The organism is Szabonella alba (assembly GCF_016765775.1).
Taxonomy (GTDB): Bacteria; Pseudomonadota; Alphaproteobacteria; order Rhodobacterales; family Rhodobacteraceae; genus Szabonella; species Szabonella alba.
The window spans coordinates 112,255-166,621 of the sequence record NZ_JAESVN010000004.1; the positions used below are offsets into that span (position 1 = coordinate 112,255).

The following is a 54,367-nucleotide window of genomic DNA, read 5'->3' on the forward strand; positions in this document are numbered from 1 at the left end:
CGGGGCGCGGCGCACGGGGCCGTAAAGCGCCAGCGCCGTATCGGCCTCCAGCAGCCGTTCGGCCACGCCGCGCACATCTGCCGTGGTCACCGCGTCGATCTTGGCCACGGCCTCTTCCGGGGCGGGCACCCTGCCCCAGATCGCCAGCAGCCGCGCCAGACGCTCGGCCCGGCTTGATGGGCTTTCCAGCCCCATCAGCATCCCAGCCTTGATCTGCGCGCGCGCCCGCGCGACCTCGGCATCGGTCATGTCATCCGCCGCGCGCTTCATCTCATCCAGTGTGATCTGGGTCAGATCACCGATTTCGGCCGCCGATGTCCCCGCATAGACGGTGATCTGGCCGGTATCCTCATAAGCGCCCGATTGCGCGAAGATCGAATAGCACAATCCCCGCTCCTCCCGCACCTTCTGAAACAGGCGTGAGGACATGCCGCCGCCCATCGTCATCGCATAGATCTGCGCGGCATAGACATCCGGGGCACGATAGCCGGGCGCGTCAAAGGCCAGCGCGAAATGCACCTGCTCCAGCTTCTTCACCACGCGCCGCTCACTGCCCCGGAACTGCGCAGGCTCCAGCAAGGCCGAGCCGCGTGCGGTGCGCGCGCCGAACAGCGCCTCGGCCTGCGCGACAATGGCGTCATGATCCACCGCGCCCGCCGCTGACAGGATCATGTGGTCGGGGCTGTAATGTTCGGCGACGAACTGCGTCAGATCCTCACGCGAGAAGCCCGCGACCCGTTCCGCCGGTCCAAGGATCGTGCGGCCGAAGGCCTGATCGGGGTAGCACGCCTCCTGCAGCCAGTCGAAGATGATGTCATCGGGCGTGTCCAGCGCCTGCCCGATTTCCTGCAGGATCACATGACGTTCAACCTCGATCTCTTTCGGGTCGAAAACCGGGTTCAGCACGATATCCCCGATCACATCAAGCGCCAGCGGCACATCCTCGGCCAGCACCCTTGCGTAATAGGCGGTCATCTCACGGCTGGTATAGGCGTTGATATAGCCGCCCACATCCTCGATCTGCTCGGCGATCTGCAGGGGGCTGCGGGTGGTCGTGCCCTTGAAGGCCATATGTTCCAGAAAATGCGCGATGCCGTTCTGCTCGGCCCGCTCATGCCGCCCGCCGGCGGTGATCCAGATCCCGACCGAGGCCGATTTCAGCCCCGGCATGTCCTCGGTGACGATGCGGAAACCATTGGCAAGCGTCGTCAGGCGGCTGGTCAATTGGCGGTCCTTTCGGCGATATTGGCGCGGATATGCGCCTGCAGTTTTGCCAGATCATTCGGCAGGCGGGTCATCCGTTCGGCCCGGTCAAACATATCGGCCATGCGCGGCGGCAGGGCGGGGCGAACCCCCATCGCGGCCTCGACCGCATCGGGGAACTTCGCCGGATGGGCGGTGGCCAGCGTCACCATCGGCGCGCCGCCCAGATGGCTTTCGGCGACATGGACGCCGACGGCGCTGTGCGGGCACAGCACCTCACCCGTCGCCTCATGCGTCAGCTTGATCGTGGCGCTGGTTTCTTCCTCGCTGCAACTGCCCGAGGCGAAGGTTTCGCGCAGCATCTCTGCGGCACCCTGCGAGATGCTAAAACCGCCGGTCTTCAGTTCGGCCATCAGCTGCGCCACCGCCGCGCCATCGCGGCCGTAAGCGTCAAACAGCGCGCGCTCGAAATTCGACGAGACCTGAATATCCATCGAGGGGCTGATCGAGGGGCGCACCCCGTCGGGGCGGTATTCCCCGGTTTTCAGTGCCCGGTCCAGAATGTCGTTCTGGTTGGTCGCCACGATCAGCCGCCCGATGGGCAGCCCCATCCGCCGGGCGATATAGCCCGCGAAGATATCGCCGAAATTCCCCGTGGGCACGGTGAAATCGACCTTGCGATGCGGCGCCCCCAGCGACACGGCGGCAGTGAAGTAATAGACCACCTGCGCCAGAACCCGCGCCCAGTTGATCGAGTTCACCCCCGCAAGACGCACCCCGTCGCGGAAGTCGAAATCGTTGAACATATCCTTCACGCGCGCTTGGCAATCGTCGAAATCGCCATCCATTGCAATGGCATGGACATTGGATTCCGTGGGCGTCGTCATCTGGCGGCGCTGCACCTCGGACACGCGGCCATGCGGGAACAGGATGAAGACATCGACATTGGCAAGGCCCCGGAACGCCTCGATCGCGGCCGATCCCGTATCGCCCGAAGTGGCCCCCACAATCGTGATCCGCTGCCCCGATTTCGCCAGCGTCGCCTGCATCATCTGCCCGATGAGCTGCATCGCGAAATCCTTGAAGGCCAGGGTGGGCCCGTGGAACAGTTCCAGCAGGAAATGATCGGCGCCGATCTGCACCAGCGGCGCGCGGGCCGCATGGCCGAAGCCTTCATAGGCCTTTGCGATCAGACCACGAAACTCGGTCTCGGTAAAAGTGTCACCTAGATAGGGCCACATCACCCGGAAGGCCACATCGCCATAAGGCAGACCAGCCAGCGCCGCGATCTCGTCATGGGTCATCTGCGGAATGGTCTCGGGGACATAAAGCCCGCCATCGCGCGCCAGCCCCGTCATCATCGCCTCACCGAAGGGCAGGACCGGTGCGCTGCCACGGGTGGAAATATACTTCATGCCTGTCGGTCCCGTCCCTAGATCATCCGGCGTCTGATACGCCACAGAAGAAAGCCTGTCATCCCCAACCACACTGCCGCCAGCCCGAACCACTGCACCGCATAGCCGAAATGGTCATTCGGAATATCCGTTATATCGACCGGAACCGGCTCGATCTCCGCAGCAGTCGGTTCGCGGGCGATGACAAGCAGCGGTTCGGCCTCCAGATGCGCGGCCATGGCGGGCACATCGCGGGCAAACCAAAGCCCCGTGCGGCTGTCGGGTTCGGGGGTGAAACTGTCCACCTCTTCAGGCCAGTGCAGATTGCCGGTCACCAATGCGGGCCCCGAGGGGCGGGGATCGGCGCGCCGGTCGTCGGGAATGAACCCGCGATCCACCATGATCCGGCGTCCTCCGGTCTCGAACACCTCGATCACCCGGACGCCCGCACCGATTTGCTTGCGGCTGACCAGCACATCAAGGCTTTGCCCCGTGAAACGCCCCTCGGCCCGGACCGGCAGGTAGCGGTCGGATACGGGGTCGGGGCTGGCGGGAAGGGCAACCGGGGCGGCGGTGATCCGGGCCAAGATATCGGCCAGGATCGCCTCTTTCCAGGCAAGGCGCTGCATCTGCCAAAGACCCAGCGAGATCAGCACAGCCCCGCCGACAAGGCCGAGCAACAGAGGAAAGATCATGCGGCGCAAGGAAGTCGTATCCTCAAAATGAAAGGCGCGGACCGGAGGGCCCGCGCGTTTCCGGTGTTTCGGTCACGGGGCGCGCGTGGTGCCCCTTCGGTCTTGCCGACCCTTGGCCCTTACTGGCCCCAGACGTAGATCGCGGCGAACAGGAACAGCCAGACCACATCAACGAAGTGCCAATACCAGGCCGCAGCCTCAAACCCGATATGTTTCTCGGGCGTGAAATGACCCTTGTAGGCGCGGATCAGACAAACGGTCAGGAAGATCGTGCCGATCACGACGTGGAAGCCGTGGAAACCCGTCGCCATGAAGAAGTTCGCGCCATAGATGTTGCCGGCGAAGCCAAAGGCGGCATGGCTGTATTCATAAGCCTGCAGCATGGTGAAGAACACACCAAGGATGATCGCCAGCCAGAGCCCGGTCTTGAGATCCTTGCGGTTGTTCTCATGCGCCAGCGCATGGTGCGCCCAGGTTGCGGCACAGCCCGAGCAGAGCAGGATCAGCGTGTTGATCAGCGGCAGGTGCCAGGGGTCGAAGGTCTCGATCCCGGCGGGCGGCCAGACGCCATCAACGGCGGGCGACAGCGGCCCCATCGGATACATCGCGTGCTTGAAGAAGGACCAGAACCATGCGGCGAAGAACATGACCTCGGACATGATGAACATGATGAAGCCATAGCGCAGGCCGATCCGCACCACCGGAGTGTGATCGCCGACAAGGCTTTCCTTCACGACCTCGGACCACCATGCGAACATGACGTAAAGCACCAGCACAAAGCCGATAAGCCCCATCCACGGCCCCGAGCCATGCATCCAGAGCACCGACCCGAACAGCATGATGAAAGCCCCGAGTGCGCCCAGAAATGGCCAGATCGAGGGTGGCAGGATGTGATAATCGTGGTTCTTGGCATGGGCCATCGCGGTCATTCCCTCGTTTCTTTACTCCGCAGCCTTTCCGGCGCGGCGGTCTTGTCGTCAGTTTACGCCGGTTCCCGGGGCCGGGGCAAGCGCGGCCTGATCCGCATTTGTGGGTTCAGCGGGCGGCAGGTCGGTCTCATGGAAGGTGTAGGACAGGGTGATGACCTTCACGAATTTCGCTTCCCGGTCATTCACGATCTCGGGATCGACATAAAAGGTCACCGGCATCTGCACCCGTTCGCCGGGTTGCAGCACCTGTTGTTCAAAGCAGAAACAGTGGATCTTGGTGAAATAGCCGCCCGCCGCATAGGGGGTGACATTATAGCTGGCCGTGCCTGCAACCGGGCGGTCGGTGGGATTGTAAGCCTCATAAAAGGCCAGCCCCGTTTCCCCCAGCCGCACGGTCATTTCGCGCTGCTGAGGCACAAAGTCCCACGGCATCCCCCGCTCTTTCGAGGCGTCGAACCGGATCTTGATCGTTTGTTCCAGCATCTGATCCGATGGGGCGGCGGCAACACCCGTCGTGCCACCGAAACCGGTCACCCGGCAGAACCAGTCATAGAACGGCACGGCTGCATAGGACAGCGAGCCCATCAGAACCACGACACCCGCAAGCTGCGCTGCGGTCTTGCGATGATTTCCCATCAGTTGCCCCCTTCCTCGGCTGGCATCAGTTCCGGCCGCACCACATGGTCAAAGCCCTGAATCGGCCCGACATTGGTGACCTTCACGACGGTCAGCCCGAATACGATGGCGATGAAGGCCACAAGCGTCAGCCCCACGCCCAGATTGCGCCCGAAGCGGCGACGGTGGATTTCATGTTCCGTGCGAAAGGACATCGTCACACTCCCCCTGCCGGGCTGCGCAGCGCGGCCTCAACCAGAAAGGCCGCGAAATGCAGGAACAGATAGTAAAGCGAGAAGCGGAAGACCTGTTTCTCGACGCGGTAGCCATCGGCCTCGGCCATGGCCTCATCGCGCCGCCAGATGCGCCAGGCACCGATCAGGAACCCCAGGTTCAGCATCGCCGACAGCGCCAGATAAACCGGCCCGCCGATCGAGGTGAAACCCGCGCCGATCGCGAAGGGCACCAGCAACACAGTGTAGACAAGGATATGGGTCCGCGTCGCAGGGCGGCCATGGGTAACCGTCAACATCGGCACACCGGCCTTGTGGTAATCTTCCTTCATGAACAGCGCCAGCGCCCAGAAATGCGGCGGCGTCCACATGAAGATGATCGCGAACATCAGAAGGGATTCGATGCCGACCCCGCCTGTCGCAACCGCCCAGCCGATCATCGGAGGAAAGGCCCCCGCCGCGCCGCCGATCACGATGTTCTGCGGCGTCGAGCGCTTCAGCCACATCGAATAGACGACCGCATAGAAGAAGATCGTGAAGGCCAGCAGCCCCGCCGCCAGAAGATTGGACGCCAGCGCCAGCATCACCACCGCAATGCCCGACAGCGCCAGACCGACCGCCAGCGCCTCGCCCGGTTCAACCAGCCCGGCAGGCACCGGACGGCCCTGTGTGCGCTTCATCACCGCGTCGATATCGGCATCCCACCACATGTTCAGCGCGCCCGAGGCCCCTGCCCCGAGTGCGATGAACAGGATCGCGGACATACCCACGAACGGATGCACTCCGACAGGGGCAACCAGCAGACCGACCAGCGCCGTAAATACGACCAGCGACATAACGCGCGGTTTCAGCAGCGCGACATAATCGCCGAACCCTGCCTCTTTCACACCCGGACCAGCCGGAACCGAAGCCGCATTGCGCGGACCCGTTCCGCCGTGATTGATCGTTGCGTCGCTCATATCGCTACCGCCTGCCTAGCCTTGCTACCGGTGCAGCGCCTTGCGGCCCTGCCACCTTGCCCGGGCATCCCTGCCCCGTCTGCGATCAGTTGCCCTGCGTCGCAGCGCCGTCCTGCGCCGGATCGGCCTCTGCTTCCTCGGCAGCAGCCTCCTCTGGCGCGGCTTCCTCGGTTGCAGCTTCGTCAACCGCAGCTTCGTCAGTTGCAGCAGCCTCAGTTGCAGCGGCCTCAGCCACAGCTGCGGTCACCTCGGGGCTGTCCAGTGCGGCCAGCGAGACATAGCTGCCCGTCGCCTTCGAGGCGGCAAGCCATTCCTCATAGGCTTCCTCACTGACCACCTTGACGGTGATCGGCATATAGGCATGCGCAATGCCGCAAAGCTCGGAACACTGGCCGAAATAGACGCCTTCCCGTTCAGCCGAGAACCAAAGCTGCGCCAGACGGCCGGGAACGGCGTCCTGTTTCACGCCGAAGGCCGGGATCGTCCAGGAATGGATAACATCGGCCGCAGTGACCTGCATCACGACGGTCTGGCCGACCGGAACAATCACGGCGGTGTCGGTAGCCAGCAGGAATTCGTCACGGCTGTAGCCGGCAGCCACCAGTTCGGACTCAACCGCTGCCGTCAGGCGGAAATCGCCCCCCGTGGCCGGTGCACCGATCATGTAGCTCTCGAACATCAGGTCGTGGTCGACATATTCATAGCCCCAGTACCACTGATAACCGGTCACTTTGATAGTGATATCGGCCTCGGGAATTTCCTGCTGCTTGAACAGAACCGGCAGCGAGAAGGCCCCAATAAAGACCAGAATGACGATGGGCACGATGGTCCATGCCACTTCCAGCGGGCTGTTATGGGTGAAGGTCGCGGGATTCGCATTGCGCTTTTCATGATAGCGGAAGGCGACCCAAAGCAGCAGCGCCGTCACGAAAACCGTGATGACAGCGATGATGACCAGCAAGAGATCATCCAGCCAGATCAGATCCCGCATCAGTTCGGTAGCCGCCGGCTGGAACCCCGTCTTCCCGTCGACCGGACGCCCGACGATCTCCAGATCCTGCGCGAAAGCCGCCCCTGCGGCGCTCAGGCTTCCGATGGTTGCGGCAAGGCCGGAAAGATGTTTCGTCATGCGCATCGTGCTTTTTCCCGTATAGGTTCCCGCACCCCTTGCCGGGGCTACGGCCGGACGCCGCCGCGACGCGGCAGAATCCCGTTGTTTCCTGCCCCGGTGAAACCATATTAAGCCCCGGACGACAAGAGAAACAGTTGCGGCAAAGAGACGCCGCATGACGCAGATCAAGGACAAAGCATGACCGACGCCCCCTTCCGCCCCTTCGCGACCCATCTCGACGAGGCAGAGGCGCTGTCTGCCCTGCGCGCGGCCCTTGCGGGTGCGGATGATGGCGAGCTGTTTCTGGAACGCCGCCGGTCCGAGGCGATCGTGCTGGATGACGGGCGCGTGAAAACCGCCAGCTATGACGCATGCGAAGGGTTCGGCCTGCGTGCCGTGCGCGGTGAGGTCGCAGGCTATGCCCATTCGACCGAGATTTCCGCCGCCGCCCTTGCCCGCGCCTCGGAAACCGCGCGGCTGGCCGTGGGCGATGGCGGCGGCACGCTGGCCGATCCGCCGACCGGCACCAATCTGCGGCTTTACAGCGATGCCGACCCGATGGCCGATGCCGGATTTGCGTTCAAGATCAACCTTTTGCGTGAGATAGACGCCTATGCCCGCGCGCTGGACCCGCGCGTCGTGCAGGTTTCCGCCACGCTTGCCGCAGGCCTGCAGGAGGTAGAAATCCTGCGCCCCGAGGGCCTGCGCCTGACCGATATCCGCCCAATGGCGCGGCTGAATATCTCAATCATCGTCGATCATGCCGGGCGGCGGGAATCGGGCGGCATGGGCGGCGGCGGGCGTTTCGGCCTTGCCCGGCTGATGGAGCCCTCGCACTGGCAACCACTGGCGCGCGAGGCGCTGCGCATCGCGCTGGTTAACCTTGACGCAGAGCCCGCCCCTGCAGGGGTGATGGATGTCGTCCTTGGCCCCGGCTGGCCCGGCATCCTGCTGCATGAGGCGATCGGTCACGGGCTTGAGGGTGATTTCAACCGCAAGAAAACCTCGGCCTTTGCGGGGCTGATGGGACAGCGCATCGCTGCCCCCGGCGTCACGGTGCTGGATGACGGCACCATCCCCGACCGGCGCGGATCCATCTCCATCGACGATGAGGGCACGGCCTCGGCCCGCAATGTGGTGATCGAGGACGGCATTCTGGTGGGCTATATGCAGGACCGTCAGAATGCGCGGCTGATGGGGGTGAAGCCCACCGGCAACGGGCGGCGCGAAAGCCATGCCCATATCCCGATGCCGCGCATGACCAATACCTATATGCTGGGCGGAAACGAAGACCCCGCGACCATCCTCGCCGGGCTGAAGGACGGGATCTATGCCGTCGGCTTCGGCGGCGGGCAAGTTGACATCACAAATGGCAAATTCGTCTTTTCCTGCACCGAGGCCTATCGCGTGAAGAACGGACAGATCGGTGCCCCGGTGAAAGGCGCGACCCTCATCGGCGACGGGGCGACCGCGTTGCAGCAGATCCGCGCCATCGGCAATGACCTAGCCCTTGACCCCGGCATCGGCAATTGCGGCAAGGCCGGGCAATGGGTGCCGGTGGGCGTCGGTCAGCCCACATTGATGATCGGCGGCCTGACGGTCGGGGGGGCCGCTGCGTGAACTTCCTGCGCTGGCCCGGCGAAGCGAAACCGCTGCACTGGGTCACACTTCTGACCAGCGCGGTGACGGTCTGGGTTGGTGCTGCGGTTCTGGGTATTGTGGTTGCGCAATTTGCGCGGTTGCTTTCCGACAGCCACGCGGATCTTGCCCTGATGGCGGGCGGGATCGGTCTCGTTCTGCTTTTTTCACCGCTTTACAGCTGGATCGGTTTCCTGATCGCGTTGCCGTTCGAATACTGGCTGGCACGGCGACAATTTTTCGGCTGGGGCATGGCCCTTCTGCTCGGAACCGCCATCGGCGCCGTGCTAACACCGATCCTTGATACGATCCTGCCGCTGTTCATGGGCGGGCCGATGCTGGTGCTGCAATGGCTGGTCATCGCCACGGTCGAAAGGGGTCGCACACGCTTTGCGCCGCCCCCTGCCGATTCACCTTGAACAAATACCTTCGGGGGTGAATGCCAAAGGCAGAGGGGGCAGACAGCCCCCTGCGCGGCCAGCCCGGAGGCCGTGCCTCAGCGCCCGAACTTGCCCTTCAGTGCATCTGCGAAGGCATTGCCGCCTGCCGTCCCGCCGCCCCCGGCGGGTGCGCTGGACATCGGGCCACGCGGGCCTGCGCCCTTGCCGCCCGGCTTGCCACCCTGCGGCCCCCGCTCGGCCGCGCGTTCCCGTGCGGTTTCGCGCGCATCGGCACTGTCCTTGCGCATGGTCAGGGCAATACGCTTGCGCGCCACATCCACCTCAACCACCCGCACCTTGACCACATCGCCCGCCTTCACCACCTCATGGGGGTCTTTGACGAAGCGATCGGCAAGCTGACTGACATGCACCAGCCCATCCTGATGCACGCCGATATCGACGAAGGCGCCAAAGGCCGCGACATTGGTTACCGTACCTTCCAGCATCATGCCCGGTTTCAGATCGCCCAGCGTTTCGACCCCATCGGCAAAGGTCGCGGTGCGGAACTCGGGGCGCGGGTCGCGGCCGGGTTTTTCCAGTTCCGCCAGAATGTCCTTCACCGTCGGCAGGCCGAACCGGTCATCGGTGAAATCGCGTGGATCCAGACCGGCCAGCCGCGGTGATCCCATCACCTCGCGCAGATCACGTCCACAGGCGGCAACGATGCGGCGCGCCAGATCATAGGCCTCCGGGTGGACCGAAGATGCGTCAAGCGGTTCCTTGCCCTCGCGGATGCGCAGAAACCCCGCCGCCTGTTCAAAGGCTTTCGGCCCCAGTCGGGATACTTTCAGCAAGTCGCGGCGGCTGGCAAACGGGCCGTTGGCATCGCGATGGGTGACAATCGCCTCGGCCAGACCCGGCCCCAGCCCCGAAACCCGCGCCAAAAGCGGCCCCGACGCGGTGTTCAGATCCACCCCGACCGCGTTCACCGCATCCTCGACCACCGCCTCAAGGCTGCGGCCAAGGCGGTGTTGGTCGACATCATGCTGATATTGTCCGACACCGATGGCCTTGGGTTCGATCTTGACCAGTTCGGCCAGCGGATCCTGCAGGCGGCGCGCGATGGACACAGCACCGCGCAAGGACACATCCAGACCCGGAAATTCCTTCGCCGCCAGTTCCGATGCGGAATAGACCGAGGCCCCCGCCTCGGACACCACAACCTTGGCGGGTTTCGGCGCGCTGCCCGGCAGCACGGCCAGCATATCGGCCACCATCTTTTCGGTCTCGCGGCTGGCCGTACCGTTGCCGATGGCAATCAGCGCCACGCCATGTTTGCGGATCAGTTGCGCCAGCACGACCTGCGCGCCGCGCAGATCATTCTTCGGCTGGAACGGATAGACGGTTTCGGTTTCCAGCACCTTGCCGGTTGCATCGACCACGGCCACCTTGACCCCGGTGCGGATGCCCGGATCCAACCCCATCGTGGCCTTGCCCCCCGCCGGGGCGGCCAGCAACAGATCCTTCAGATTGCGGGCAAAGACGCGGATCGCCTCTTCCTCGGCGCGGTCGCGCAGATCGGCCATCAGATCCAGCGTCAGCGAGGTTTTCAGCTTGATGCGCCAGCACCATGCAGCGGACTCGCGCAGCCATTGATCCGCCTTGCCGGTGCCATCGGCCTTCAGCGCCGCCGCCGCCATGCGTTCGGCCGGGCTTTGCCCGCGCGGCGCGTCGGGATCCAGCACCAGATCCAGCGTGAGGACGCCCTCATTGCGGCCCCGCATCATCGCCAGAACCCGGTGCGAAGGCGCGGATTTCCAATCCTCGGAATGGGCGAAGTAATCGGAAAACTTCGCGCCCTCGGTTTCCTTGTCGGCCACGACCCCAGCACTCAGCCGGGCATTGTCCTTCATATAGGTCCGCAAACGCCCCAGCAGGGCCGCATCCTCGGCCAGACCTTCGGCAACGATATCCCGCGCGCCTTCCAGTGCTGCTTTCACATCCGTTACCGTCTCGGTGACATAGGCGGCGGCCAGCGTTTCGGGATCGGCGCTGCGGTCGGCCAGAATCGCCCCGGCCAGCGGCCCCAGCCCGTTTTCGCGGGCAATCATGGCACGGGTCCGGCGCTTGGGCTTGTAGGGCAGGTAAAGGTCTTCCAGTTCGGCCTTGGTTGCGGCCCGGGTGATGGCGGTTTCAAGATCCCCCGTCAGTTTACCCTGATCGCGGATCGAGCCCAGAATCACCCCGCGCCGCGCCTCCATCTCACGCAAGTAGGCCAGCCGTTCAGCCAGATTGCGCAATTGGGTGTCATCCAAGCCCCCGGTCGCCTCCTTGCGGTAGCGCGCGACGAAGGGCACGGTCGCGCCCTCATCCAGCAGCGCGGTCGCCGCGCCGACCTGTGCGGGCGTGGCGCCGATTTCCGTGGCGATGGTCTGGGCGATCTGGCGGGATATCTGGTCGGTCATGGGGGCCCTGAATACTGGAACGGGGCGCGACCATAGCCCCCGCCCCGCCCCGGGCCAAGGCCGAAATGCGGGCGCGCCATGACCAAAGGCGGAACCCCGCGACCCGCGCAGGGTGAGGCAAGGCCACAGTCATAAGGTCATAAAGGGGGATGGTACCGACGCCCCGGCTCGAACGGGGGACCCCCAGATCCACAATCTGGTGCTCTAACCAACTGAGCTACGTCGGCACTTGGCGGCGGAATAGCCGCCTTGTCCCGGGATTGCAAGAGGCGGATTTCGCCGTCATCGCAGGAAGGCACCGCCTGCGGGGCCTTGCGCCACAGCCGGTCACAGGCTAGGCAGCCATGCATTCCACGGAGGACGGCATGAGCATCGACAAGCAAAGCGAGATCAGTGCGAATCTGCAGATCGGGCCAACTGATCAGGGCATGGTGCGGATCTATGTTGAAGCCGAAGGCGGCGTGGAGCTGCCGCTGGACTTCGATCCCGAGGAAGCCGAAGAGATCGCCGAGGAACTGATGGCCGCCGCACAGGCCGCGCGGACCCTGGGCAAGGGCGGCAAGAAGCGCTGATTGCTCGGAAAGCTACGGGAGGCGGCGGGAGGCTTCATATCACCGCCGTTGAAAAGGCCCCCGGATCGCGCAGGCCTTGCAGGCGCCGCGCCGCGACCCGCGCGAATCCCTGCAGCACCGCCTTGCGCCGCGCGCCTGCAAGACGCTGTTCCGGCCCCATCCGAACAATTTCGGCATCATAGCCATCGGCAAGGATCAGCCCGGTCTCCGCAGGCAGCAGATCCACCGGAAAATCGGCATCCACCGCCCAGAAGAACCGGTCACACCAGTCCAGATAGCCCTGCCATTTACGGTCGGTGGTGAAATCTGCGCGGCAGGATTTGCATTCGATCACCCAGACCTCGCCCTTCGGCCCAAGCGCCATCAGATCGACACGCAGGCCGGGGGTGGGAACAAGCTCTTCCACCGTCACGAAATCGTGGGAAAGAAGATGCCTGGCCACGCCTCTCGCAAGGCTTTGACCAGGCATCAAGTCAGGCAGACCGACAGTCATAGGGGACTCCATCGTCTGAAATGACGTTAGAACAAAACAGGAACTCACTGCAAGCAGAAAATGCGCATCTGCCGCGATGGCCTGTCGCGCGCCCTGCCCTGCCCTGCGGATCCGGCCTGACCAGATCAGGCACCGGTCCGATCAGGGAATCAGCACCGTCGCCCCGGTGGTTTCCCGCGCCTCCAGCGCGCGATGCGCCTCGGCCACCTGATCCAGCGGGAAGCGCTGGTCGATGCGGATCTTCACCGCACCCGATGTCACCTTGTCAAAAAGGTGCCGCGCCATGGCCTGACAATCCTCATGCCGGGCGATATGGGTAAAAAGTGTCGGCCGGGTGAATTGCAGCGACCCTTTCGCCAGCAGCGCAGGATCGACGGGCGGCACCTTGCCCGAGGCGGAACCGAAAGACATCATCATCCCCACCGGGCGCAGGCTGTTGATTGACCCGTCAAAGGTCGCGGCCCCCACGGCATCCATCACCGCATCGACCCCGCGCCCGCCGGTGATCTCCCGCACCCGGGCCGCGAAATCCTCCTGCCGGTAATTGATGACATGGGCCGCGCCATGTTCGGCGGCCAGCGCGCATTTCTCATCCGTGCCTGCGGTGCCGATCAGCGTGATCCCCTCGGACCGCGCCCATTGGCAGGCGATCAGCCCCACACCCCCGGCGGCGGCATGAAACAGCACGGTATCCCCGGCCTTCAGCGGACAGGTGCGATGGAACAGATACTGCACCGTCATGCCTTTCAGCATCATCGCAGCCCCTTCCTCAAAGGAAATCGCATCCGGCAGCGGGCAGACCTGTGCGGCTGGCATCACACGCGCCTCACTATAGGCGCCCGGCGGGGTGGCGGCATAGGCGGCGCGGTCGCCGGGTTTCAGATGGGTCACCCCTTCGCCCACGGCCTCGACCACGCCTGCCGCCTCCATCCCGAGGGCAAAGGGCATCGCCTGCGCATAGACCCCGCTGCGCTGATAGATGTCGATGAAATTCAGCCCGCAGGCATGATGGCGGATGCGCAATTCGCCCGGGCCGGGTTCGCCAACGGGGCGATCATCAAGCCGCAACTGATCGGGGCCGCCATGGGCATGGATGACGATCGTTCGGGCCATTCTGTCCTCCTATCGTGCAAAGCGGTCCTTGAACCGCGCGCGCAGTTCCGTTTTCTGCACCTTGCCCATTGTATTGCGCGGCAGCGCCGCGACAAGTTCCAGTCCTTTCGGCTGCTTGAAACGCGCAAGGCTTTCGCCAAGCGCCGCCTCGATGGCGGACAGATCGGGCACCATGCCCGGCTCGGGTACCAGCACGGCCAGCACGGCCTCTCCGAAATCCGGATGCGGCACGCCCACCACCGCCGATTCCAGCACGCCGGGCTGATCGTCAAGGATCAGTTCCACCTCTTTCGGATAGACATTGAAGCCCCCGGTGATGATGAGATCCTTCTGCCGCCCGACAATGGTCAGATAGCCGTCCGCATCAAAACGGCCCAGATCGCCGGTGATGAAGAACCCGGTATCACGCAACTCCTCGGCGGTCTTTTCGGGCATCTGCCAATAGCCGCCGAACACATTGGCACCGCGCACCTCGACCATGCCCGTTTCGCCCTGCGGCAGCGGCGCACCGGTTGCCGGATCGGTCACGATCACCTCGACGCCCGGCAAGGCGGGGCCGACCGTTCCGGCGCGCCGGTCGCCCTCATAGGGGTTGGAGGTGTTCATATTGGTTTCGGTCATGCCATAGCGTTCCAGAATCCGGTGCCCGGTCCGCGCTTCGAACTGGCGATGCGTCTCGGCCAGCAGCGGGGCCGAGCCGGAAATGAACAGCCGCATCCCCGCCACCAGATCGGCGGTAAAGCGCGGATCCTCCAGAAGCCGTGTATAAAAGGTCGGCACCCCCATCATCGTGCTGACCTGCGGCAGCATCTGCAGCACGGCTTCCCGGTCGAAACCGGGCAGGAAGATCATCGACCCACCCGCCAGCAGCATCACATTGGACGCAACGAACAGCCCATGTGTGTGGAAGATCGGCAACGCATGCAGCAGCACATCATCCGCGGTGAAGCGCCATTCGCGCAGCAGCGTCTGCGCATTGGACAACAGATTCTGCTGCGACAGCATCGCGCCCTTGGAGCGTCCGGTCGTGCCCGAAGTGTAAAGCAGTGCCGCCAGATCGCCCGCATCCCGCGCAACCGGGGTGAAATCCGGCATCTGTGCCGCCACCAGATCGGCGAAACTGCCCTGCCCCGCCGCATCCAGCTCCATCAGCCGTGCGCCATGACGCGCCGCGACCGGGGCCAGCCCCGCCGCCTTGTCCGGATCGCAGACCAGCAGTTTCGGCGCGGCATTGCCAAGGAAATAATCCACCTCGGGCGCGGTATAGGCCGTGTTCAGCGGCAGGAACACTGCCCCCGCCGCAACCGCCCCGGCATAAAGCGCCAGCGCCCCGGGGGTCTTGGCCGCCTGCATCGCCACGCGATCCCCCGGGCCGACCCCTGCCGCCGCAAGGGCCGCAGCACTGCGCAAGGCCAGATCCAGAAAGTCCTGTCCTGAAATCTGCGCCCCGTCGGGCAGGTGCAGAAATGCCGATTGCCGCCCCTGCAACGGGGCGAACAGCGCATCGAACAGCGGATTGGCCATGGAATTTTCCTCCTTGCGTGCCGCGCCGCGCCTGTCGGGCCGCCCTGCGCGAACTTCTCCCGTTCCGGGTGATAGCCGCATTCGCTCAGGGCTCCAAGGCCCGGCCCTTTACCGCATCCATCATGACTTGAAGGCAGGCCCGCAACTGCCTATCTTGCGAACTGGCGGTTACTGCTCTTCGCGTGTCCGGCCCTTTTCCAGTGGCCGATAAGCATCTCCGAGGGAGCTGGCTCTGTCAGGGTCCTGGCCCTGGTATCTGGCGACCACCTGAACACTCAGGCTCTCGGGAAAATACAGCCGGCACGGCTGCTGCGGTTTCCGCCACCTTCCCCCATTCGGGCCCCAAATTGGGCCTCCAATCGGACAAGATGACATCTGCTGCGCGCGAACAGCTGCACCATCGCGCCGCAGATCAGCTGGCGTCTACGCAAAAAAAGTGGGGCAGGTTTCCCTGCCCCAAGGTCCGTTGAACAAACGGTGGGAAAACTTAGAACCCGTAAACCAGTGAAACACCCAGCTTATTGTCCGTACGGATCGCCCGGCTGTCGTTGTACTCCGAGAGATAGCTCACGCGGGTCGAAAAGGAGTCGGTCATCCGGAAGTTGACACCGAAGTCGTTGTTCACGCGCAGCGCAGTGTCGGAATTCAGGATATCCGTGTCATTGGTCAGGAAGACGTTCGGGTTGAACTGGTAGAAGAAGCGCGAAGAGGCGATGTAGCCCACTTCGGTTTCCGAATCTTCAACGCCGTTCTGCAGATAGCTGACACCAACACCGGCCTGAACGCGCCAGGTCATGTCGGGACGGTTCACGACGCGGTAGCCCGGCCCGAAGCCAAGGAAGGCATCGCGCTTGATGTCTGCCGCTGCGGTGGCCAGACCATCGGTCTGCACACGGCCCAGAACGAAGCCGTAGAAGCTGTTGTTGAAGTAATACGCAGCTTCATAGACGGCAAACACGTCTTCCTTGGTGGCGCTGTTATTCGCCTCCTGGAAATCGACAACGACGCCCAGGCTTTGCACAAACGGACCCTGCGCATGACGCAGACGGGCACCGATGCTCAGATCCTGGCTTTCGTTGTTGCCGGTTTTGCCGGAATAGGCCAGCGAGGCGCTGCCCGACAGTCCCGGACGGTATTCGGGGTTGGCGAAACGCGCCGCATCATTGGCGCGGTCCAGATCGTCCTGAACAACATCTTCCACATCGTCGAGACGGTCATTGAGCGCCCGGGTGCCGGTCAGCGTGTCCTGGGCCAGCGCGACAGTGGTCATTGCGCCAAGCGCCAGCGCCGAGATCGTGCTTTTCAGAAAAAGCGTAGTCATGGCATTTCCTTTCACTTGCTACACCGCCCGGAAAGTTCGAAGTCTTGGGCGGGTCTTTCGATAGCGCTGTCCTAGGGCTTTCCGATCCATGAGAAAAATTCGGAATACTCATGCCATCCATGAGAATTACTCGGGATCGCCAAGGCTTGAATTCCGCAGCACGCCGTCCTTACGCGGCAGGACTGTGCAAAAATCGTGTGAAAACAAGGAAAAAGGGCCGGGCAATCTGCCCGACCCTTCCCTTTTCACCCGCAGAATTGCGCTATTGCGCAAGATCCTTGCAGCTCAGATCTGTTCCAGCACTTCCATTGTGTCATCGCCCGCCTGTTCCGCGATGATTTCGAGTGTCTTTCGCGCCACATCCGCGAGATCTTCGTCCAGATCATCGCGCCAGACCGACCAGACCGGATAGGCAAAACTGGGCGCGCCCTCGACGATGAACAGCCGTTCCTCATCCAGATAGCGCTTGGCATAGCGCGCGGGCAGATAGGCGGCATAGTCGCGATTCACGATAAAGCGCGCCGAAAGCGCCCCCATGGCCAGCGTCAGACCGGGATTTGACAACCCCGGCAGGTGCAACTCGTGGAAATGCAGGAAATCCGGCGACCAGTCGACAAAGGCATAGCGCCCGCGCAAGCTGTCAAGTTCCGCATTCTTCCACGGCGCGACCAGAACCAGTTCCTCATCCAGAACCTTTTCCACCGAAAGCCCCGGGCGCAGCGAGGGCTGATAGGACAGCGAGATCTGCATGACCCCTTCGGTCATCATCCGCGTCAGGGCATCGGGCATGGCAAGCTGTGCGCGCAGGCCCAGATCGGGCAGCGCCTCGCGCAGGGCGTCGATCCAGCGAAAACCCAGCCGGGGCCAGAGCGAGACCTGCGCCCCGATGGTCAGCGACCGGTTGAACCCTTCGGGCACCGCGACCTGCTGGCGCGCCTGTTCCCAGTTGCGCAGCAGGGCCTGTGCATAGCTTTCAAATTCCTGCCCCGCCGGGGTCAGTTCCGCGCCCTGTTTCGACCGCGTGAACAGCGCGCGGCCCAACTGATCCTCCAGCCGCTGCACCCGCAGGCTGACGGCGGATTGGGTTACAAAAAGCCGTTCGGAGGCCGCGACGAACGACCCGGTGGCGGCGACTTCAAGGAAGGTTTTTATGAGTGCGAGATCCATGCGCGCCATTGCGCCGCAAGTCACCCCGGGGGCAAGACACGCCGGGGCAACCCCCTGTTCCCTCGGCCTGTTTCCGCTTGGAGTCAGAGCCGCTGTTCACGGCAAACGGGATCTGCACCAGCGCCTTGTTGCGTTCCGTGATCGAGGTCCGGGCCAGTATTCAGACCGGCAACCGGACCAGACCTTGCCTGCCCGCAGATTTCCGCCGGCCACGCAGCGGGGGCAAAGACCTGCCCGCCTCAGAACGCGCCGGGCTTGGCCTCGCGCGCCATGTGATCCAGAACCGCATTCACGAATTTCGGCTCCCGCCCCTCGGGAAAGAAGGCGCGGGCCACATCGACATATTCATTGATCGCCACTTTCGGCGGCGTGTCCATATCGACCAGTTCCGCCCCGGCGGCCCGGAACAGCGCGCGCAGCACCGGGTCGATCCGGTCGATGGGCCATTTCGCGACAAGGGCGCGGTCGGTCAACTGGTCGATCTTGGCCTGCCAGTTCACCGCCCGGTCAAGGATCATGCGGAAATGGCGGCTGTCGCCCTCGGCGAATTCGGCCTCGTCGATCACCTCGCCAAAGCGGAAACTTTCGAATTCGCGCGATACGGTCTCGACCGTCTGGCCCGAAACCTCCATCTGGAACAGTGCCTGCACGGCATAAAGCCGCGCCGCCGAACGCATCTGCCTGCGGTCGGGTTTCGCGGATTTCGGGGGGGTCTCGGTCTCGGTCATGCGCGGAACGTATCCTCGGGCGGGCGGAATCCGATGCCCTTGCGGGCGCCGGACCAGCGGCGCGACAGGGTGATCAGGTGAAGGGCTGCAGCGGCGGCGGCGCCGCCCTTGTCCTGCCCGGCGGGATCGGCGCGGACCTCGGCCTGCGCGCGGTTTTCTACGGTCAGGATGCCGTTGCCGATGCAGGCACCCTGCAATCCCAGAAGCGAGATCGCACGGGAACTGTCATTGCAGACCGTTTCATAATGCGTCGTCTCACCCCGGATCACACAGCCAAGCGCCACATAGCCGTGGTAATCGGCCTGCCGTTCGGCCATGGCAATCGCGGTCGGCACTTCCAGCGCGCCGGGAACCTCGATCAGATCGGCCACTGCGCCGCAGCGCGCCGCCATGGCCTGTGCGCCCGCTATAAGGCTGTCAGCAATGTCGCGGTAATAGGGCGCGACCACGATCAGCAGCTTCACCGGACGGTCGAATTCCGGCAGGGGCATCGTGTAATGGGTCTCAGCCGTGGCCATGGATCACCCTTTCGAAATCGGGCGCGTGCCCGTGATGGTGAGATCATAGGCATCCAGCCCGACAACCCGGGGCTGGGGCGAATTGGTCAGCAGAATCAGATCCCGCAGCCCCAGCGAGGACAGGATCTGCGCCCCAAGCCCGTATTGGCGCAGGATCTGCGGGCTGGCCTCGGGGCCGGTGACCAGCTTCATGTGCAGATCGCGTAGCAGGACCAGAACGCCGCGCCCCTCGGCCGCGATCAACTTCATGGCATCGCCGAATTCAGCCGTGCGTCCGGCCGGGCCCAGCCCCACCACATCCATCAGCGGATCCATCGTGTGCATCCGCACCAGAACCGGCGCATCCGTGGTCACATCGCCCTTGATCAGCACCACATGCTCGGCCCCGTCGGCAGCATCGGCATAGATGCGCAGCGTCCAGTCACCGCCGAATTCTGACGCGACCGTGGTTTCCGAGGTCACCCGCACCAGATTGTCATGCCGCCGCCGATAGGCGATCAGGTCCGAGATCGTGCCGATCTTCAGCCCGTGTTTCTGCGCGAAGGCCACCAGATCAGGCAGCCGCGCCATGGTGCCGTCATCATTCATGATCTCGCAGATCACGCCGGACGGGTTCAGCCCGGCCAGCCGGCTGACATCCACCGCCGCCTCGGTATGGCCCGCGCGCACCAGAACACCGCCATCGCGCGCGCGCAGCGGGAACACATGGCCCGGCGTCGCGATATCCTGCGGCCCCTTGGTCGGATCAATCGCCACGGCCACGGTCAGCGCCCGGTCAGCGGCCGAAATACCGGTCGAAACCCCGTCCCGTGCCTCGATGGACATGGTGAAAGCGGTTTCATGGCGTGATGAGTTCTTGGGGCTCATCAAGGGCAGGCCAAGCGCCTCGATTCGCGCGGCAGGCAGGGCCAGACAGATCAGCCCGCGCCCATGGGTCGCCATGAAGTTGACCGCCTGCGGCGTGCACATCTGTGCCGGGATTACCAGATCACCCTCATTCTCACGATCCTCATGATCGACAAGAATGAACATCCGCCCGTTGCGGGCATCGTCGATGATCTCCTCGACCGAGGAAATCGCATCGGAGTAGTCGGTCTGGGTCATGGCAGCGTCCCGTGCATTCCGGTCAGGTCATGCGCAGCCCATAGCGCGCCCTTTCGCGAATTGCCAGAGCCTGCCAACCGTCCGTGACGGCATGGCAGGGTGGCCGCATCCGGGCGGGGCGTTTCAGATCAGCGCCGCCCGCACCCGGGCCGAGACCCATTCCGACACCAGCACGGTGCCAAGGATCAAAAGCAGGATCACCGCGACCTGCGGCCATGCCAGCACATTCAGGCTGGCCTGCAACTGCGCGCCGATCCCGCCTGCCCCCACCAGCCCCAGAATGGCGCTTTCGCGGATATTGATATCCCAGCGGAAAACCGAAATGCCGTAGAATGTCGGCAAAACCTGCGGCACGATGCCGTAATTCAGGATCTGCGCCTTGCTGGCGCCGGTCGCGGTCACCGCCTCGATCTGGTTGATATCGGTTTCCTCGATGGCCTCATACAGCAGCTTGCCGATAAACCCGACCGAGCGGAAGCCGATGGCAATGATCCCCGCCAGCAGCCCCGGCCCAAGGATCGACACCAGCAGCAGCGCCCAGATCAGCGAGTTGATCGACCGTGTCGCGACAATCAAGAACAGCGCGAAGGGCCGCAGCACAAGACGTGAGGGCGTGGTGTTGCTGGCCGCCATGAAGGCCAGCGGCACGGCAAGGATGATCCCCAACAGCGTGCCGAGTGTCGCGATGCTGATCGTATCCCAGAGCGGTTGCCAAAGCTGGCCCAGATATTCCCAGCGGGGCGGCAGGGCGCGGCTGAACAGATCCTGCGCCGCGCGCGGCGCGTCATAGACAAAGACCCACATTGTCCGGGCCGTCATCAGGTTCCAGCACCAGACGAACATCCCGACCATGAAGGCCCAGAACACCCAGAGCAGAAGTGCCGTGCGCGGCGTGCGATGCCGCCAGATCGTCGCATGTGTCACGCTGCCGGTTGTCACGCTGTCGGTCATTTCACCAGCCTCCGCAGATGGCCCGAGGCATATTCGCAGATCATCACGATTGCGATGATGATCAGCAGGATCGCGCCCGCACTGTCATATTCATACCGGCTGAGCGCGGTGTTCAGCGTGCCGCCGATCCCTCCCGCACCGACGATGCCGATCACGGCAGATTCGCGGAAATTGATGTCGAAGCGATAGGCCGACAACCCGATCAGCCGCGGCATGACCTGCGGTTGTACCGCGTAATTGACCAGTTGCAGCCATGAGGCCCCGGTCGCGCGGATCGCCTCGGACTGCGATTCGTCGATATCTTCGATATCCTCGGCCAGAAGCTTGCCGATGAAGCCGATCGTCGCGAAGGTCAGGGTCAGGAAACCCGCAAAGGCGCCAAAGCCGAACAGCGCGACAAAGAAGATCGCGACGATGATTTCCTGCAGCGCCCGGCTGGCTGCGATGATGCCCCGGCAGATCAGGTAGATCCAGCGCGGCGCGATGTTGCGCGCGGCCCCCAGCCCGATGGGAACCGACAGCGCCACCCCCACAACGGTGGAGGTGAATGTCATCGTCAGGCTTTCCATCAGCCCGGTCGAGATATCGCGCCAGCGGGTCGTGAAATCGGGTTGCAGGAAGCCCCCGATGAAGCGCTGCCCGCGCTCCAGCCCGTCCATGACGCGGGTCCAGTTCACCTCGACCGAACCGATTGCAAGGACCAGATACAGGATCGCCCCGGTCCACAGGATGATCCGCCACATGCGTGACTGCACCAGCTGCGGCGGACGCCGCCACTGGCCGGGATAGGGTTTTGCGGTTTCGGTCATCACAGCGCATCCATCAGTTTCTTGGCCTGCGCACGCTCTTCTTCCTCGGCCTCGGCATCCTCGGACGCGCCCTTGCGCATCGCGGTCCAGTCCTCGGCGCCATAAATCGTCGTCAGCACATCCTCGGTCAGTTGCGCGGGCGTTCCGTCGAACACGACCCGCCCCGCCTGTAACCCGATGATGCGGTCGGTGAATTGCTGCGCCAGCACCACGTCGTGAATGTTGATGATTGCGGGCAGACCGCTTTCGCGGCAGATTTCGACGATCAGCCGCATGATCTGGCGCGAAGTGCGCGGATCAAGGCTGGCGGTCGGCTCGTCGATCAGCAGAAGTTCCGGCTCCTGTTCCAGCGCGCGCGCGATGCCCACGCGCTGCCGCTGCCCGCCCGACAGCGCATCGGCGCGCTTGTCGACATGGGCCGACAGGCCAACCCGGTCCAGCAGCCGGTAAGCCATCTGCACATCCTTGGCCGGATAGCGCCGCAGAAAGCTGCGCCAGAACCCGACATAGCCCAGACGGCCCGACAGCACGTTTTCCATCACGGTCAGCCGCTCGACCAGCGCATATTCCTGAAAGATCATGCCGATGCGCCGCCTTGCGCGGCGCAATTCGGTATTGCTCAGACGCGTGATATCGGCACCGTTCAGCCGCACCGCGCCTGCACTTGGTTCCACCAGCCGGTTGATGCAGCGGATCAACGTGGACTTGCCTGCCCCCGAGGGTCCGATCAGCCCGACAACCTGCCCTTTCGGCACGGTAAAGGACACATCCGACAAGGCCCGGTCGCCGGTTTTATAGGTCTTGGTAAGCGTCTCGACGGACAGCATCGCGGTCTCCGGTCTGGGGCGTGGCAGGGCCGGTCAGGGCACCCGCACGGACAAACATTTTACAAAGAGGAATACACAGGCGCAGAACAGTGGCGAAAGGGGCAAGGCCGCGCCCTGCCCCTTTGCCATGCCACCTTTGCAGGTCAGCTGCAGCTGTAGCTCACTTCCATGGCCGCATCGATCTCACGCACCACGCTCCAGTTGTCCTTGAAGGTGATCGGGATGAACTGTGCCTCGCCGGAGTTCTTGAACTCGGCTTCCATCGCCGTGCCTTCCCACACGAAGCTGAAGAAGGCCTCGCGGATCTTCTCCTGCAGTTCCGGCGTCAGGTTGTGCGCGACGCCATAGCCCGTGGTCGGGAAGGTTTCCGACTTGTAGATCGTCACGATCTGGTCGGGCGTGATGACATCCCGCTCGATCATGCGTTTGGCAACCGAATTCGCGATTGCGGCGGCGTCATAATCCTTGTTGGCAACCCCGAGGATGGAATTGTCATGTCCGCCGGAAAAGGCCGGTTCGAAATCGGTGCCCGCTTCCATGCCATAGGTGGCCTTCATCAGCGCCGACGGGGCCTTGAAGCCGGAATTGGACGTTTCCGCCGTGAAGGCCATCTTGCGGCCCTTGATATCCTCGACCTTCTCGATGCCGGAATCCGGATAGGTGATGAATTCCATCTCATAGCCGAAGCTGCCGTCTTCCCGCGCCATCATCGCGAAGGGGCGGAAGCCCGCACAGGCCACGGCCAGCGGGTTCGATCCGGTGTTGAAGCCCGCCACATGCAGACGTCCCGCCCGCATCGCCTCGATCTGGGCGGCGTTCGATTGCACGGGGAAGAATTCGACCTGCTTGCCGGTCACTTCCGACATATGGTCCAGAAAGGGCTTCCAGACATCGGCATAAACGGCGGGATCCTCGACCGGCGTATAGGCGAAAACCAGCATGGACGGATCGACATGCTGTGCCGGATCGGTCGGGATATCGGCGATGTAATCGCCATCAGCATCTGTATAGCGTGCATCCAGCGGGAACTCGGCCGCAGCCGAGCCGGCAAAAAGCGTAAGCGCTGCTGCGGAAAGCAGAAGGTGTTTCATGGTCGTTCTCTCCTGTCATCGGTCCGTCGCTTGTTATGGGGTGCCGGTGACGGCGGGACGACGGTTATGTAACATTGTGATGACAGCGCGGAATTTGTCCTTTGGTCAACAAAATCTTTCGGATGCCCGAAAAACGCGCAGAAACGCAGGCAGATTGCTGCAAGAGAAAGCATCGCCTGCCCCCCATTCCCCTGCCCTCGACGCTGCCCTTGGCCGCCAGCGACAGGGAATCACCCCGTGGCAAAGACCCGTTCGGCAGGCAGATAGGCCGCCAGACGCCCGGCCATCGCCCAGTCGCGTTCGCCGCCGTAACCGCCCACCAGAATCGCGCCGTCGCCCGGGCAGGAGCCAAGGGCCGCACGGATCATCTCCGCCTGAACGCGGAAGGGTGACAGGACCGGCGGTGCAGGCCATGCCGCGTCCAGCGGGACCTCCAGCATCGCACCGGGCGTCAGTGGCGGGGTGGCAAGACCGATGCGCGCGGCCTTCACCGCCGCCAGATGGGCCTTGCGGTCGGGCGTGACCCCGCCGCCCCGTTCCATCCCCAGTGCATTCGACGAAAACAGGACCGCCACGACATCGCGCCCGGTCGTGGCGCGGATCCCGGCATAGGTGGAATAATCCAGCCCCAGTTCGGCGGCCCGTTTCAGACGCCCGCGCAGCACCTCAATCGGCAGATGCGGCAGCAGCGCCTTGCGCGCCGCCCCCCAGCAATGCCGCCGCCAAGCGGTCCCCGGCGCAAGCTCGGGGCCGCGGTTATGACCGATCCCTGCCCCCGTCATCTTGCTGCCCAGTCCCGCAGCCGCGCCACATAGCGCGCCATCGTGTCGACCTCGATATTCACCCGGTCGCCGACCGCCACCCCGCCCCAAGTCGTGGCCTTTTGCGTATGGGGAATGAAATTCACCCCGAAATCAGGGCCATCGACCTCATTCACCGTCAGCGATGTGCCGTTCAGCGCAACCGACCCCTTGGGGGCGATGAACCCGGCCAGCGCCTCGGGCGCGCGGAAGGTGACGCGGGTGCTGTCGCCCTCGCTGCGCATCGCCACCACCTCGGCCACGCCATCGACATGGCCCGAGACGATATGCCCGCCCAGTTCATCCCCGACCTTGAGCGCGCGTTCCAGATTGATCCGCCGCCCCGCCTGCCACCCGCCCAGCGTGGTTTTCGACAGGGTTTCGCCCGAAATCTGCACATCGAACCAGTTCTGCGGCGTGCGTCCAAGCGCGATCACGGTCAGGCAGACCCCCTCACAGGCGATGGAGGCACCGATATCAATGCCGGACGGATCATAGGCTGTGCCGATCCGCGCGCGCAGATCGCCTGCCTGTTCCAGTTCCAGAACCTGTCCGATATCGGTGATGATGCCCGTGAACATGAAAAGCCTCCGTTTTTGCCACATCAAGGGGTAATCAGCCGCGCGGCGCGGCGCAAGGGCGGCCGCCATCCACAGATGCCGGGCCATAATTCCGCCGCGCTTTGCAATCAACTTGCGCGCAGGTGTTAACTTCTTCTTTACCAGCCCTCCCGGGCATGATGGATGGCAGACAGCCGCCCGATACAGGCAAATGCAACGGGCGGACGAAATGCAAGCGCCGGATAGGGCAACAGGGTTGCGAAATGCGAATTTCGGGTGAGGACCGCCGGTTTCTGTTTCTTCAGGGCCCGCATGGGCCGTTTTTTCACCGGCTGGGCCGGATGCTGCGTCAGGCGGGCGCCACGGTGCAGCGCGTCGGCTTCAATCGGGGCGACCGCGCCTTCTGGTCTGACCGGGCGGGGTTCATCCCCTTTCGGGGCAGGCCCGAGGATTGGCCCGATGTCTTTGCCACGCTGATCGCCGAGCATCGCATCACCGATATCGTGCTTTACGGCGACACCCGCCCGATCCATGCCCATGCGGTACGCATCGCGCGCAAGGCAGGGCTTGGCATACACGTCTTTGAAGAGGGGTATCTGCGGCCCCATTGGGTGACCTATGAACGCGGCGGCGCGAATGGCCATTCGCGGCTGATGCAGCAATCGGTGGCCGAGATGCAGGCCGCGCTGGCCCATTCCGACATGGACCTGCCCGATGCGCCCGCCCGTTGGGGCGACATGCGCCAGCACATGTTCTGGGGCGCGCTTTATCACTGGTTCGTGCTGACGGGGTTCTGGGATTTCCGCAACTTCCGCCCGCATCGCGCGCTGACGGTGCGGCAGGAGTTTCTTCTGTATTGCAGGCGGCTGCTGCTTTTGCCGTTCCATCGCTGGGAACGGATGCTGGCCTCGTTCCGCATCCGGCATGGCGGCTTTCCCTATCATCTGGTCCTGCTGCAACTGGAACATGATGCCAGTTTCCAGATGCATTCGCCCTTTTCCACGATGACCGAATTTCTTGCCGTGGTGATGGACGGGTTCGCCAAGGGGGCCGCGCCGCATCATCATCTGGTGTTCAAGGCCCATCCGCTTGAGGATGGCCGCGTGCCCGTCGCGCGTGAAATCCGCCGCCTTGCGCGCGAACACGGGGTCGCCGCCCGGGTGCATTTCGTGCGCGGTGGTAAACTTGCGGGACTTCTGAACCACGCGCGCTCGGCCGTGACCGTCAATTCCACCGCCGCACAGCAGGTGCTGTGGCGAGGGCTGCCGCTCAAGGTGTTCGGGCAGGCCGTCTATGCCAAACCCGAATTTGCGTCCTCACAACCGCTGGCGGAATTCTTTGCCCGCCCCACCCGGCCCGACAGCCGCGCCTATCGCGATTTCCGCCATTATCTGCTGGAAACCAGCCAGATCGCGGGGGGGTTCTATTCGTCTCGCGGGCGGCGCGAATTGCTGCGGCAGGTCGTCGACATGATGCTGTCCCCGGAAGATCCCTATGATGCGCTGCGCTCGGGAAACGCGGCACCACGGCAACAGTTGCGCGCCGTAAACTGACGCGCGGGCGATCTTCTGGCAATTTTCCCGGCCTTTCTGTAGGTTTGCAGAAAAAAGCTGAGGCAAAATCCAAAAAGGAGCCCGGGCAGTGAAAATCATGGCAAGGAAGGGGGCCAATGGGCTGGCCCTCGCATTGGCCGTTATGGCCATCGGATCCTGCGGTCTGCCGCGATCCGGACCCAACAAGTCCGAAATCTTCGCGGGATCGGTGATGAAAGAGGGCGATGCCTTCATCGTCACGGTCAACAGCCGCGTCACCCGCGCCACCGCCGTCACCCCGGCGCTTGGCTTCGGATCCTCGTTCCGCAATGCTGGCGTCATGGGGTCCGACACGATCGCACCCGGTGACACGCTGTCGCTGACGATCTTCGAAAACGTCCGCGACGACCCGCTTCTGGGCAATACCGGGCAGCGCGTCTCGGTTCTGGAAACCGTGCAGGTCGATGGCTCGGGCTTTATCTTCATTCCCTATGCGGGCCGCATCAAGGCGGCGGGCCAGACGCCCGAGGGGCTGCGCGGCGCGATCACCCGCAAGCTGGACACCCAGACCCCCGATCCGCAGGTCACCGTGCAGCGCGTGGCCGGTGATGGCTCTACTGTCTCGGTCTCGGGCGCGGTCAGCGGTCAGGGCGTCTATCCGATCGAACGGCCCACCCGCACCCTGTCGGCGATGATCGCCCGGGCAGGCGGCGTTGCGATCGAGCCCGCCGTGGCGAAGGTCCGCGTCTCACGGGGCGGCCAGACCGGGCAGATCTGGCTTGAGGATCTTTACGCCAATCCCAGCCTCGATATCGGGCTGCGGGCAGGCGACCGGATCGTGATCGAACGGGACACCCGCGCCTTCGTGGCGCTTGGCGCGACGGGTGCGCAAAGTCGCGTGCCCTTTGAGACACAGACGCTTTCCGCGATTGAGGCGATTGCGCAGGTCGGCGGGCTGAACACCGCGCTGGCGGATCCGACCGGGGTTTTCGTCTTCCGCAACGAACCGGCCGAGATTGCCAATGCGGTGCTGGGACGCAACGACCTGCGGGGCGATCAGCGCATGGTCTATGTGCTGGACCTGACCCAGCCGACCGGCATGTTCGAGGCCCGCGATTTCCTGATCCGCGACGGCGACACCGTCTATGTGACCGAGGCGCCTTTCGTGCAATGGCAGAAAACCCTTTCGGCCATCACCGGCACCGTCGGCGCGGCCGACAGCCTGGGTTCGGTCGGTTCCGGCAGTTGAGGCCCCGGTGCCGGGCCGGAATGATCGCGACAAAGCCGCCGGGGATGTTCCCCGGCGGCTTTTCATCTATTCGGCGGGCTTTCTGCGCGACAGGCGGCTGCGGCGCATCCTGACGCTTGCCGGGCATGAATTGCCGCTTGGCTGGCCCGGTCGCGGCGACGGGGTGCTGGTCTGGGGCCAAAGCCGCTATGCTGCGCGGGGGGAATGGGTGGCGCGGCGCAGCGGCGCGCCCTTGGTGCGGGCCGAGGATCCGTTCCTGCGGTCAATCCGCCCTGGCCGGGCGGGCGATGCGCCGATCGGGCTGATGCTGGATCCGCTTGGCCTGCATTTCGATGCCAGCGCGCCATCCCGGATCGAGGCGATCCTGAACGCGCCGGGGCCGATGGATCCGGGTCTGATCGCGCGGGCCGAACAGGGCATTGCGCGGATGCGGGCGCTGGATTTGTCGAAATACAACAGCCATGATCCGGGGATTGCCCCGCCCCCGGCCGATTATGTGCTGCTGGTCGATCAGTTGCGCGGTGATGCCTCGCTTTGCGGGGCGGGCGTGACCGAGTTCCGCGCCCTATTGCAACGCGCCCGCGATGAAAACCCCGGGCGGCGGATCCTGCTGAAACTGCATCCCGAAACGCTGGCCGGTCTGCGGCCGGGGCATTTCAGCCCGGCCGATGCCGGGCCGGATGTCGCGCTCCTGACCGATGCCCTGTCACCCTGGCGGCTTCTGGAGGGGGCATCGGCGGTTTATACACTCTCGTCGCAACTGGGATTCGAGGCGGTTCTGGCCGGTCATTGCCCGGTGGTTGCAGGGCAGCCCTTCTATGCCGGATGGGGGTTGACGACCGATCTGACCCCGCTGCCCCGCCGCCGGGTCCGGCGCAGCAAGGCCGAAGTTTTTGCCGCCGCGATGCTGCTGGCGCCGCTTTGGTATGATCCCTGCCGCGACCGGCTTTGCGATTTTGAAACCGCCCTTGACCAGATCGAGGCCGAGGCCCGCGCCTTCCGCGAGGACCGCCATGGCCATGTCGCCCTTGGCATGCGGCTGTGGAAACGGGGGCGGTTGCAGGCGGTATTCGGGCGCGAAAAACCGCTGCGCTTTCAGGATGATCCCGCCGCCGCATTGGCCGAGGCCGAGCGGCGCGGCGCGGGTCTGCTGATCTGGGCGGGGAAAGAGCCGGAAGGGCTGGCAGCCCCCGGCGTCTTTGCCGGGACGATCCGGCGGGTGGAGGACGGGTTTTTGCGGTCGCGCGGGCTGGGGGCGGATCTGATCCCGCCGCTCAGCCTTGTGACCGACGATCTGGGCATTTACTACGATCCCTCCCGCCCCAGCCGTCTGGAAAGCATGATCCGCGCCCCCTTGCCGCCCGGGGCCGAGGCGCGTGCGGAGGCATTGCTGGCGCGGATCCTTGCGGCGGGGCTGAGCAAATACAATCTGGACGGGACCGGCGCGATCCCCGGACTGGCGGCAGGCCCTTCCGCAGCAGACAGACCGCGCCGCATTCTTGTGCCGGGACAGGTCGAGGATGACGCGTCGATCCGCCTTGGCGCCGGAGAGGTGCGGCGCAATCTGGACCTGCTGCGCGCCGCACGGGCCGCCAATCCGGGCGCGGTGCTGATCTACAAACCGCATCCCGATGTCGAGGCCGGGCTGCGCCCCGGCGCGCTGAACGGGGCAGATCTGGCCAGTCTGGCCGATCATGTCGCGCGCAAGGCTGATCCGGTGGCGCTAATCGGGCTGGTCGATGAGGTCTGGACGATGACCTCGCTGCTGGGGTTCGAGGCCCTGTTGCGCGGGCGGCGCGTCACCTGTTTCGGCGCGCCCTTCTATGCGGGATGGGGACTGACGCGCGATCTGGGTCCGGTGCCCGCCCGCCGTAACGGCCCGCCGGTGACACTGGCCGCGCTCGCCCATGCCGCGCTGATCGCCTATCCGCGCTATTTCGACCCGGTCAGCCGCCGCCCCTGCCCACCCGAGGTGGTGCTGGACCGGCTGACCAGTGGCACAATCCCCGCCCCCGGCCCGGCGAACCGCCTGCTGGCCAAGTTGCAGGGCCGTTTCGCCAGCCATGCCGCGCTTTGGCGGCGGGGATAACGGCAGCCTATCGGGCCACTTTCCGGGCTGTTTCCAGTCCTTGTGCCAAAATTTCCGCGTGCTGGCGTTTTCACGTGCCGGGGTTTCTGCGTGCCGGGGTTTCTGCGCGCCGGGGTTGCTGCGTGCCGGGCTTTCTGCCATCGCGCACCGCCCATCCCGCGCACCGGCTGTCGCCCGTCCTGCATTGCGCCCGTCCTTGATTTGGGTAGCCGGTGCTGCGCGCATTGTTCCCCGGTTCTGCGCAGTGCCATGCGCTGGACCTGCGGGACGGGTGCCCCCGGTCAAGCGCATCGCCCACACCCCCGAATGGCGGATCTTCCGGCAACCCTGCTCCGCATCAGTAGATATAGCGGATCTGATCAGTCCAGTAGCGTTCCATGCGCTTAAGCGACTGATTGATATCCTCCATCCCCGCCGCATCAATGATGCCGCGCTTTTCGAAACCCTCGGTATGGCGCGAGAAAAGATCATTGAGCACCACACGCACCCCCCGCCCCTTTTCAGTCAGCCGCACCCGGACCGAACGGCGGTCAATCTCGGACCGCTGATGGTGCATATAGCCCAGATCGACGAGTTTCTTGAGGTTGTAGCTGACATTGCTGCCCTGATAATAGCCGCGGGTCTTCAGCTCTCCGGCCGTTACCTCATTATCCCCGATATTGAACAGCAACAGCGCCTGCACCGGATTGATTTCCAGCAGTCCCAGACGCTCGAACTCATCCTTCACCACATCCAGCAGCAGGCGGTGCAACCGTTCCACCAGCGCAAGACTTTCCAGATAGCCCGCCATCAGCGCCCTTTGCGACCCGTCAAGCAGTTTTGTATGCACCGTCATCATCCTCTCCGCCCCGGATACGATCAGGGGCAGAATCGGCACAAAGCACAAACAAACCGTAAACTCGCGCCAGATTTGCGGCAAATCGCGGGAAATGCCGCCGGTCCAGGGCCTTACGCTGCGTGGCGGCACAAGATTTCAGCGCCGGCCGGGACCGTCGGGCCGGAGGGCACCCGGCCGCAGGCGGTCGCGGGCATCGCCCGCGATCCGTCCGATCAGCCCGGCATAATCGGCAGGCGGGGCCGCTTGCCCCAGAACCCAGGCCAGCAGATCCTGATCGTTCTCCCACAGCAACCGGTCGAAAAGGTCAAGCTCAGCCGCCGCCATGCTGCCCAGATGGGCCTGCGCCCAAGGGCCCAGAACAATGTCCATCTCCTTCATTCCGCGCCGTCCCGCGCGCATGGCCAGTCGTTTCAGCCGCGCACCCGGATCTTCGGCGCGATCTTCTGCGGGACGTTCGGGCAGCATCATATGGTCTCACGCAGCATGGCGCGCAGCCGTTTTTCCAGATGCCCCATATCCGAGGCCAGCGCCATCATCTGCGCCCGCATACGGGCCAGTTCCCCAAGCGCCTCGGCGGCCCCTGCGCTGCTGGTGGCGGGCTGCGGCGGGCCGTCCAGCCCCTCCCCCTCACCGGTCAGCAGCCAGCGGATCGAGACATTCAGCATCCCCGCCAGCATCTGCAGTTTGTTGGCGCGCGGTTCCAGCGCATCATCCTCCCAGTCGCGCACGGTCTTGAGTTTCACCCCCAGACGGCGCGCAAAGTCTTCCTGACTGAGGCCCGCCGTCTCCCGCGCCCCCGCCACACGATCACCGAATGTTGCCGACTCGTTACTGTACCAGTTGTCCATCGCGGTCATCTTGCCTCTCCTGTCATCCGATAACACTTGATCGGCCATGGCGGGCACCCTATGAGAAGCTGCCGCAAAGTTCAAATCCGGGATCGGCGGCACCCCAAGTTGCGGAGCCCCCAAAATGGCCTTTCTGTCCGATACCCTCGCCCGTGTGAAACCCTCGCCCACCATCGCCGTGACCACCAAGGCGAATGAGTTGAAGGCGGCGGGCAAGGATGTGATCGGTCTGGGCGCCGGAGAGCCCGATTTCGACACCCCCGACCATATCAAGGAAGCGGCCAAGCGCGCGATCGACGCGGGCAAGACGAAATATACTGCCGTCGACGGCATGCCCGAACTGAAAAAGGCGATCTGCGCCAAGTTCGAACGCGAGAACGGTCTGACATACACGCCCGCGCAGGTGACGGTCGGAACGGGGGGCAAGCAGATCCTCTATAACGCGCTGGTCGCGACGCTGAACCCGGGGGATGAGGTGCTGATCCCTGCGCCCTATTGGGTCAGCTATCCCGATATGGTGCTGCTGGCGGGCGGCACGCCCGTCGCCGTGGCCGCCGGGATCGAGACGAATTTCAAACTCTCGCCTGCGGCGCTTGAGGCCGCGATCACCCCGAAAACCAAATGGTTCATCTTCAACTCCCCCTCCAACCCGACCGGCGCGGGCTATACGAAGGCGGAACTGAAGGCCCTGACCGATGTGCTGATGCGCCATCCGCATGTCTGGGTCATGTCGGATGACATGTATGAACATCTGGTCTTTGACGATTTCGAGTTCTGCACGCCTGCACAGGTGGAACCCGGCCTTTATGACCGCACGCTGACCTGCAACGGCGTCTCCAAGGCCTATGCGATGACCGGCTGGCGCATCGGCTATGCGGCGGGCCCGGTCGAGTTGATCAAGGCGATGGCCAAGGTGCAGTCGCAATCCACCTCGAACCCCTCGTCAATCAGCCAGCACGCCGCCCTTGAGGCGCTGAACGGGCCGCAGGATTTCCTTGGCCCCTTCCGTGAGGCGTTCCAGCGTCGTCGCAATCTGGTGGTCGACATGCTGAACGCCTGCGAGGGCGTGACCTGCCCGAAACCCGAAGGCGCGTTTTATGTCTATCCCGACATTTCCGGCTGCATCGGCAAGACCTCAGCCGGCGGCACGAAAATCACGGATGACGAGGCTTTCGCCACGGCGCTCTTGGAGGAGACCGGCGTTGCGGTCGTCTTCGGCGCGGCCTTCGGGCTTTCGCCGAACTTCCGCGTCAGCTACGCTACCTCGGACGCGGTGCTGAAGGATGCCTGCACCCGCATCCAGCAGTTCTGTGCCAGCCTGACCTGACCCGAACCGGAGACCCGATGCCTGCCGACAGGATCACCGCCAATCTGCCGTCGAGGGATTTCGACCGCACAGAGGCGTTCTATGGCAGGCTCGGGTTCCTTCGCGCGTTCCGCAACGAGGGCTGGATGATCCTGCGGCGCGGGCCGCTGGAGATTGAATTCTTCCCGCATCCGCAGGTCGATCCTTTGGGCAGCTGGTTTTCGGCCTGTCTCCGGCTGGACGATATCGACAGCGCCCATGCAGAATGGGCCACCCTTGGCCTGCCGTCGGACCGCACGGCCACACCGCGGCTGACCGGTATTTTCAAACTGCCCGATGCCCCGCGCATGTTTGCGCTGGTGGATGAGGATGGCTCGCTTTTGCGGGTTCTGGACAACGGGGGCTGATCATGTCGGCAGACCTGCCCGATTATTTCTTCCGCGTGCGCGAAAACGGCGCCTTTGTCTTTCGGGTGGATACCGAGAATCGGCAGCGCCGGATCGAGATGGAGCAGATCGCCGCCGTCAATCTGCGCAATGGTGAGGTCAAGCCGCATGGCGACCGCAAGCTGACGGCGGATGATCAGGCCGAGATCGCGCGCTGGATGGCCGCGCGGAGTGAGCTTCTGGCCCGGCGTGAGGTGGATGACATCCTGCGCACGGTGGATCATCTGAACATGACCGCGCAATGGGTGCAGGCGCGGGCCACGGGTGAACAGCTTGATCAGGTGACCGACAGCCTGCTGCTGGCGATGCATGACCTGCGCACCGTGCTGGTGCGCAAGAAGGCCGACCGCCTGACGCGTGAGGGCGGTGGCGACTAGGTGGCGCAATCAGGCCGCGCAAGGCCCTGCCTATTTCACCGCATCAATGCGGCAAGCGTGCAAATTCCTTCGACATTCGTCACTCCCGCGCGCAGATTGTTCGACAATCCCGCCGCAAAGCCGCAGCCTGTTCCCTTTACGACACCGCCTGCCGCCCGCGCCGGTTGATCGGCGCCGCGAAAACGGGTCAGATGGGCCAACCCAAAGACAGAGGTCCGACCATGCAGAACGCTGATATCGCCCGCCGCCGTGATGCGGCGATTTCCCGCGGTGTGGGGATGATGACCCAGATCTATGCCGACCGTGCGCTGAATGCCGAGGTCTGGGATGTCGAGGGCAACCGCTATATCGACTTTGCCGCCGGGATCGCCGTGGTCAATACCGGCCATTGTCACCCCAAGGTCATGGCCGCCGTGACGGAACAGATGGGCCGTTTCACCCATACCTGCCATCAGGTCATGCCCTATGAGAATTACATCCGGCTGGCCGAACGGCTGAATGACAAGGTGCCGGGCGATTTCGCCAAGAAGACGATTTTCGTCACCACCGGGGCCGAGGCCTGCGAGAATGCAATCAAGATTGCCCGTATCGCGACAGGCCGCAATGCCGTCATCGCCTTTGGCGGCGGCTTTCATGGCCGGACCTTCATGGGGATGAGCCTGACCGGAAAGGTCGAACCCTACAAGAAGGGCTTCGGTGCGATGATGCCCGATGTGTTCCATGTGCCTTTCCCGATGGGGCCGCACGGAATTTCAACGGCGGATGCGATGAAAGGCATGGAAAAGCTGTTCAAGGCCGATCTTGACCCCGCCCGCGTCGCGGCGATCATCTTTGAACCGGTGCAGGGCGAAGGCGGTTTCTACCCCGCCCCGGCCGATCTGATCCGCGCGATCCGCAAGATCTGTGATGACCATGGCATCGTGATGATCGCCGATGAGGTGCAGACCGGCTTTGCCCGCACGGGCGCGCTGTTCGCGATGGAAGGCTACGGCGTCGCCGCCGATCTGACCACCATGGCCAAGGGGTTGGCGGGGGGCTTGCCGCTGGCCGCCGTGACGGGCCGCGCCGATCTGATGGATGCGGCCAATCCCGGTGGTCTTGGCGGCACCTATGCGGGCAATCCGCTGGGGATCGCCGCCGCCAATGCAGTTCTGGATGTGATCGAGGAAGAGGATCTGTGCACCCGCGCCAATGAACTGGGATCGCGCCTGAAACAGAAACTGGAAGAGATCCGCGCCACCACGCCCGAGATCATAGACATCCGCGGCCCCGGTTTCATGGTTGCCGTCGAATTTGCCGATCCGGGCACGAAAGCCCCCGATGCGGGCTTTACCGGACGGGTGCGGATGGAGGCGCAGAAGCGCGGACTGATCCTGCTGACCTGCGGCGTCTATGGCAATGTGGTGCGCTTTCTGGCCCCGATCACCATTCCCGAGGCGCATTTCACCGAGGCGCTTGGCATTCTGGAACAGGCCGTCGCCGCCGCCCGTCAGGGCTAGGGCGGCGCTGGCGGCGAAAGGGACGCGACAGGACGGAAGGGGCCGATGCTGCTATACACCACCCTTGGCACCAATGACCTGCCGCGCGCAGTGGCCTTTTACGATCCGGTCTTTCAGGCGCTTGGCCATGCGCGCCTGCCGGACTGGACCGGTGGCTGGGCCGCATGGGGGCAGGATTACGATGCCGGGATCAGCTTCTGCCTCTGCCCGCCTTTCGACGGCCAGCCCGCAACGCCCGGCAATGGCACGATGATCGCCTTTCGCGCCCGCGATGCCGAGGAGGTGCGCCGCTTCCATGCGACGGGTCTGGCGCATGGCGGCACGGATGCGGGCGCGCCGGGTCTGCGGGAGGATTACGGGCCGCAATTCTATGTCGCCTATCTGCGCGACCCCGATGGCAACAAACTGGCGGCGGTCTTTCACCCCTATGATGCAGCATTGGATGGCTGAGGGGTAGCACGCCAGGCGCTTTGAACGGATCGTGGGTCGCCGTGCGGAGGCTTTTGACGGTGTGGCATATGCCTACTCCGTCCTAGGTTGGTGAGCGGGGTCCCAAGTTGGTATAAAGCCGTTTTTGCGTGCGTGAAAGCCCGCCGTTACCTGCTAAAGTGGCGCGACGCAAATGGCTTGAGGGATAAAATGGGAGAGTTGGTTTCGATTGTAGGTGTGGCGATTCCAATGCTGACAATTGCTGGGTCCGCCTTGGCGTTCGTTTGGAAGTCATTCCGTGATGCAAAGGAAGATCGACGGAAACAATTTTTCGAGTTAATGACGCGAATCGACACACATGGCACAATTGCGGGAAAAATTGCAGCCGTGTATCATCTTCGATACTTTCCGGAGCACAAGGATTTTATCATTCGGTTCTGTGACACCCAGAAAGACAATATCAACGGTGACGCCGCTCGGCTCTTGGCAGAGGAAATGGAAAGTACACGCGACTATTTTCGCTCCTTTTTGGACAATCCGCGCGCCAGACCCCGGCCCCGGTTCTGACTCGGCCTCGGTGGCACGCCCGTTCTGAAGGCGCCCGGATGGGCGGTTTCACGCTTTGCCGCAGGCGAGTTCCCGCCACCTGAAAACCAAAAGAAAATTTTTCTGGAACGGAAATCGCTGCCCGTCCGTTAAAGGGATACACGCAACAAAGCGAGCGAGACATACCATGAAAAAATTCATCCTGATGCTGCCCGTCCTTGGCCTTGGCCTTGCCGCCTGTGAGACCCCCGGCCAGAATGCCGCCGTGGGAGCGCTTGGCGGGGCGGCGGTCGGTGCTGCCGTATCTTCGGACAGCGACCGCACCCGGGGTGCGCTGATCGGCGCTGCTGCCGGTGTCGCGGCCTCCACCCTGATCGGACCGGCCCCGCAACAGGGCCAGTGCTATTATCGCAATTCGCGCGGTGAACGCTTCATCGCCGCCTGCTAAGGCGACGTGCACCCTGCAAACGGGGCGCGAAACTGTTGAATGCGGTGCCCTCTCGGGCCCGCGAAGAGGCGGCGCATGAAGCGCCGCCTCTTTTTCCATTGCGCCCCCTTGCCGGTTCCCCGCAGCTTGATATGCGCTGCGTGATACCAGCCGGAGGCCATATGCTTGGCTTCACGTCTGTTCAGGTCTAAAAGGCGCGAAAGACCCGTCTTTGCTTCGCCCTGCCCTGACCGGATAAGCCCGCAATGTCCCAACCCGCCGCCCCGGAGCAGACACCCCCCGGACCTGAGCGGGACAGCGGGATCCTGCTGGAGGATGTCGGCCTGCGTCTTGCCGGGCGCGAGGTTCTGTCAAACATTTCGCTGCATCTGACCGAACGGCGGATCGCCATTCTGGGGCGCAACGGGTCTGGCAAGACCTCGCTTCTGCGGGTCATCGCCGGGTTGATCCCGCCAACGACCGGCTGGATGCGCATCGACGGGCAGGATCCCGCCACGAAGCGCCGCGACATGCTGCGCCGGATTGGCATCCTGTTCCAGAATCCCGATCACCAGATCATCTTTCCCACCGTGGCCGAGGAGCTGTGTTTCGGGCTGATCCAGCAAGGGCTGGACCGCGGCACAGCCACCGCCCGGATGCGCGCGCATCTGGCAGCACAGGGTCGCGCGCATTGGGAGGACCGGCCCGTCACCGCGCTGTCGCAGGGCCAGCGCCAGATGCTGTGCCTGATGGCGGTGCTGCTGATGGAACCGGCCACGATCCTGCTGGATGAACCCTTTGCCGGGCTTGACCTTCCCAGCCGCGCGCGGCTGCGCCGCAGACTGGCGGCCCTGCCCCAGCAGATCATCACCATCACCCATGATCCGGCCGAGATGACCGGCCATGACCGCGCCATCTGGATCGAGGCGGGCCGGGTGCAAAGGGATGGACCAGCCGACGCGGTGGCCGCACAGTTCGTGGAAGCGATGAACCATGAGGGGGCGCTGGATGCTGACGCTGACCTCGCACCATAAGACCGCGCTGCATGCCCTGCCTGCGGGGCCGAAACTGGCAGCACTGGCGCTGATCACGGCGGGCATGTTGGCCCTGCCCACGGCGGCGTCGGTCTGGGCGCTTGCGGTTCTGGTGGCGCTGGTGCATCTGGCGCTGGGGCGCGGCTTTGCGCGGCAGGCGGCGCGCGCCCTGCTGCCGCTCTGGCCCTTTCTGCTGATTCTGCTGATCTGGCATTTCTGGACGGATGCGCCGGAACGCGGCGCGCTGGTCGCGGGCCGGATGCTGACCGCCGTGGCGCTGGCCAATCTGGTGACGATGACGACGCGGCTGGATGCGATGATCGCGCTGGTGGAACGGATCACGCAGCCCGTCGCGCGCTGGCTGCCGCCCCGGCGGCTGGCGCTGGCCATCGCACTGGTCATCCGCTTCACCCCGGTCCTGATGGACAAGGCGGTGATTCTGGGGCAGGCATGGCGCGCGCGGTCTGCCCGGCGGCGCAACCCGCGACTGGTGCTGCCGCTGGTGCTGGCAGCCATCGACGATGCCGAACAGGTGGCCGAGGCGATCCGGGCGCGCGGCGGGGTCTGACGCGCCCCAAGGCCCGGCATCCGGCGCAGGTGGAACGCGGATGCCTCCGGCGGAGGTATCTGGACCAAGATGAACAGGCGTGACCGAGGCTGCGGGCCTGCCGGGACGCCGCGACGGGAGACGAAGAACCGATGGAACGCAGTCTGACCTATATCGCGCTGTTTGCGGCGCTGATCGCAGCCCTTGGGCTGGTGCCGCAGATCACGCTGGCGACCGGCGTGCCGATCACGGCGCAAAGTCTGGGCGTGATGCTCTGCGGCACGGTGCTGGGGGCGCGGCGCGGCGCGCTGGCGGCAGGGCTGTTCGTGGCGCTGGTCGCACTGGGCCTGCCGCTTTTGTCGGGCGGGCGCGGCGGTCTGGGGGTGTTTGTCTCCCCCACGGCAGGCTTTGCGCTTGGTTTTCCGCTGGCGGCTTTCGTCGCGGGCTGGGTGGTTGAAAAATGGCAGGCCTCCATCGGCATCGCGGCCTTTGCCGGTGCGCTGATCGGCGGGGTGGGCGTGCTCTATCTGTGCGGAATCACTGGCATGGCGCTTGTCCTTGGCAAAAGCTGGCCCGAGGCGGCGCTGCTGGTCAGCCCCTTCATTCCGGGCGATCTGCTGAAGGCGGGACTGGCCGCCGGGGTGACGCGGGGCCTTGCGCAATTGCGGCCCGGGGCGGTTCTGTCGCGCGCGGGGTAAGCGGGCGCAGAACAGATGTGACAGGCCCCTGACGCATAGGCCCGGCAGGATCAGCCGGGCCTTTATCTTTCCGGCCCCCGACAGCGGACAGGGGCGTGAAAACACACCCCAAATGCAAAAGGCCCCCGCATTTGCGAGGGCCTTGCGAACGATCTGGCGCGGTTGACGGGGCTCGAACCCGCGACCCCCGGCGTGACAGGCCGGTACTCTAACCAACTGAGCTACAACCGCGCAGGTCAGATCGTGAGCGCGTGATAGAGAAGCCCCGGGGGGAGGTCAAGCGCGCAAATCGCAAAAGCCGAAATTCCCTTCGCCCGTGCCGCGCCCCCCTTCGCCATGACAATCAGCGATCCGGCGCGGGGATGAACTCGGCATCATCCCCCGGCGGCAGGCGAAACCGCCCACGCGCCCAGTCCCCCGCGCGCCAGGCCTCTTTTGCCGCGTCAATCCGGTCGCGCGACGAGGCGACGAAATTCCACCAGATGAAGCGTGGACCCCCCATCGTATCCCCGCCCAGAAGCATCAGACGCGCGCCCTGATCGCCCGCCGTCAGCGCGATCCGGTCGCCGGGGCGGAACACCAGCATCCGACCAGCGGCGTAAGATTCGCCGCCCACCGTCACCTCACCCGACAGGATATAGGCGCCGCGATCCTCCTGATTGTCGGGCAGCGGGATGGCGGCGCCGGGATCCAGCCGCACATCGGCATAAAACGCCCCCATCGGCAGATTGACCGGTGCCGCCTCCCCCCAGGCGGACCCAAGGATCAGCCGGACCTCCTTGCCCTCCGCCTCAAGCAGCGGCAGATGATCCGCACCGGCATGGGCGAATTCGGGGGCCGCGTCCTCAAGCGTTTCGGGCAAGGCCAGCCATGTCTGTAGGCCGAACAGCGCATGCGGGGCCTGCCGGGCCGGGCCGTCCATCCGTTCGGAATGGGTGATGCCATGGCCCGCCATCATCCAGTTTACCGCCCCCGGTTCGATCCACTGATCGGTGCCCAGACTGTCACGGTGATGGATCTTGCCGCGCAGCAGATAGGTCACCGTGCCCAGCCCGATATGCGGATGCGGGCGCACGTCGATACCCTGCCCGGTCAGAAATTCCGCCGGTCCCATCTGGTCGAAGAAGATGAAAGGCCCGACCATCTGCCGCGCCGCCGAAGGCAGCGCGCGGCGCACCTCGAACCCGCCGATATCGCGGGCGCGGGGAACGATGACCGTCTCGATGGCGTCGATGGCATCCCCGAGGGGGATCTGCGGATCAAGGGCGGGGTTCCAGCTCATGGCGTGTCTCCTTCATGGGATGGGGAAATCCTGCCAGATCATCCCTGCACCGAACAGACCTGCCCGCGCAGGGATCCTGTGCAGAAAGGCCAAGAGGATCCATGCGCAGCGCCATGTGCGGTCGGGCCCGAGATCGGCCGTAGCGCCCTGTGAAGCAATGGGGGAATGGTGGGAGATGACGGGTTCGAACCGCCGACATTCTCGGTGTAAACGAGACGCTCTACCAACTGAGCTAATCTCCCCGCCGCTGCCGATTAGCGCATCGCTTGCGCGGAGGCAAGCGGGTTGGAAAGACAGCGTGCAACGCGGCAGAAAACATCGACAGCCCCCGCCCGGCACAGGCCACGACGCCAAGGCCCCGGGGCGCGAAGGTCTCAGATCACCTTCATTCCTGCGCGAAAGCGGCGCATATTGGCCTGATACCCGGCCGCCGAGGCCAGAAGCCCGGCCTGCGCGGCCTCATCCAGCATGCGGATCACCTTGCCCGGCGCGCCCATCACCAGGGATCCGTCGGGGATTTCCTTGCCTTCGGTAATCAGCGCGCAGGCCCCGATCAGGCAGCCCTTGCCGATTTTCGCCCCATTGAGAATTGTCGCGCCCATGCCGATCAGGCTGCCCTCGCCGATGGTGCAGCCATGCAGCATGGCCCTGTGGCCGATGGTGCAATTCGCGCCGATCACCAGCGGATGCCCCATATCGGTATGCAGCACAGAATTCTCCTGCACATTGCTGCCCGCGCCGATGACGATTTCCTCATTGTCGCCGCGCAAAGTGGCGCCGAACCAGACCGAGGCGCCTTCCTCCAGCACGATCTTGCCGATCAGATTGGCATCGGGGGCCACCCATGTATCGGGATGGATCCGGGGGGCGTGGCCGTCAAGCGCATAGATCATCGGGTATCAAACTCCGTATTGAGGCCGCGCACCAGATCGGACAGGCCGGGCTGGCGGTCGCGGCGCAGGCGTTCCGCTTCCAGAATGGTGGTCAGATTCGCGAAAGTGCGGTCCAGATCGTCATTGACCAGCACATAATCATATTCGGCCCAATGGCTGATCTCATCACGGCTTTTGGCCATGCGGCCTTCGATCACCGCGTCGCTGTCCTGCCCGCGCCCGCGCAGGCGGCGTTCCAGTTCCGGGATCGACGGAGGCAGCACGAAGATCGACACGACATCGCGGCCAAGCGCGGAATTGCGGATCTGCTGGCCGCCCTGCCAGTCGATATCGAACAGCGTGTCGCGCCCTTCGGCCATGGCGGCCTCAACCGGGCTCCGGGGACTGCCGTAGAAATTGCCGAACACCTCGGCATGTTCCAGCATCTCACCTGCCGCGACCATGGCCAGAAACTCATCGCGCTGGCGGAAATAGTATTCGCGACCCTCGGCCTCCCCCTCACGCGGGGGGCGGGTCGTGGCGGACACTGAAAAACGCAAGGACGGATCCCAGCCCGTCAGCCGCCGCGCCAGCGTCGATTTCCCGGCCCCCGAGGGCGAAGAGAGGATCAGCAAAAGCCCGCGTCGATTGGCAGTCTGCAGCATCGTCATTCCACGTTCTGAACCTGTTCGCGCATCTGATCGATCACCGTCTTGAGGTCAAGCCCGAGGCGGGTCAGGTCCGAGGACTGCGCCTTGGAGCACAGCGTATTGGCCTCACGCATGAATTCCTGCATCAGGAAATCGAAACGACGCCCCACCGGCGCGGTATCGGCCAGCAGCCCCCGCGCCGCCGCGATATGGGCGCGCAGGCGGTCCAGTTCCTCGGTGATATCGGATTTCACGGCGATCAGGGCCAGTTCCTGCGCCACGCGGGACGGCTCCACACCGTCAGTATTGTCCAGCACGCGCGCCAAGGCCTCGCGCAGCGCCTGCGCGGCATGGTCGCGCCGCGCCCCGGCGGCTTGGGCGGCCGCTTCGGTCAGCGCGGCCACACGGTCGATCTGCGCCGCGATAACGGCGTGAAGCGCTGCGCCCTCGGCGGCGCGGGAGGTCGCGAAATCCGCCAGAAGCGGCGGCAGATCGGCCAGAATCGCGGCGCGCAGGGCGGTCATGTCCTCCTCCGGGGCGGCCTGTTCCAGCACGCCGCGAAAGCCCAGAACCTCGGCCTGCCCGGCCTGACGCAGCGTGACCCCTGCCGCCATCGCTTGCGCCTCGACCTCGGCCAGCGCGGACAGAATACCCGTCAGCGCGGCCCGGTTCACGCGCAATCCGGTGGCCTCGCCGGTCTCCCGCGTCAGTTTCAGCGACAGGCTGACATTGCCGCGCGCGATCGCGCGGCCCAGTTCGGCGCGCAGGGCCGGTTCCAGACCCTCGATCCAGTCGGGAACGCGCAGGCGCAGATCCAGCCCCTTGCCATTGACCGCGCGGATATCCCAGGCCCAGGACCAGCCGGAGGCGATATCCTGGACTGAGCCTTCATCCTGCACGGCCCCTTGGGCGGCGGCCTGACTGCGGCGGGCGGCGAAACCGGTCATGGAAAGGGTCATGCGGGATCTCCCGGTTGGGGCGCAGTGTTTACCATTTGTCGAGATTTTCCGCCGAATCCGATGAAACATCCCTATGATGGGCGGGCAGCGGGAAAACCGGAGACCGGCCATCAGACCGGAGGACCGGACGGCATGACACCATGCCCTCTTGCCTGCCCGAGCCCTAGCAGAGCCCGCCTGCCCCGGCAAGGTTTCCGCCCGCGCGGGAACGCGCCGGGACCTGGGCGGCGGGATCTCGGCCTTTTCAGTGTGTCACGAGTGATTTCAGTAACAAGCCGGAGACGATCCATGATCCCGACCTTTTTCACCCGCAGCAGCGCGGGAGCCAGCGATTCCGACCGGAGAGCCCGCCGGTTGCAGGCCGACAGCCGGTTGCGGCTGATCCGCGATTACTGGACTGCGCTGGCGGACCAGACCCCCGGCCGCCTGCCCTGCCGCGCCGCGATCAGCCCGCGCGGCATCGAGGCGGCGCTGTCGCAGGCTTTCCTGATTGAGCGGATAGCACCCGGAATGGCCCGGTTGCGGGTGGCCGGGATGGATCTGAACGATGTGATGGGCATGGAGGTTCGGGGTATGCCGCTGTCCTGTCTGATCGAGCCCGAGGCGCGCGCCGGTTTCGGTGCAGCATTGGAACAGGTTCTGACCCGCGATTCGATCCTTGAGGCCGAACTGGAGGCCGGGCGTGGTTTCGGCCAAACCCGGCTTTCGGCGCGGTTGCTGATCCTGCCGCTGGCCGCTGAACCCGACGGGCGGCGCATGGCGCTTGGCGGGTTGGCCGTTGAGGGTGGGATCGGGGCCGCACCGCACCGTTTTCACATTGCCCGGCAGCAGGTCCTGCCCGCCTTGCCCGGCCTCCCTACCCTGCCCGGCCCAGCTAACCTGCCCGGCCTAGCTAACCTGCCCGGCCTAGCTAACCTGCCCGGATTGGCCGCGCCGGAACCTGAGGCCAGCATTGCCCCGCTTCCCACCGCGACAGCGCATCACCGCGCATCGCGCGCAAGGCCGGGGAAACCGCATCTGTGGCTGGTGAAGTCTGGCTGAAGCCCCCCCCCGGGGGCCGCTTCAAGGAAAGGGGGGCGCTGCCCCCCCCCGGACCGGCCTTGCGGGCCGATCCTCCCCCCGAGGTACCTGCGCCAAGCTGAAAGGGTAAAACCCTTGCAACGGCGGCAGGCGTGTCCGTCAGAGCGCGATCTGGCGACGCGCAGACCGCGAGGCCGAAAGCTCTTCGGACACCAAGAAAGCCAGTTCCAGCGACTGGCTGGCATTCAGGCGCGGATCGCAGGCGGTGTGATAGCGGTCCGACAGATCCTCATCCGACACGGCGCGCAGACCGCCGGTGCATTCGGTCACATCCTTGCCCGTCATCTCGAAATGCACGCCGCCGGGGATCGTGCCCTCGGATTTGTGGATCGAGAAGAATTCGCGCACCTCGCGCAGGATTGAATCGAAAGGCCGCGTTTTGTAGCCGGTCGAGGATTTGATGACATTGCCATGCATCGGATCGCAGGACCAAAGCACATTGGCGCCTTCCTCCTGCACGGTGCGGATCAGGCGCGGCAGATGTTCGCCCACCTTGCCCGCCCCGAACCGCGCGATCAGCGTCAGGCGGCCGGGTTCGTTTTCCGGGTTCAGCTTGGCCATCAGGATGCGCAAATCCTCGGCCGTGGTGGTGGGGCCGCATTTCAGACCGATCGGGTTCAGCACACCCCGGCAGAATTCGACATGCGCGCCATCGGGCTGCCGCGTGCGGTCGCCGATCCAGATCATGTGACCCGAGCCCGCCACCGGCTTGCCGGAAATCGAATCGATCCGGCACAGCGCCTCTTCGTATTCCAGCAGCAGCGCCTCATGGCTGGTGTAGAATTCGACCGCAGCCAGTTCATGCGCGGTATCGGCATTCACGCCCGCCGCGTTCATGAAATCCAGCGCGTCCGAGATCCGGTTGGACACTTCGCGATAGCGTTCTGCCTTGTCCTGATCGGCAAAACCCAGCGTCCAGCTGTGGACGCGGTGGATATCGGCGAAACCGCCCGTCGAGAAGGCGCGCAGCAGGTTCAGCGAGGCCGCGGCCTGCGTATAAGCCTGCAACATGCGCGCCGGATCGGGGCGGCGCGACGCCTCGGTCGCCTCGAACCCGTTGATGATATCACCGCGATAGGACGGGTATTCCACGCCGCCAATCACCTCGGTCGGGGCCGAGCGCGGCTTGGCGAACTGACCCGCCATGCGTCCCACCTTGATGACCGGCACCTTGGCGCCATAGGTCAGCACCACCGCCATCTGCAGCATCACGCGGAACGTGTCGCGGATATTGTCGGCGCTGAATTCGGCAAAGCTTTCGGCGCAATCGCCCCCCTGCAGCAGGAAGGCGCGGCCTTCGGCGGCGGCGGCAAGGTGCTTTTTCAGGCGCCGCGCCTCGCCGGCAAAGACCAGCGGCGGATATTTAGCAAGCTGCGCCTCGACCCCGTTGAGTGCGGTCTGATCCGGATAATCCGGCATCTGCACCCGCGGTTTTGCGCGCCAATCCGATTTCTGCCAGCCCTTGGTCATCGGCGTTCTCCGTAGCGTTAGCGGTATCGTGCGGCGGTATAGGCAAAATGCGCAGGAATGCAAAGGGGCAAAGCCATATGGGATGCCATGCTTCCCCCTTGTGGCGGCGCAGGATTCCTGTTTCCGTGCATCCAAACCGACGCAAACAGGTCGCGGCTGCACCGCCGGACCAACCGCAGGCAGGCAAGACCCATGACCACCCCCCCCAAAAGGGCCCTGAGCAATGCAAAGACCGTCGCACCGCGCCGCTTTGTCTTCCTGCTGCTGGACCGGTTCACGATGCTGTCCTTTGCCAGTGCGATTGAACCCTTGCGCATCGCCAACCGGGTGATGGGACTGAACGCCTATTGCTGGGTTCTGGCAGGCGACGGGGCCACCGGTGAGGTGACCTGTTCCAACGGCGCCTCGTTCCGGCTGGATATTGCGCTGGATGAGATTGACCGTGAGGATACGGTGCTGGTCTGCGGCGGCATCGACGTGCAGCGCGCGGTGACGAAACCGGTGCTGAACTGGCTGCGGCGTGAGGCGCGGCGCGGGGTGGCCATCGGGGGGCTCTGCACCGGGGCCTGGGCGCTGGCCAAGGCCGGGCTTCTGGATGGCAAGCGCGCGACGATCCATTGGGAAAATCAGGACGGATTCCTTGAGGAATTCGAACAGGTGAAGCTGACGAAATCCATCTTCGTCATAGACGGCAACAGGATGAGCACGGCAGGCGGCACGGCCTCACTCGACATGATGCTCAAGATCATCGCCGCCGACCACGGTGATGAGGTGGCCAATACAGTGGCCGATCAGCTGATCTATTCCACCATCCGCACCGATCAGGACACGCAGCGCCTGTCGATCCCGACCCGGATCGGCGTGCGGCATCCGAAGCTTTCACAAGTCATTCAGATGATGGAAGCCGCAATCGAGGAGCCGATCAGCCCGGCAGATCTGGCCGAGGACGTGGGCATGTCGACACGGCAGCTGGAACGGCTGTTCCGGCGCTATCTGAACCGCAGCCCGAAACGCTATTACATGGAGTTGCGGCTGCAGAAGGCACGCAATCTGCTGATGCAGACGGATATGAGTGTCATCAACGTGGCGCTGGCCTGCGGCTTTGCCAGCCCTTCGCATTTCTCGAAATGCTATCGCGCGCATTATGCCACGACCCCTTACCGCGAACGCGGCACCCAAGGCGGCCCGTCGCTGCGGCTGTCGATCTGACCCATACGGATCTCAGGCGATGGGATCGGCGATCACAACTTCCGCGCCATCACGCAGCGCGGTGTAGAAACAGGACCGCCGCATCGTGTGGCAGGCCGGGCCGGTCTGATCCACCAGCAACAGCAGGCAGTCGCGGTCGCAATCAATCCGCAGCTCAATCAGCCGCTGCACATGGCCCGAACTTTCGCCCTTGGCCCAGAAGGACTGGCGTGAGCGCGACCAATAGGTGACGCGCCCTGTCTTGATCGTGCGTTGCAGGCTTTCCGCATTCATCCAGGCCATCATCAGCACCTCACCGGTCGCATGGTCCTGCGCGATGGCGGGGATCAGGCCCTTGTCATCATATTTCAGGCTGGACGGATCGAAGGCCATGGCAGGCATCCCCTTGCAACTTCCCGGGCCTTTGCAAATTGCCGGGCCGGGCCTATCTATGCGCAAGAGGCCGCAAGGGAAAGACCGGAGCAGGACATGAGCGACAGCGAACTGGCAAGCCTTTATTCGGGCCGCATCCTCGCACTGGCGGCGGATGTGCCCCATGCGGGGCGGCTGGAGACCCCGCAGGCCAGCATCCGCAAACGCTCCCCCCTTTGCGGATCGACCGTCACGGTGGATCTGGACATGCAGGATGGGCGCGTGGCCCGTTTCGCGCAGGATGTGAAGGCCTGCGCGCTGGGTCAGGCGGCGGCGGCGGTGGTCGGCCATGCCGTTCTGGGCCGCAGTCGCGCGGAACTTGAGGCCGCGCGGGACGGCTTGCGCGCGATGCTGAAGGGTGGGCCGGTGCCCGAGGCCCCGTTTGACGGGTTCGAGGTGCTGACGCCTGCGCGAGAGTTCAGGAACCGCCATGCCTCGATCCTGCTGGCCATCGAGGCGACCTCCGAGGCGGCTGCCGAGGCCGAGGCCCGCGCGGCCGGTTGACCCCGGCCCGCGCCTCCCCCGGCCGGAACGGCTCAGCCGCCCAGACGGCGCAGCAGGTCCATCGAAGGATCCCCCGTCACCGCAAGACCGTTGCGCGCTTGATAGGCCGAGATCGCGGACTCGGTCTTGGGTCCGATCACGCCATCCGCGCCTTCGGTGTCAAAGCCCGCAGCCGTCAGCCGCCGTTGCAGGTTCTGCCGGTCGGCAATCCGCATTCCGTATCGGTCGGGCGGGAAATCGCCCCGGATCGCAGGCCGCCCGATCAGGCGGTCCGACAGATGCCCGACCCCGATCACATAGTTTTCCGAATTGTTGTATCGGGTAATGACGGTGAAATTGCGAAACACCATCAGGGCCGGACCGGAAACCCCCATGGGGGCCAAAATCGAGGCCGGGCCATGATCGGGAACCGCGCGCCCGTCCATGTCGCGCACGCCCAAGGCCGCCCAGTCCGAAGGCCGCCGCGTCGTGCCGCGCCCGGTCAGCCCGGCGCTGAAGCCCGCAGGCAGGCGCACCTCTACCCCCCAGGGCTGGCCCCGCGTCCAGCCCGATTTCGCCAGATAGGCCGCCGCCGAGGCCAGCGCATCGGTCGGATCGTCCGACCAGATGTCGCGCCGCCCGTCGCCGGTGAAATCCACCGCATAGGCCTGATACGAGGTCGGGATGAACTGGGTATGGCCCATGGCCCCGGCCCAGCTGCCGGTCATGCGGTCGGGCGTGATGTCACCCGATTGCAGGATGCGCAGCGCCGCTGTCAGTTGGCTTTCGAAAAATGCCCCGCGCCGGCCGTCATAGGCCAGCGTCGCCAGGGCCGAGATCACCGGCACGGTGCCGCGCCGTTCGCCGTAAAAGCTTTCCAGCCCCCAGACGGCGGTGACGACATTGGCCTCAACCCCATAACGCTGCTCAATCCGGTTCAGGACCGCGCCATGCCGCGCCAGTGCCGCACGGCCCTTGGCGATCCGCTCCTCTGACGCGGCAATCGCCAGATAATCCTGCATGTTGCGCTTGAATTCGGTCTGGTTGCGGTCGCGTTCCACCACACCGGGCAGGAACCCCGCATCGCGGAAGGCCATGTCCAGCGTACGGGCCGAAATGCCCTGCCCTGCCGCGCGACCCCGATAGGACGCGACCCAGGCATCAAAGCCGGCATTGGGCGCCGAAGGCAGTGCGGCATCGGCGGGGCGGGGCGACAGCATCCGTGCTGCCCCGCCGCCCTGACAGGCCGACAGGCCAAGGGCGGCAAGACCCAATGAGAAATTGCGGCGGGAAACATTCATGGCGGCTCGTCCTCTGCAAAACTGCCCTCTGCCGGGGCCTTTGTTGCAGCGTAACCGAAATCTCCGCGCCGGGGAAACCGCTTTCGCCGGATCAGCCGTGCCGCAGGCGCAGACGCGCCAGTTCGGTCCCGAATTCGTCCCGCACCCGTTCGGCTCCGTGCAGTGATGCCAGCCGCAGCAGCGCGAATCGGATATGGGCCAGTTCTCGGTAATGGGTCAGAAAGGCGGTGTTCAGCGCCGCCCCTGACAGCGCCCCCAGCACAGGCACCGCCTGCGCCGCCAGTTTCTGGCTCAGGACGGCAGCAAACTTCGGGGCGATCTTGGCCAGAAGCTTGTGCAGCGCAGGCCCCGTCACCGTCAGCCGCGCGCCAAGGAATGACGTGTTGATCCCGTCATCCTCGGCCAGCGGCCCGCCCGAGGTCAGCACCCGCAGCGCCTCGGCCTGCACTTCGGGCAGGGTGGTGTCAAACCCCTCGGCCTCGGCCGCGCGCAGGATCGCATGCAGGATCAGCGTCACCGTGACCGGCAATTCGACCAGCGCTGTGGCAAGCCCCCCTGCCCCCCCCGCAGCCCCCGACACCGCCGCCAGCGCAGGCGCGCCACCCGCCCCCAGATCGGGCGCATGGCGGCCATGGGCGGCCAGCGACAGCGCGCGGCGCAGCGCGGCCTCGGTCACCGCCTCGATACGAGCGCGCGCGCCCTTGGGCAGATGCGCAAGCTGATCCTCCAGCTTGCCGCCCATTTTCTGCACCAATGCCATGAGGGGACCCGCACTGCGCAACTGGCGCGCGGCAAGGGCCCGGATCTCAGCCGACGGATCGTCGGGGCGCGGCGTGGGAAGCCAGATGGATTTGCTGTCTTTCGGGTCCATGTTCTTGCAGATGGGGACAGGCCGGGGCCTTGGCAAGCGGCAGGGCTGCCCCGCCCTGCGATTTCCCGCGCCCCCCGGCCGGGCCGATCAGGGCAGCGGGATCAACCCGGCCCCGCCTCGGGCGACGGGCCGAACCGCGCCAGCATCCGTTCGCGGATCTGGTTGCGGGCCTGACGATAGGCGGCCAGTTTCGCATCGCGCGTTTCGCCCAGCCCGGTCGGATCGAGGATCGGCCAGTATTCGATATCAAGATGGTAATGCCGCGTCAGTTCCAGCGCCATGCGCTGACTGGCGGGCGACAGGGCCACGATCAGATCGAATTGCGACAGATCATCGCCCCATTCCTGCATCTCCTCAAAGCTGCGCGACCGGTGGCGCGAAATCTCGACCCCCAGTTCATCGCAGACCGCAATGGAAAAACCGTCGATCTCCATATCATTCTTGACGCCCGCCGACTGCACATAGGCGCGCTGTCCATACAGCTTTTTCATCAGCCCTTCCGCCATCGGAGAGCGGACGGCATTATGGTCGCAGCAGAACAGAACCGATTGCGGAAACCCTGCCACCCTTACCCCCAATGCAGGACACAGATCAGGGTGAACAACCTTCGGGCGGTGTCGATATCGACCTCGGCCTTGCCTTCCAGCCGCTCCTGCAACACCCGCGCGCCCTCATTATGGATACCGCGGCGGGCCATGTCGATCGCCTCGATCTGACTGGGCGGCAGGCGCTTCACCGCCTCGAAATAGCTTTCGCAGATCTGGAAATAATCCTTCACCACCTGCCGGAAGGGGCCGAGGCTCAGATGGAATTCGCCCACCTTTTCGGTGGTCTCGGTGGCGATGTCGAAAACCAGCCGTCCCTCGCGGATCGCAAGACCCAGCTGATAAGGACCGACCGGAACCGACCGGTCCTCGCGCTGCGGCAAGGCAAAGGCATTGTCTTCCAGCAGGTCGAAGATCGCGACCTTGCGTTCCTGTTCGATCTCGGGTGTCGGGGCGCGCAGGCCGCTGTCGTCAATCGTGATATGGCAGATACGGGTCATGGGCAGGGTCCGGGCATAGAATTCCCCCTGATGCCCGAGCGGACCGCAAGTCGCAAGCCCGCAACACCGGCGGCGGCAGGCCTGTCACCGCCGGGTCACAGAAGCGTCCCGGTTGCACGTCCAGCCACAAGCCCCGACCCCGCCCTGACCCCAACCCGACGGGCAGGGATCGGCTGGAATACCGCGTCCGGTTCAGGGGCGTTTCGCCATCGCCTCCACCGCCTCGGCGGTGCGTCTGGTGTTCTGATAGATCCCCAGTGCCAGATACATCGCCCCCCCGACGAACAGCACATAGACCGCGCCGAACAGCCAGATCCCCAGACCGGCCAGCAGGCCGCCCTGCGCGCTGAACATGGTGATAAGCCCCCCGACCAGAACCCCCAGTGCCAAAAGCACGATCAGGGCGGAAACGATCATTTCGAATGACTTGATGAAGAAATCGCGCATCTGTCCCTCCGTTTTATGTTGCACACATAATCCGGGGCCGGTTCGCCCCGCGGGAACAGGGTAACAAGCACGGGCCTCTGCCGCAACCGACCGCCTGACCGGTGGTCAGAGGTCGTTCAGCCGGTCCAGCCTTGCGCGCACGCTCAGCCCATGGGCCTCAAGGCCTTCCGAGATGGCCAGACGTTCCGCCGCGGGTCCGATGGCGCGCAGCGCCTCGGGTGTCATCTGGGCCAGCGTGGTGCGTTTCATGAAATCGAGCACCGACAGCCCCGAGGAAAACCGCGCCGAACGCGCCGTGGGCAGCACATGGTTCGGCCCGCCGACATAATCGCCGATCGCCTCGGGCGTCCAGGCGCCCAGAAAGATCGCCCCGGCATGGGTGATCCGTTCCGACAGGATCTGCGGATCGGCCACGCAAAGCTCCAGATGCTCGGGCGCCATGCGGTTCGACAGCAGCGCCGCCTCCTCCAGATCGCGCGTCACGATCACGGCGCCATGGTCGTGCCAGCTTTTGCCCGCGATTGCGCGCCGTTCCAGCGTTTCCAGCCGCCGCTCCACCGCCGCAATCACGGCGCGGCCAAAGCCCGCATCCGGCGTCAGCAGCACCGATTGCGCGCTTTCGTCATGTTCGGCCTGTGACAACAGATCCAGCGCGATCCAGTCGGGGTCATTATCGGCATCGGCAATCACCACAATCTCGGATGGCCCCGCGATCATGTCGATGCCCACGCGCCCGAATACCCGGCGCTTGGCAGCGGCAACATAGGCATTGCCCGGCCCGGTGATCTTGTCGACCGGCGCGATGCTGGCGGTGCCATAGGCCAGCGCCGCAATCGCCTGCGCCCCGCCAAGGCGGTAGATCTCGGTCACGCCCGCCAGTTGCGCGGCCAGCAGGACCAGCGGATTGACCACCCCGCCCGGCGTCGGGCAGCAGATCACCAGCCGCTCCACCCCCGCCACCTCTGCCGGGATCGCATTCATCAGAACCGAAGAGGGATAGGAGGCAAGCCCCCCCGGCACATAAAGCCCCGCCGCCGAAACGGGCGTCCAGCGCCAGCCCAGCCTTGCGCCATTCTCTTCCTGCCAGACCGCATCGGTCGGGCGCTGGCGTTCGTGATAGGCGCGGATCCGCGCTGCCGCCAGTTCCAGCGCCGCGCGGTCCTCGGGCGTGACCTTGGCGATTTCCGCCTCGATCTGCGCCGGGGTGAAGGCCATGCCGGTTTCGGCCAGATCCAGCCGGTCGAACCGCTGCGTCAGATCATGAAGCGCCGCATCGCCCCGCGCGCGGACTTCGGTAATGATCGCGGCCACGGCGGTGTCGACATCCTCGGCCTCTTCGCGCTTGGCCCCCAGAAGCGCCCCGAAGGCCGCCTCGAAACCGTCGTCGGTGGTGGTCAGGATCTGTGCCATGCCGGGCGCCTCCGCTGGTTCACGCGCCTTCCATAGCCCCGGCGGGCTGAGGCCTCAAGGGCGATGGGCGGGGATGGCGGTTCACAAGCCGCGAGATTTTGACGCGCTGGCCGGGCCCGGACGATATCGAAAAGCGAAAGTTGTAAACCGCTGATTCCTGGCTGCAAACGTCCAGCCCAACGATTGATTTCAAACGTCTATTTGGGGGAAGTGGCAGCCCGTAGGGTTGTATCTTTTTCGCATGATAGCAACGCATTGGGTTGTCCAAACGGGGTAAACCCTGCCATTGAAATCAAACGGAAATCTGGGGCTGCGTCCAACGAAAGATCCGCCTCTTTTCTTTCCAAACAGATGCAGCCCGATCACAAGCGCATGTCGCGGATGCTGGGCTATACGCTGACCATCGGCACCCCCGAGGCATGGCAGGGCTTCCGCCGCGTGGCACAGGTCAGAATGACCGAGGCCGAGCGCGCGATGCTGGCTTTCTTCATGCTCAACACCCTTTCCCGCGATCTTGCGGAAGGCATCGCCCGCTTTGCCCTTAACGCGGCTGGCGACCCCTTGCCGCCCTTCCTTGGGGGCATGGAGGACGCGCGCAGTTGGGCGGGATGGGCCACGCGTGACGAGCTGAAAGCCTATGCGCTGGCCTCCTTCGAGGCCATGACGCCGCAAGATCAAGCGGCCTTCTTTCAACATATCAGCACTTGCGAGGTGGCAGCATGAAGATGCTTGTGCATCGGGTTTCGACGGTCGAGGCCCCCCCTTTTGATCTGGCCACCATCAAAACGCACATGCGGATTTCCTTCGATGATCATGATGACGTGATCAACAATATCGGCCATGCGGCGGCGGCGGAAATCGAACACTTCGCCCAAGTCGCGTTTCTGACCCAGATCATCCGCGTAACGATCTTCGATCCCGCGCTGACCTCGGGCTTGCGTCTGCCGGTCGGCCCTGTGGCGGAGGATGCCACGATCACGGTGACCATCGACGGAGAAGCCTTCACGGGTTTTGCCTTTGCGGGCGGGAACCGGCCTTACATCAACTGGAAGCGGCCTTGGTTCGACCTGAACCCGACGAGGGTGAATATTGAGTATCAGGCGGGCTTTGGGGCGACCCATGAGGCGATCCCGCATGATCTGGCGCAGGCCCTCATGGATCAGGCCGCGCTGCACTATGACGGGCGGTCGCCCATGTCGGCCAAGGAACTCACCATGTCCCCGCATATGGCCCGGATCGGTGCCCGGTATCGCGGGGTATCGGCATGACTACCCTTGAGCTGGACGAGATCCTGACCATGCGCTGGCCCGGCGTTCTGCGCCGCGTGATGGGCGATGCCGAGGCGGATGGTTTCGCGCGTGGCTTTGCCCGGTCCATCGCCCGCCACGGCAAGCGGCGGGGCTGGATGCCCAGTCAGAAGCAAGAGCGGATCATGCGGCAAATGCTGGACGAATACGGCGGTGCATTTGAGCCGGACATGGAGCTGATCGAGAAGGAGTGAGGAAAGAAGATAGCCCGCCGTTGGCGCGGCGGGCCGATGTGCGCGGGACGGTTCAGACGGTGGCCGCTCACATTGAAGGAAGCATACCACGGGGTGGGATCAGATGCAAAGGGCAGTCCGAACGACCGAAGCCCGATCCCCTGCACAGCGTCCGAGTGCAGCAAGTAGCGGTCAACTCTCTGGCGAGGACGCGCGCACAGAGAGGCCCTAAGCGACGGCCCGGCTCCGGCCAGCAAGATCGCGGTGGGCATAGGGACAGCCGCAGCCATGTGCTGTGGGCTGTCGTCCTATGCCCATCACTCCGACCCTCA

59 protein-coding genes, 3 tRNA genes and 1 pseudogene (1 of these 63 cut by a window edge) are annotated in these 54,367 nt (G+C 64.5%); 22 read left to right on the forward strand and 41 right to left on the reverse strand.

All coding sequences use genetic code 11. The features are described 5' to 3' along the window. The 8 genes and pseudogenes from JL811_RS10705 to coxB form a co-directional block, all read right to left on the reverse strand. Positions 1–1,224, reverse strand: the 5' portion of a protein-coding gene (locus JL811_RS10705) for a M16 family metallopeptidase (RefSeq protein ID WP_202688625.1). Its footprint begins 36 nt before the window's first position; 1,224 of the gene's 1,260 nt are visible here — the first part of the coding sequence; its start codon is at positions 1,222–1,224; its stop codon lies beyond the left edge, outside the window. After that, entirely contained in the window at positions 1,221–2,618 is a 1,398-nt protein-coding gene (gene thrC, locus JL811_RS10710; protein WP_202688626.1) for a threonine synthase, read from the reverse strand. Before thrC ends, JL811_RS10705 begins: the two co-directional genes overlap by 4 nt. A gap of 17 nt (positions 2,619–2,635) precedes the next feature. After that, positions 2,636–3,292 carry an SURF1 family protein gene (locus JL811_RS10715; protein ID WP_202688942.1) on the reverse strand — a complete coding sequence of 219 codons (657 nt, stop codon included), beginning with the start codon at positions 3,290–3,292 and terminating at the stop codon, positions 2,636–2,638. Positions 3,293–3,411: 119 nt separating this feature from the next. Further along, positions 3,412–4,212 carry a cytochrome c oxidase subunit 3 gene (locus JL811_RS10720; RefSeq protein WP_202688944.1) on the reverse strand — a complete coding sequence of 267 codons (801 nt, stop codon included), beginning with the start codon at positions 4,210–4,212 and terminating at the stop codon, positions 3,412–3,414. A 57-nt stretch (positions 4,213–4,269) separates the two neighbouring features. Beyond that, the gene (locus JL811_RS10725; RefSeq protein WP_202688627.1) at positions 4,270–4,857 is read right to left on the reverse strand and encodes a cytochrome c oxidase assembly protein; all 588 of its coding nucleotides are present in this window, start codon (positions 4,855–4,857) and stop codon (positions 4,270–4,272) included. Next, positions 4,857–5,051, reverse strand: a complete 195-nt coding sequence (locus tag JL811_RS10730) for a hypothetical protein (RefSeq protein WP_202688628.1) — start codon at positions 5,049–5,051, stop codon at positions 4,857–4,859. Before JL811_RS10730 ends, JL811_RS10725 begins: the two co-directional genes overlap by 1 nt. 2 nt (positions 5,052–5,053) lie before the next feature. Continuing rightward, positions 5,054–6,028: a heme o synthase gene (gene cyoE / locus JL811_RS10735; RefSeq protein ID WP_202688629.1), complete on the reverse strand. Its 975-nt coding sequence runs from the start codon at positions 6,026–6,028 to the stop codon at positions 5,054–5,056. A 268-nt stretch (positions 6,029–6,296) separates the two neighbouring features. Further along, positions 6,297–7,163: pseudogene (gene coxB / locus JL811_RS10740) on the reverse strand (cytochrome c oxidase subunit II); the annotation flags it as partial. A 174-nt stretch (positions 7,164–7,337) separates the two neighbouring features. Here coxB and tldD point away from each other — a divergent pair. Beyond that, positions 7,338–8,759 carry a metalloprotease TldD gene (gene tldD / locus JL811_RS10745; RefSeq protein WP_202688631.1) on the forward strand — a complete coding sequence of 474 codons (1,422 nt, stop codon included), beginning with the start codon at positions 7,338–7,340 and terminating at the stop codon, positions 8,757–8,759. Then, the gene (locus JL811_RS10750; protein ID WP_202688632.1) at positions 8,756–9,196 is read left to right on the forward strand and encodes a hypothetical protein; all 441 of its coding nucleotides are present in this window, start codon (positions 8,756–8,758) and stop codon (positions 9,194–9,196) included. Before tldD ends, JL811_RS10750 begins: the two co-directional genes overlap by 4 nt. Before the next feature lie 77 nt (positions 9,197–9,273). Here JL811_RS10750 and JL811_RS10755 read toward each other — a convergent pair whose 3' ends face one another. Both JL811_RS10755 and JL811_RS10760 read right to left on the reverse strand, forming a co-directional pair. Then, positions 9,274–11,622 (reverse strand): Tex family protein, encoded by a 2,349-nt coding sequence (locus JL811_RS10755; RefSeq protein ID WP_202688633.1) that lies wholly within the window; start codon positions 11,620–11,622, stop codon positions 9,274–9,276. Between the two features lie 150 nt (positions 11,623–11,772). Continuing rightward, positions 11,773–11,849, reverse strand: a tRNA-His gene (locus tag JL811_RS10760). A gap of 138 nt (positions 11,850–11,987) precedes the next feature. On the opposite strand from JL811_RS10760, the gene JL811_RS10765 reads away from it, so the two are divergent. Further along, a complete protein-coding gene (locus JL811_RS10765; RefSeq protein WP_202688634.1) occupies positions 11,988–12,194 on the forward strand; it encodes a DUF6324 family protein in 207 nt (68 codons plus the stop codon). Positions 12,195–12,228: 34 nt separating this feature from the next. On the opposite strand, the gene JL811_RS10770 is transcribed toward JL811_RS10765, so the two are convergent. The 14 genes from JL811_RS10770 to JL811_RS10835 form a co-directional block, all read right to left on the reverse strand. Continuing rightward, on the reverse strand, positions 12,229–12,699 hold the full coding sequence (locus tag JL811_RS10770; protein WP_202688635.1) for an MmcB family DNA repair protein: 471 nt from the start codon (positions 12,697–12,699) through the stop codon (positions 12,229–12,231). A 129-nt stretch (positions 12,700–12,828) separates the two neighbouring features. Continuing rightward, on the reverse strand, positions 12,829–13,800 hold the full coding sequence (locus tag JL811_RS10775) for a quinone oxidoreductase family protein (RefSeq protein WP_202688636.1): 972 nt from the start codon (positions 13,798–13,800) through the stop codon (positions 12,829–12,831). A gap of 9 nt (positions 13,801–13,809) precedes the next feature. Then, positions 13,810–15,324 (reverse strand): malonate--CoA ligase, encoded by a 1,515-nt coding sequence (locus JL811_RS10780; protein WP_202688637.1) that lies wholly within the window; start codon positions 15,322–15,324, stop codon positions 13,810–13,812. Positions 15,325–15,811: 487 nt separating this feature from the next. Then, positions 15,812–16,645, reverse strand: coding sequence for a DUF481 domain-containing protein (locus JL811_RS10785; protein ID WP_202688638.1), 834 nt, complete (start codon positions 16,643–16,645; stop codon positions 15,812–15,814). A 285-nt stretch (positions 16,646–16,930) separates the two neighbouring features. Beyond that, positions 16,931–17,812 carry a LysR family transcriptional regulator gene (locus JL811_RS10790; RefSeq protein ID WP_202688639.1) on the reverse strand — a complete coding sequence of 294 codons (882 nt, stop codon included), beginning with the start codon at positions 17,810–17,812 and terminating at the stop codon, positions 16,931–16,933. A 239-nt stretch (positions 17,813–18,051) separates the two neighbouring features. Next, positions 18,052–18,540: a transcription antitermination factor NusB gene (gene nusB, locus JL811_RS10795; protein WP_202688640.1), complete on the reverse strand. Its 489-nt coding sequence runs from the start codon at positions 18,538–18,540 to the stop codon at positions 18,052–18,054. After that, entirely contained in the window at positions 18,537–19,058 is a 522-nt protein-coding gene (locus JL811_RS10800; RefSeq protein WP_202688641.1) for a 6,7-dimethyl-8-ribityllumazine synthase, read from the reverse strand. The genes nusB and JL811_RS10800 overlap by 4 nt, the downstream gene beginning before the upstream one ends. Positions 19,059–19,061: 3 nt before the next feature. Further along, entirely contained in the window at positions 19,062–20,162 is a 1,101-nt protein-coding gene (gene ribB, locus JL811_RS10805; protein ID WP_202688642.1) for a 3,4-dihydroxy-2-butanone-4-phosphate synthase, read from the reverse strand. A 123-nt stretch (positions 20,163–20,285) separates the two neighbouring features. Then, positions 20,286–21,113, reverse strand: a complete 828-nt coding sequence (phnE, locus tag JL811_RS10810; protein WP_202688643.1) for a phosphonate ABC transporter, permease protein PhnE — start codon at positions 21,111–21,113, stop codon at positions 20,286–20,288. After that, entirely contained in the window at positions 21,110–21,922 is an 813-nt protein-coding gene (gene phnE / locus JL811_RS10815; protein ID WP_202688644.1) for a phosphonate ABC transporter, permease protein PhnE, read from the reverse strand. Before phnE (JL811_RS10815) ends, phnE (JL811_RS10810) begins: the two co-directional genes overlap by 4 nt. Continuing rightward, a complete protein-coding gene (phnC, locus tag JL811_RS10820; RefSeq protein WP_202688645.1) occupies positions 21,922–22,749 on the reverse strand; it encodes a phosphonate ABC transporter ATP-binding protein in 828 nt (275 codons plus the stop codon). Before phnC ends, phnE (JL811_RS10815) begins: the two co-directional genes overlap by 1 nt. 143 nt (positions 22,750–22,892) lie before the next feature. Further along, positions 22,893–23,840 carry a phosphate/phosphite/phosphonate ABC transporter substrate-binding protein gene (phnD, locus tag JL811_RS10825; RefSeq protein WP_202688646.1) on the reverse strand — a complete coding sequence of 316 codons (948 nt, stop codon included), beginning with the start codon at positions 23,838–23,840 and terminating at the stop codon, positions 22,893–22,895. A gap of 230 nt (positions 23,841–24,070) precedes the next feature. Continuing rightward, complete coding sequence (locus JL811_RS10830) at positions 24,071–24,622, reverse strand: hypothetical protein (protein WP_202688647.1); 552 nt, start codon at positions 24,620–24,622, stop codon at positions 24,071–24,073. Continuing rightward, positions 24,619–25,221, reverse strand: coding sequence for a riboflavin synthase (locus tag JL811_RS10835; protein ID WP_202688648.1), 603 nt, complete (start codon positions 25,219–25,221; stop codon positions 24,619–24,621). Before JL811_RS10835 ends, JL811_RS10830 begins: the two co-directional genes overlap by 4 nt. Before the next feature lie 242 nt (positions 25,222–25,463). Between JL811_RS10835 and JL811_RS10840 the strand changes: the two genes are divergently transcribed. The 3 genes from JL811_RS10840 to JL811_RS10850 all read left to right on the forward strand — a co-directional run bounded on the left by JL811_RS10840 (position 25,464) and on the right by JL811_RS10850 (position 30,070). Continuing rightward, positions 25,464–26,753 carry a capsule biosynthesis protein gene (locus JL811_RS10840; protein ID WP_202688649.1) on the forward strand — a complete coding sequence of 430 codons (1,290 nt, stop codon included), beginning with the start codon at positions 25,464–25,466 and terminating at the stop codon, positions 26,751–26,753. Between the two features lie 97 nt (positions 26,754–26,850). Continuing rightward, a complete protein-coding gene (locus JL811_RS10845) occupies positions 26,851–27,981 on the forward strand; it encodes a polysaccharide biosynthesis/export family protein (RefSeq protein ID WP_202688946.1) in 1,131 nt (376 codons plus the stop codon). 7 nt (positions 27,982–27,988) lie between these two features. Then, positions 27,989–30,070: a capsular polysaccharide biosynthesis protein gene (locus JL811_RS10850; RefSeq protein WP_202688650.1), complete on the forward strand. Its 2,082-nt coding sequence runs from the start codon at positions 27,989–27,991 to the stop codon at positions 30,068–30,070. A 337-nt stretch (positions 30,071–30,407) separates the two neighbouring features. Here JL811_RS10850 and JL811_RS10855 read toward each other — a convergent pair whose 3' ends face one another. The 3 genes from JL811_RS10855 to JL811_RS10865 form a co-directional block, all read right to left on the reverse strand. Next, a complete protein-coding gene (locus JL811_RS10855) occupies positions 30,408–30,905 on the reverse strand; it encodes a MarR family winged helix-turn-helix transcriptional regulator (RefSeq protein WP_202688651.1) in 498 nt (165 codons plus the stop codon). A 138-nt stretch (positions 30,906–31,043) separates the two neighbouring features. Beyond that, the gene (locus JL811_RS10860) at positions 31,044–31,376 is read right to left on the reverse strand and encodes a succinate dehydrogenase assembly factor 2 (protein ID WP_237684927.1); all 333 of its coding nucleotides are present in this window, start codon (positions 31,374–31,376) and stop codon (positions 31,044–31,046) included. After that, complete coding sequence (locus JL811_RS10865) at positions 31,373–31,765, reverse strand: helix-turn-helix domain-containing protein (RefSeq protein ID WP_202688652.1); 393 nt, start codon at positions 31,763–31,765, stop codon at positions 31,373–31,375. Before JL811_RS10865 ends, JL811_RS10860 begins: the two co-directional genes overlap by 4 nt. Before the next feature lie 115 nt (positions 31,766–31,880). On the opposite strand from JL811_RS10865, the gene JL811_RS10870 reads away from it, so the two are divergent. The 10 genes from JL811_RS10870 to JL811_RS10915 all read left to right on the forward strand — a co-directional run bounded on the left by JL811_RS10870 (position 31,881) and on the right by JL811_RS10915 (position 39,065). Then, the gene (locus JL811_RS10870) at positions 31,881–33,083 is read left to right on the forward strand and encodes a pyridoxal phosphate-dependent aminotransferase (protein WP_202688653.1); all 1,203 of its coding nucleotides are present in this window, start codon (positions 31,881–31,883) and stop codon (positions 33,081–33,083) included. Positions 33,084–33,100: 17 nt separating this feature from the next. Further along, on the forward strand, positions 33,101–33,469 hold the full coding sequence (locus tag JL811_RS10875; protein WP_202688654.1) for a bleomycin resistance protein: 369 nt from the start codon (positions 33,101–33,103) through the stop codon (positions 33,467–33,469). Between the two features lie 2 nt (positions 33,470–33,471). Next, entirely contained in the window at positions 33,472–33,885 is a 414-nt protein-coding gene (locus tag JL811_RS10880; protein ID WP_202688655.1) for a hypothetical protein, read from the forward strand. Between the two features lie 221 nt (positions 33,886–34,106). Further along, positions 34,107–35,384, forward strand: a complete 1,278-nt coding sequence (locus tag JL811_RS10885) for a 4-aminobutyrate--2-oxoglutarate transaminase (RefSeq protein ID WP_202688656.1) — start codon at positions 34,107–34,109, stop codon at positions 35,382–35,384. Between the two features lie 45 nt (positions 35,385–35,429). Beyond that, complete coding sequence (locus tag JL811_RS10890; RefSeq protein ID WP_202688657.1) at positions 35,430–35,834, forward strand: VOC family protein; 405 nt, start codon at positions 35,430–35,432, stop codon at positions 35,832–35,834. Positions 35,835–36,023: 189 nt separating this feature from the next. Beyond that, positions 36,024–36,380: a hypothetical protein gene (locus tag JL811_RS10895; protein ID WP_202688658.1), complete on the forward strand. Its 357-nt coding sequence runs from the start codon at positions 36,024–36,026 to the stop codon at positions 36,378–36,380. A 166-nt stretch (positions 36,381–36,546) separates the two neighbouring features. Next, a complete protein-coding gene (locus JL811_RS10900) occupies positions 36,547–36,807 on the forward strand; it encodes a glycine zipper 2TM domain-containing protein (RefSeq protein ID WP_202688659.1) in 261 nt (86 codons plus the stop codon). 245 nt (positions 36,808–37,052) lie between these two features. After that, positions 37,053–37,820 (forward strand): energy-coupling factor ABC transporter ATP-binding protein, encoded by a 768-nt coding sequence (locus JL811_RS10905; RefSeq protein WP_202688660.1) that lies wholly within the window; start codon positions 37,053–37,055, stop codon positions 37,818–37,820. Next, positions 37,795–38,388 carry an energy-coupling factor transporter transmembrane component T gene (locus JL811_RS10910; protein WP_202688661.1) on the forward strand — a complete coding sequence of 198 codons (594 nt, stop codon included), beginning with the start codon at positions 37,795–37,797 and terminating at the stop codon, positions 38,386–38,388. Before JL811_RS10905 ends, JL811_RS10910 begins: the two co-directional genes overlap by 26 nt. Before the next feature lie 131 nt (positions 38,389–38,519). Beyond that, the gene (locus JL811_RS10915) at positions 38,520–39,065 is read left to right on the forward strand and encodes a biotin transporter BioY (RefSeq protein ID WP_202688662.1); all 546 of its coding nucleotides are present in this window, start codon (positions 38,520–38,522) and stop codon (positions 39,063–39,065) included. 154 nt (positions 39,066–39,219) lie between these two features. Here the strand turns inward: JL811_RS10915 and JL811_RS10920 are convergent. From JL811_RS10920 to JL811_RS10945, 6 genes are all read right to left on the reverse strand, one after another. Continuing rightward, positions 39,220–39,296 (reverse strand) — tRNA-Asp (locus JL811_RS10920). 112 nt (positions 39,297–39,408) lie between these two features. Beyond that, complete coding sequence (locus JL811_RS10925) at positions 39,409–40,347, reverse strand: pirin family protein (RefSeq protein WP_202688663.1); 939 nt, start codon at positions 40,345–40,347, stop codon at positions 39,409–39,411. Positions 40,348–40,513: 166 nt separating this feature from the next. Beyond that, positions 40,514–40,589 (reverse strand) — tRNA-Val (locus tag JL811_RS10930). Positions 40,590–40,721: 132 nt separating this feature from the next. Beyond that, on the reverse strand, positions 40,722–41,240 hold the full coding sequence (locus tag JL811_RS10935; protein WP_202688664.1) for a gamma carbonic anhydrase family protein: 519 nt from the start codon (positions 41,238–41,240) through the stop codon (positions 40,722–40,724). After that, positions 41,237–41,884, reverse strand: a complete 648-nt coding sequence (gene gmk / locus JL811_RS10940) for a guanylate kinase (RefSeq protein WP_420496781.1) — start codon at positions 41,882–41,884, stop codon at positions 41,237–41,239. Before gmk ends, JL811_RS10935 begins: the two co-directional genes overlap by 4 nt. 2 nt (positions 41,885–41,886) lie before the next feature. Next, positions 41,887–42,828: a YicC/YloC family endoribonuclease gene (locus JL811_RS10945; RefSeq protein WP_202688666.1), complete on the reverse strand. Its 942-nt coding sequence runs from the start codon at positions 42,826–42,828 to the stop codon at positions 41,887–41,889. A 288-nt stretch (positions 42,829–43,116) separates the two neighbouring features. Between JL811_RS10945 and JL811_RS10950 the strand changes: the two genes are divergently transcribed. Beyond that, positions 43,117–43,869, forward strand: coding sequence for a PAS domain-containing protein (locus JL811_RS10950; protein ID WP_202688667.1), 753 nt, complete (start codon positions 43,117–43,119; stop codon positions 43,867–43,869). A gap of 138 nt (positions 43,870–44,007) precedes the next feature. On the opposite strand, the gene JL811_RS10955 is transcribed toward JL811_RS10950, so the two are convergent. Next, the gene (locus tag JL811_RS10955) at positions 44,008–45,378 is read right to left on the reverse strand and encodes a class II 3-deoxy-7-phosphoheptulonate synthase (RefSeq protein WP_202688668.1); all 1,371 of its coding nucleotides are present in this window, start codon (positions 45,376–45,378) and stop codon (positions 44,008–44,010) included. 192 nt (positions 45,379–45,570) lie between these two features. On the opposite strand from JL811_RS10955, the gene JL811_RS10960 reads away from it, so the two are divergent. Next, complete coding sequence (locus tag JL811_RS10960) at positions 45,571–46,587, forward strand: GlxA family transcriptional regulator (protein WP_202688669.1); 1,017 nt, start codon at positions 45,571–45,573, stop codon at positions 46,585–46,587. 12 nt (positions 46,588–46,599) lie between these two features. Here the strand turns inward: JL811_RS10960 and hisI are convergent, their stop codons facing one another. Continuing rightward, positions 46,600–46,959 carry a phosphoribosyl-AMP cyclohydrolase gene (hisI, locus tag JL811_RS10965; protein ID WP_202688670.1) on the reverse strand — a complete coding sequence of 120 codons (360 nt, stop codon included), beginning with the start codon at positions 46,957–46,959 and terminating at the stop codon, positions 46,600–46,602. Between the two features lie 96 nt (positions 46,960–47,055). Between hisI and JL811_RS10970 the strand changes: the two genes are divergently transcribed. Then, a complete protein-coding gene (locus tag JL811_RS10970; RefSeq protein WP_202688671.1) occupies positions 47,056–47,502 on the forward strand; it encodes an iron-sulfur cluster assembly scaffold protein in 447 nt (148 codons plus the stop codon). Between the two features lie 32 nt (positions 47,503–47,534). Here JL811_RS10970 and JL811_RS10975 read toward each other — a convergent pair whose 3' ends face one another. From JL811_RS10975 to hisD, 6 genes are all read right to left on the reverse strand, one after another. Next, complete coding sequence (locus JL811_RS10975; protein ID WP_202688672.1) at positions 47,535–48,782, reverse strand: lytic murein transglycosylase; 1,248 nt, start codon at positions 48,780–48,782, stop codon at positions 47,535–47,537. A 91-nt stretch (positions 48,783–48,873) separates the two neighbouring features. Next, on the reverse strand, positions 48,874–49,653 hold the full coding sequence (locus JL811_RS10980) for an EcsC family protein (RefSeq protein ID WP_202688673.1): 780 nt from the start codon (positions 49,651–49,653) through the stop codon (positions 48,874–48,876). Between the two features lie 101 nt (positions 49,654–49,754). Then, complete coding sequence (locus JL811_RS10985; protein WP_202688950.1) at positions 49,755–50,159, reverse strand: arsenate-mycothiol transferase ArsC; 405 nt, start codon at positions 50,157–50,159, stop codon at positions 49,755–49,757. A gap of 62 nt (positions 50,160–50,221) precedes the next feature. Continuing rightward, on the reverse strand, positions 50,222–50,698 hold the full coding sequence (locus tag JL811_RS10990) for a UPF0262 family protein (RefSeq protein WP_202688674.1): 477 nt from the start codon (positions 50,696–50,698) through the stop codon (positions 50,222–50,224). Between the two features lie 192 nt (positions 50,699–50,890). Beyond that, positions 50,891–51,145, reverse strand: a complete 255-nt coding sequence (locus tag JL811_RS10995; protein WP_202688675.1) for a hypothetical protein — start codon at positions 51,143–51,145, stop codon at positions 50,891–50,893. A gap of 105 nt (positions 51,146–51,250) precedes the next feature. Then, entirely contained in the window at positions 51,251–52,555 is a 1,305-nt protein-coding gene (gene hisD / locus JL811_RS11000; protein ID WP_202688676.1) for a histidinol dehydrogenase, read from the reverse strand. A gap of 351 nt (positions 52,556–52,906) precedes the next feature. On the opposite strand from hisD, the gene JL811_RS11005 reads away from it, so the two are divergent. From JL811_RS11005 to JL811_RS11015, 3 genes are read left to right on the forward strand one after another with little or no spacing between them, the layout of a single operon-like run. Beyond that, positions 52,907–53,278 (forward strand): hypothetical protein, encoded by a 372-nt coding sequence (locus JL811_RS11005; RefSeq protein WP_202688991.1) that lies wholly within the window; start codon positions 52,907–52,909, stop codon positions 53,276–53,278. Further along, positions 53,275–53,823, forward strand: coding sequence for a head-tail connector protein (locus JL811_RS11010; RefSeq protein WP_202688677.1), 549 nt, complete (start codon positions 53,275–53,277; stop codon positions 53,821–53,823). The genes JL811_RS11005 and JL811_RS11010 overlap by 4 nt, the downstream gene beginning before the upstream one ends. Then, positions 53,820–54,056 (forward strand): hypothetical protein, encoded by a 237-nt coding sequence (locus JL811_RS11015; protein ID WP_202688678.1) that lies wholly within the window; start codon positions 53,820–53,822, stop codon positions 54,054–54,056. Before JL811_RS11010 ends, JL811_RS11015 begins: the two co-directional genes overlap by 4 nt. The last annotated feature ends 311 nt before the right edge of the window (positions 54,057–54,367 follow it).

Excerpts from the sequence above, each read along its gene's own strand:
- thrC (WP_202688626.1), bottom strand. The coding sequence starts at position 2,618 with ATGAAGTATATTTCCACCCGTGGCAGCGCACCGGTCCTGCCCTTCGGT.
- JL811_RS10715 (WP_202688942.1), bottom strand. The coding sequence starts at position 3,292 with ATGATCTTTCCTCTGTTGCTCGGCCTTGTCGGCGGGGCTGTGCTGATC.
- JL811_RS10720 (WP_202688944.1), bottom strand. The coding sequence starts at position 4,212 with ATGGCCCATGCCAAGAACCACGATTATCACATCCTGCCACCCTCGATC.
- JL811_RS10725 (WP_202688627.1), bottom strand. The coding sequence starts at position 4,857 with ATGGGAAATCATCGCAAGACCGCAGCGCAGCTTGCGGGTGTCGTGGTT.
- JL811_RS10730 (WP_202688628.1), bottom strand. The coding sequence starts at position 5,051 with ATGTCCTTTCGCACGGAACATGAAATCCACCGTCGCCGCTTCGGGCGC.
- cyoE (WP_202688629.1), bottom strand. The coding sequence starts at position 6,028 with ATGAGCGACGCAACGATCAATCACGGCGGAACGGGTCCGCGCAATGCG.
- tldD (WP_202688631.1), top strand. The coding sequence starts at position 7,338 with ATGACCGACGCCCCCTTCCGCCCCTTCGCGACCCATCTCGACGAGGCA.
- JL811_RS10755 (WP_202688633.1), bottom strand. The coding sequence starts at position 11,622 with ATGACCGACCAGATATCCCGCCAGATCGCCCAGACCATCGCCACGGAA.
- JL811_RS10765 (WP_202688634.1), top strand. The coding sequence starts at position 11,988 with ATGAGCATCGACAAGCAAAGCGAGATCAGTGCGAATCTGCAGATCGGG.
- JL811_RS10770 (WP_202688635.1), bottom strand. The coding sequence starts at position 12,699 with ATGGAGTCCCCTATGACTGTCGGTCTGCCTGACTTGATGCCTGGTCAA.
- JL811_RS10775 (WP_202688636.1), bottom strand. The coding sequence starts at position 13,800 with ATGGCCCGAACGATCGTCATCCATGCCCATGGCGGCCCCGATCAGTTG.
- JL811_RS10780 (WP_202688637.1), bottom strand. The coding sequence starts at position 15,324 with ATGGCCAATCCGCTGTTCGATGCGCTGTTCGCCCCGTTGCAGGGGCGG.
- JL811_RS10785 (WP_202688638.1), bottom strand. The coding sequence starts at position 16,645 with ATGACTACGCTTTTTCTGAAAAGCACGATCTCGGCGCTGGCGCTTGGC.
- JL811_RS10790 (WP_202688639.1), bottom strand. The coding sequence starts at position 17,812 with ATGGATCTCGCACTCATAAAAACCTTCCTTGAAGTCGCCGCCACCGGG.
- nusB (WP_202688640.1), bottom strand. The coding sequence starts at position 18,540 with ATGACCGAGACCGAGACCCCCCCGAAATCCGCGAAACCCGACCGCAGG.
- JL811_RS10800 (WP_202688641.1), bottom strand. The coding sequence starts at position 19,058 with ATGGCCACGGCTGAGACCCATTACACGATGCCCCTGCCGGAATTCGAC.
- ribB (WP_202688642.1), bottom strand. The coding sequence starts at position 20,162 with ATGACCCAGACCGACTACTCCGATGCGATTTCCTCGGTCGAGGAGATC.
- phnE (WP_202688643.1), bottom strand. The coding sequence starts at position 21,113 with ATGACCGACAGCGTGACAACCGGCAGCGTGACACATGCGACGATCTGG.
- phnE (WP_202688644.1), bottom strand. The coding sequence starts at position 21,922 with ATGACCGAAACCGCAAAACCCTATCCCGGCCAGTGGCGGCGTCCGCCG.
- phnC (WP_202688645.1), bottom strand. The coding sequence starts at position 22,749 with ATGCTGTCCGTCGAGACGCTTACCAAGACCTATAAAACCGGCGACCGG.
- phnD (WP_202688646.1), bottom strand. The coding sequence starts at position 23,840 with ATGAAACACCTTCTGCTTTCCGCAGCAGCGCTTACGCTTTTTGCCGGC.
- JL811_RS10830 (WP_202688647.1), bottom strand. The coding sequence starts at position 24,622 with ATGACGGGGGCAGGGATCGGTCATAACCGCGGCCCCGAGCTTGCGCCG.
- JL811_RS10835 (WP_202688648.1), bottom strand. The coding sequence starts at position 25,221 with ATGTTCACGGGCATCATCACCGATATCGGACAGGTTCTGGAACTGGAA.
- JL811_RS10840 (WP_202688649.1), top strand. The coding sequence starts at position 25,464 with ATGCGAATTTCGGGTGAGGACCGCCGGTTTCTGTTTCTTCAGGGCCCG.
- JL811_RS10845 (WP_202688946.1), top strand. The coding sequence starts at position 26,851 with ATGGCAAGGAAGGGGGCCAATGGGCTGGCCCTCGCATTGGCCGTTATG.
- JL811_RS10855 (WP_202688651.1), bottom strand. The coding sequence starts at position 30,905 with ATGACGGTGCATACAAAACTGCTTGACGGGTCGCAAAGGGCGCTGATG.
- JL811_RS10860 (WP_237684927.1), bottom strand. The coding sequence starts at position 31,376 with ATGATGCTGCCCGAACGTCCCGCAGAAGATCGCGCCGAAGATCCGGGT.
- JL811_RS10865 (WP_202688652.1), bottom strand. The coding sequence starts at position 31,765 with ATGACCGCGATGGACAACTGGTACAGTAACGAGTCGGCAACATTCGGT.
- JL811_RS10870 (WP_202688653.1), top strand. The coding sequence starts at position 31,881 with ATGGCCTTTCTGTCCGATACCCTCGCCCGTGTGAAACCCTCGCCCACC.
- JL811_RS10875 (WP_202688654.1), top strand. The coding sequence starts at position 33,101 with ATGCCTGCCGACAGGATCACCGCCAATCTGCCGTCGAGGGATTTCGAC.
- JL811_RS10880 (WP_202688655.1), top strand. The coding sequence starts at position 33,472 with ATGTCGGCAGACCTGCCCGATTATTTCTTCCGCGTGCGCGAAAACGGC.
- JL811_RS10885 (WP_202688656.1), top strand. The coding sequence starts at position 34,107 with ATGCAGAACGCTGATATCGCCCGCCGCCGTGATGCGGCGATTTCCCGC.
- JL811_RS10890 (WP_202688657.1), top strand. The coding sequence starts at position 35,430 with ATGCTGCTATACACCACCCTTGGCACCAATGACCTGCCGCGCGCAGTG.
- JL811_RS10895 (WP_202688658.1), top strand. The coding sequence starts at position 36,024 with ATGGGAGAGTTGGTTTCGATTGTAGGTGTGGCGATTCCAATGCTGACA.
- JL811_RS10900 (WP_202688659.1), top strand. The coding sequence starts at position 36,547 with ATGAAAAAATTCATCCTGATGCTGCCCGTCCTTGGCCTTGGCCTTGCC.
- JL811_RS10905 (WP_202688660.1), top strand. The coding sequence starts at position 37,053 with ATGTCCCAACCCGCCGCCCCGGAGCAGACACCCCCCGGACCTGAGCGG.
- JL811_RS10910 (WP_202688661.1), top strand. The coding sequence starts at position 37,795 with ATGCTGACGCTGACCTCGCACCATAAGACCGCGCTGCATGCCCTGCCT.
- JL811_RS10915 (WP_202688662.1), top strand. The coding sequence starts at position 38,520 with ATGGAACGCAGTCTGACCTATATCGCGCTGTTTGCGGCGCTGATCGCA.
- JL811_RS10925 (WP_202688663.1), bottom strand. The coding sequence starts at position 40,347 with ATGAGCTGGAACCCCGCCCTTGATCCGCAGATCCCCCTCGGGGATGCC.
- JL811_RS10935 (WP_202688664.1), bottom strand. The coding sequence starts at position 41,240 with ATGATCTATGCGCTTGACGGCCACGCCCCCCGGATCCATCCCGATACA.
- gmk (WP_420496781.1), bottom strand. The coding sequence starts at position 41,884 with ATGCTGCAGACTGCCAATCGACGCGGGCTTTTGCTGATCCTCTCTTCG.
- JL811_RS10945 (WP_202688666.1), bottom strand. The coding sequence starts at position 42,828 with ATGACCCTTTCCATGACCGGTTTCGCCGCCCGCCGCAGTCAGGCCGCC.
- JL811_RS10950 (WP_202688667.1), top strand. The coding sequence starts at position 43,117 with ATGATCCCGACCTTTTTCACCCGCAGCAGCGCGGGAGCCAGCGATTCC.
- JL811_RS10955 (WP_202688668.1), bottom strand. The coding sequence starts at position 45,378 with ATGACCAAGGGCTGGCAGAAATCGGATTGGCGCGCAAAACCGCGGGTG.
- JL811_RS10960 (WP_202688669.1), top strand. The coding sequence starts at position 45,571 with ATGACCACCCCCCCCAAAAGGGCCCTGAGCAATGCAAAGACCGTCGCA.
- hisI (WP_202688670.1), bottom strand. The coding sequence starts at position 46,959 with ATGGCCTTCGATCCGTCCAGCCTGAAATATGATGACAAGGGCCTGATC.
- JL811_RS10970 (WP_202688671.1), top strand. The coding sequence starts at position 47,056 with ATGAGCGACAGCGAACTGGCAAGCCTTTATTCGGGCCGCATCCTCGCA.
- JL811_RS10975 (WP_202688672.1), bottom strand. The coding sequence starts at position 48,782 with ATGAATGTTTCCCGCCGCAATTTCTCATTGGGTCTTGCCGCCCTTGGC.
- JL811_RS10980 (WP_202688673.1), bottom strand. The coding sequence starts at position 49,653 with ATGGACCCGAAAGACAGCAAATCCATCTGGCTTCCCACGCCGCGCCCC.
- JL811_RS10985 (WP_202688950.1), bottom strand. The coding sequence starts at position 50,159 with ATGGCGGAAGGGCTGATGAAAAAGCTGTATGGACAGCGCGCCTATGTG.
- JL811_RS10990 (WP_202688674.1), bottom strand. The coding sequence starts at position 50,698 with ATGACCCGTATCTGCCATATCACGATTGACGACAGCGGCCTGCGCGCC.
- JL811_RS10995 (WP_202688675.1), bottom strand. The coding sequence starts at position 51,145 with ATGCGCGATTTCTTCATCAAGTCATTCGAAATGATCGTTTCCGCCCTG.
- hisD (WP_202688676.1), bottom strand. The coding sequence starts at position 52,555 with ATGGCACAGATCCTGACCACCACCGACGACGGTTTCGAGGCGGCCTTC.
- JL811_RS11005 (WP_202688991.1), top strand. The coding sequence starts at position 52,907 with ATGCAGCCCGATCACAAGCGCATGTCGCGGATGCTGGGCTATACGCTG.
- JL811_RS11010 (WP_202688677.1), top strand. The coding sequence starts at position 53,275 with ATGAAGATGCTTGTGCATCGGGTTTCGACGGTCGAGGCCCCCCCTTTT.
- JL811_RS11015 (WP_202688678.1), top strand. The coding sequence starts at position 53,820 with ATGACTACCCTTGAGCTGGACGAGATCCTGACCATGCGCTGGCCCGGC.